This window comes from Curtobacterium sp. RM9 (assembly GCF_054956955.1).
Window position 1 is genome coordinate 1 of the sequence record NZ_CM143271.1, and the last position, 57,671, is coordinate 57,671.

The following is a 57,671-nucleotide window of genomic DNA, read 5'->3' on the forward strand; positions in this document are numbered from 1 at the left end:
ATGACGATGCCGGCCGACCCCGTCGAGGACCTCTGGTCATCGGTCCTCGGACTCCTCTCGGAGGACGACCGCATCACGCCGCAGCTCCACGGCTTCCTGAACCTCGTCGAGCCGAAGGGCGTCCTCGCGGGCACCCTCTACCTCGAGGTCCCGAACGACCTCACGCGCGGCATGCTCGAGCAGCGGATCCGGATCCCGATCACCGAGGCCGTCTCGCGCATCGGTGACGACAGCGTCGCCAACTTCGCGATCACGGTGAACCCCGACATGGTCTCCGAACCCCGGGTCGACCCGGTCGTCCCGTCGCACGTGCCCGAGTACGCCGAACCCGTGCAGAACGTCGTCGAGCAGAGCGCCGCGCCCCGGCAGTACATCGAGGCGCCGTTCGTCCCGAGCCAGATCGACTCGCCGGGCACCGGCGGTCGACCCCAGTCGCGACTGAACCCCAAGTACAACTTCGACAACTTCGTCATCGGCTCCTCGAACCGCTTCGCGCACGCCGCGGCGGTCGCGGTCGCCGAGGCGCCGGCCAAGGCCTACAACCCGCTCTTCATCTACGGCGACTCGGGCCTCGGCAAGACGCACCTCCTGCATGCGATCGGCCACTACGCGGAGAGCCTCTACCCGGGCATCCGCGTGCGGTACGTGTCGAGCGAGGAGTTCACCAACGACTTCATCAACTCGATCGCGAACAACCGGTCGAACCAGTTCCAGCAGCGCTACCGCGACATCGACATCCTGCTGATCGACGACATCCAGTTCCTCCAGGGCAAGGACTCCACCCAGGAGGCCTTCTTCCACACGTTCAACACCCTGCACGACCACAACAAGCAGGTCGTCATCACGTCGGACGTCGCGCCGAAGCACCTGACCGGTTTCGAGGACCGGATGCGCTCCCGCTTCGAGTGGGGACTGATCACCGACGTGCAGGCACCCGAGCTCGAGACGCGCATCGCGATCCTCCGCAAGAAGGCGCAGTCCGACCACCTGCAGGTGCCCGACGACATCCTCGAGTTCATGGCCTCGAAGGTGTCGAGCAACATCCGGGAGCTCGAGGGGACGCTGATCCGCGTCACGGCCTTCGCGAGCCTGAACCGGACGGCCGTCGACATGGCCCTCGTGCAGACCGTCCTCAAGGACCTCATCACGCTCGACGACGACAACGTGGTCGCGCCGACGGACATCATCAACCACACCGCGGAGTACTTCAAGCTCTCCGTCGACGACCTGTACGGGTCGTCCCGCTCGCAGGCCATCGCGACCGCGCGCCAGATCGCGATGTACCTCTGCCGCGAGATGACGAGCCTGTCGCTGCCGAAGATCGGCCAGCTGTTCGGCAACCGCGACCACACCACGGTGATGTACGCGAACAAGAAGATCACCGAGCTGATGAAGGAACGTCGGTCGATCTACAACCAGGTCACCGAGCTGACGAGCCGCATCAAGCAGGACCGCCGCTACCGCTGACCCCTGCCTGGAGGCGCGGATCACCGCCCCCAGATCGGCTCACCCCCGGCGTCGTCCACCATCTGAGACGGTTCCATGCGCCGTACTCCACACAGTGTGGATAGCCTGTGGATAACTGTGGAGGACACGCCGCCCCGTTGTTCACAGTTCTGGGGTCCCCTGTGGAGACTGGGGATGGAAGCGGATAGATGAGATTCTGTCATCCAGACGTCGCCCACAGCCGACTCACAAATGACAGCCGTGTAGTTCCCTGTCGCCGAGCGGCATGCACAGGGTTATCCACAGTGTGCACAGGCGTTAACACGATTACTCCTGGTTAACGATGGATCTCAGAGGGCCAACCTTGTGGACGGCGGGATGACAAGAAATCCGGGCCGAGTCGGGCTGTGCCACAATGGGGCGGCCGGACAGTCCAACCGATCGACAGGGGTCCAAGCTGTGAAGTTCGAGGTCAACCGGGACGTCTTCTCCGAAGCCGTCTCCTTCGCGGTGAAGCTCCTCCCACAGCGCACGACCCTCCCGATCCTCTCGGGCGTCCTCATCCACGCCGACGGCGACCGGCTCACGCTCTCCTCGTTCGACTACGAGGTCTCGGCGCAGACGTCGATCACCGCGCAGATCGACGAACCCGGTACGGTCCTGGTCTCCGGCCGCCTGCTCAACGACATCGCGAGCCGTCTGCCGAACGCCCCGGTCACGTTCACCACCGAGGACAGCAAGATCTCGGTCACCTGCGGCTCGGCGCACTTCACGCTGCTGTCCATGCCGGTCGAGGAGTACCCCACCCTCCCGGAGATCGGTGCGCAGACCGGTGTCATCCCCGGCGACTCCTTCTCCGAGGCGGTGTCCCAGGTCGCCGTCGCCGCCAGCCGCGACGACGTCACCCCCGTCATCACGGGCGTCCAGCTCGAGGTCGGCGACAACGACCTGTCGCTCATCGCGACCGACCGGTACCGCGTCGCCGTCCGCACGATCGCGTGGGACTCCGGCCGCGTGGGGTCCGACCCGCTGCACGCGCTGGTCCCGGCCCGGACCCTGCAGGAGGTCGGCCGCACGTTCGGATCGGCGTCCACGGTGTCGGTCTCGATCAGCGGTTCGTCGGACCGCGAGCTCATCGCCTTCCACGCCGACGACAAGACGGTCACGTCGCTGCTCATCAAGGGCAACTACCCTCCGGTCCGCCGGCTCTTCCCCGAGACCGTCGAGGACCACGCGGTGATCAACACCGCGGAGCTCGTCGAGGCGGTCCGACGGGTCTCCCTCGTCCTGGAGCGCGAAGCAGCACTCCGGTTCTCCTTCACGGTCGACGGGCTCACGCTCGAGGCGATCGGTTCCGAACAAGCGCAGGCGTCAGAGTCGATCAGTGCGTTGCTGACCGGGGAGGAAACGGTGGTCTCGCTGAAGCCCGCCTTCCTCCTGGACGGGTTGAACGCGGTGCACTCCGAGTTCGTCCGGATCTCCTTCACCAAGACGGAGAACCCCAACAAGCCGGGTCCGGTGCTCATCACCGGTCAGACCTCGCAAGAGGCCCCGGCGACGGACGGATACCGGTACCTGCTGCAGCCCAATCTCCTGCTGCGGTAAGCGCAACAGCCGTACCACTGCGCTGACGCGTCTCCTCGCACCAGCGCGACGACGAACAGAAGAGGAAATCATGCACATCGGTCTTGTCGGCCTCGGTCGCATGGGCAACAACATGCGTGCCCGTCTCCGCAACGCAGGCATCGAGGTCACCGGGTACGACGCGAACCCCGCCGTCTCCGACGTCGCCGACCTCGGCGCGCTGGCTGCCGCTCTGCCCGAGGGCAAGAAGCTCGTGTGGGTCATGGTCCCGCACGGCAAGATCACCGACGACGTCATCACCGACCTCGCCGAGGTCCTCGCCCCCGGTGACCTCGTCATCGACGGTGGCAACTCGAAGTGGCTCGACGACGAGGTGCACGCCAAGCAGCTCGACGCCAAGGGCATCCGCTACATGGACGCCGGCGTCTCCGGCGGCGTCTGGGGCAAGGACAACGGCTACGGCCTGATGGTCGGCGGCGCCCCCGAGGACGTCCAGTTCGCCATGCCGGTCTTCGACGCGCTCCGCCCCGAGGGCCCGCGCGAAGAGGGCTTCTCGCACGCGGGCGGCGTCGGCGCCGGCCACTACGCGAAGATGGTCCACAACGGCATCGAGTACGCGATCATGCAGGCGTACGGCGAGGGCTACGAGCTCCTCGAGGCCAAGGACATCATCCACGACGTCCCCGCCGTCTTCGCCGGCTGGCAGCGTGGCACGGTCGTGCGCTCCTGGCTGCTCGACCTGCTCGTGCTCGCGATCAACGAGGACCCGAAGCTCGACGAGCTCGAGGGCTACGTCGACGACTCCGGCGAGGGCCGTTGGACCCTCGAAGAGGCCATCGAGCTCGCGGTCCCGATGCCCGCGCTCTCCGCGGCCATGTTCGCGCGCTTCGTCTCGCGTCAGGGCAGCGAGTCCCCGACGATGAAGGCCGTCGCGGCGCTCCGCAACCAGTTCGGCGGCCACGCCGTCAAGAAGGCGTAGCTCCAGGTAACCACCTGAGCTCGTCTCGGCCCGCGTGCACGTCGATCACCTCCACCTCACCGACTTCCGGAACTACCGGGAGGCGGAGGTCGACCTCGCACGCGGGCCGAACCTGTTCGTCGGCCGGAACGGACAGGGCAAGACCAACCTCGTCGAGGCCATCGGCTACCTGTCGACGCTCGGCTCGCACCGGGTGCCGACCGACGCTGCCCTCGTGCGCCAGGGCTGCGACGCGGCGATCGTCCGCGCCCGACTCGCGCACGAGGGCCGCAGCATCCTCGCCGAGGTGCAGATCAACCGCACGGGTTCGAACCGCGCGCAGGTGAACCGAGCGGCGATCAAGCCCCGCGAGCTCCCGCGGTACTGCACGAGCGTGCTCTTCGCGCCGGAGGACCTCGCGCTCGTCCGTGGCGAACCCGCGGGCCGGCGCCGCATGCTCGACGAGCTCCTCGGACAGATCGCCCCGCGGATGCAGGGGGTCCTCGCCGACTACGACCGCACGCTCCGGCAGCGGAACACCCTGCTGAAGTCGGCGCGGTCGACCGGTGCCCGGAGCGGGTCGCTCGCGACGCTCGACGTCTGGGACGACCGACTCGTCGCGTTCGGCGCCGAGATCATCGCCGCCCGCGACCACCTGACGCGTCGCCTCGCTCCGTTCGTGACCGAGGCGTACGCCACCGTCGCGGGCGAGCGCCACGAGGCGACGATCACCGGCGTGCTCAGCGTGCGGGGCGGCGACCCAGAGGAAGCGGCCGCGACCGACCCGATCCTCGGCACCCCCGACGAGCCCGTGTCGGTGAGTGCGGCAGCCGATGCGTTCCGCGCCGCGCTCGAGCGACGGCGGCGTGACGAGCTCGACCGCGGGCTGACCCTCGTCGGGCCCCATCGCGACGACGTCCTCTTCCAGTTGAACGGGTTACCAGCCCGAGGGTACGCCAGCCACGGGGAGTCGTGGTCGTTCGCGCTCGCCGTGCAGCTCGCGAGCGCATCAGTGCTCCGCGCGGAGTCGACCCTCGGCGACCCGATCATCATCCTCGACGACGTGTTCGCCGAACTCGACGAGTCGCGCCGTGAACGCCTCGCGGCGGCGGTCGCGGACTACGAGCAGGTGCTCATCACCGCGGCGGTCTTCGGCGACGTGCCCGCCCAGCTCGCCGCACACACCGTCCGCATCGAGGCCGGCACGATCCTCGGCACCGACGCCCCAGCGACCGGGACGACCGACGAGACCACCGCGACCGACGTGGCGGACGCGCCCCGCGCCTCCAGTCCGGACCCGGTGAGCTGATGCCGAAGCCCTGGCGCCCCGCCGAACCGGCCCGCGTGTACCGCCACCTCCGCGCCGTCTTCGGCGACCCGTCGCTCCGCACCGTCGACGCCCGGCGGCGGCGGTCCCGCGAGCTGCAGGGCGACTCCGCACCGTACGGTCGCGGCCGCGAGCCGAAGGGCCTCGGCGACGTCGTCGGATCCCTCGCGCAGGAGCTCGGGTGGACCGAGCCGCTCGCCCGGTCCGAGCTGTTCGTCGACTGGCCCGGCGTGGTCGGCGAGGAGCTCGCCAAGCACTCGCGTCCGATGACCATCGACGACGGCACACTCGTCATCCGGTGCGACTCCACGGCCTGGGCGACGCAGCTCCGACTCATGCGGAGCACGATCACGACGACGATCGCCGAACGGCACCCCGAAGCAGGCGTCCAGTCGATCCGGGTTTCGGGGCCGGACGCCCCCACGTGGAAACGCGGTCCCAGAGCGGTTCAGGGGCGCGGTCCCCGCGACACCTACGGCTGACCAGACCAAATCGTCCTACCGGACGAAAAAAGCCCGTCCACGGGCCGATCTCACCCTCGGACGAGGGGTCCCTGCGGTAGACTGGGAGGTGCAGTGCGCGGGTGTTCCGCGCGCAGGCAGGAGCACCTTCGTATGACATCCGGATCTGACGACGACCGCACCGAACCGTCCGGCGACGACGTGACGCCGCAGACCGAACAGCCATCGTACGGCGCAGACCAGATCCAGGTCCTCGAGGGACTCGAAGCCGTCCGGAAGCGTCCGGGCATGTACATCGGCTCGACGGGTCCGCGTGGTCTCCACCACCTCGTGCAGGAGATCGTCGACAACTCGGTGGACGAAGCCCTCGCCGGCTACTGCGACACCATCGACGTGACGATCCGCGAAGACGGCGGTGTCCGCGTGGTCGACAACGGCCGTGGCATCCCGGTCGACGTGCACGCCGCCGAGGGGGTCTCCACGCTCCAGGTGGTCCTGACGGTCCTGCACGCCGGCGGCAAGTTCGGCGGCGGCGGGTACGCGGTTTCCGGTGGTCTGCACGGCGTCGGCTCGTCCGTCGTGAACGCGCTGAGCTCCGAGCTCGACGTCGAGGTCCGTCGTCAGGGTCACGTCTGGCGGCAGAGCTACACCGACGGCGTCCCGGTCGCCCCCGTCTCGCAGGACGAGGAGACCGACACCACCGGCACGACCATCACGTTCTGGCCGAACGCCGACATCTTCGAGACCGTCGAGTTCGACTACGAGACGCTCCGCACCCGCTTCCAGCAGATGGCCTTCCTGAACAAGGGCCTGCGCATCAACCTCACCGACGAGCGCACCCCGGACGAGGGCGAGGAGTCGCGCCGTGACTCCTTCCGCTACGAGCGCGGGCTGCCCGACTACGTCGAGTACCTCAACGCGCAGAAGAAGGCGGACCTGGTCCACCCGGACGTCATCGCCATCGAGGCCGAGGACACCGAGCGCAAGATCGCCCTCGAGCTCGCGATGCAGTGGAACACCTCCTACCAGGAGAGCGTCCACACCTTCGCGAACACGATCAACACGCACGAGGGCGGCACCCACGAAGAGGGCTTCCGTGCGGCGCTGACCTCGCTCGTGAACCGGTACGCGCGTGAGACGAAGATCATCAAGGAGAAGGACGACAACCTCACGGGTGACGACATCCGCGAAGGGCTGACGGCCGTCATCTCGGTGAAGCTCGGCGAGCCGCAGTTCGAGGGCCAGACGAAGACGAAGCTCGGCAACACCGAGGCGAAGTCCTTCGTGCAGCGCGTCGTCGGCACCGAGCTCACGCACTGGTTCGAGAGCAACCCGACGCAGGCGCGCGACGTCGTGCGGAAGGCGATCCAGGCCTCGCAGGCACGGCTCGCGGCCCGCAAGGCGCGCGAGACCACCCGCCGCAAGGGCCTGCTCGAGTCAGGCGGCATGCCCGGCAAGCTCAAGGACTGCCAGTCGAAGGACCCGACGGTCTCCGAGATCTTCATGGTCGAGGGCGACTCCGCCGGTGGTTCCGCGGTACAGGGGCGCAACCCGCTCACGCAGGCGATCCTCCCGCTGCGCGGCAAGATCCTGAACGTCGAGAAGGCCCGCCTCGACCGGGCGCTCGCCAACCAGGAGATCCAGTCGATGATCACGGCGTTCGGCGCCGGCATCGGCGAGGACTTCGACCCGGACAAGGCCAGGTACCACAAGATCGTGCTGATGGCCGACGCCGACGTCGACGGCCAGCACATCACGACGCTGCTGCTCACGCTGCTGTTCCGCTACATGCGTCCGCTCATCGAGCGTGGCTACGTGTACCTCGCGCAGCCGCCGCTGTACCGCCTGAAGTGGTCGAACGCCGCGCACGAGTACGTGTTCAGCGACCGTGAGCGCGACGCCCTGATGCAGGCCGGCCTCGCCGCCGGCAAGCGGATCCCGAAGGACAACGGCATCCAGCGCTACAAGGGTCTCGGCGAGATGGACTACAAGGAGCTCTGGGACACGACGATGAACCCGGACACCCGCACGCTCCTGCAGGTCACCCTCGAGGACGCCGCCGCGGTGGACAGCGTCTTCGCGACGCTCATGGGCGAGGACGTCGAGAGCCGTCGCCAGTTCATCCAGCAGAACGCCAAGGACGTCCGCTTCCTCGACATCTAGGGCCTGGAGGCGCGGTGTGAGTCGCGTCGACCCGTCCAGACCACCTGTGGTCGCGCCCGGCGCGACGATGCGAACCACAGCCTCCAGGCTGTCCAGAAAGGGAACGAAGCCACATGGCTGACGACAACGAGAACGGCGCCGACGAGCAGCCCGAGATCGTCCACGGCGACAGCGGCGACATCGTGGTGTCGGGCGACCGCATCTCGCAGGTCGACCTGCAGCTCGAGATGCAGCGGTCGTACCTCGACTACGCGATGAGCGTCATCGTCGGACGCGCCCTGCCGGAGGTCCGCGACGGCCTCAAGCCGGTGCACCGACGCGTGATCTACGCGATGTTCGACGGCGGCTACCGTCCCGACCGGGCCTTCTCGAAGTGCTCCCGCGTCGTCGGTGACGTGATGGGACAGTTCCACCCGCACGGAGACAGCGCGATCTACGACGCACTCGTCCGCCTCGTGCAGCCGTGGTCGCTCCGCTACCCGCTCGCGCTCGGCCAGGGCAACTTCGGTTCGCCGGGCAACGACGGCGCCGCGGCCCCGCGGTACACCGAGACCAAGATGGCGCCGCTCGCCATGGAGATGGTCCGGGACATCGACGAGGAGACCGTCGACTTCCAGGACAACTACGACGGCCGCACGCAGGAGCCGTCGATCCTGCCGGCGCGCTTCCCGAACCTGCTCGTCAACGGCTCGGTCGGCATCGCGGTCGGCATGGCGACCAACATCCCGCCGCACAACCTGCGCGAGGTCGCCGAGGGTGCCCAGTGGGCCCTCGCCCACCCGGACGCGACGCGCGAGGAACTGCTCGGTGCGCTCATGCAGCGGATCAAGGGCCCGGACTTCCCGACCGGTGCGCAGATCCTCGGCACGAAGGGCATCCAGGACGCCTACCGCACCGGCCGCGGGTCGATCACCATGCGCGCGGTCGTCAACGTCGAGGAGATCCAGGGCCGGACCTGCCTCGTCGTCACCGAGCTGCCGTACCAGGTCAACCCGGACAACCTCGCGATCCGCATCGCCGAGGGCGTGAAGGACGGCAAGCTCTCGGGCATCGCCGACATCCGCGACGAGACCTCGGGTCGTACCGGTCAGCGCCTCGTGATCGTGCTGAAGCGCGACGCCGTGGCGAAGGTCGTCCTGAACAACCTGTACAAGCACACGCAGCTGCAGGAGAACTTCGGCGCGAACATGCTCGCGATCGTCGACGGCGTGCCCCGCACCCTCGCGCTCGACGGGTTCATCTCGGCGTGGGTCGACCACCAGATCGACGTCATCGTCCGCCGGACCCAGTACCGGCTCCGCGAGGCCGAGAAGCGCGCGCACATCCTGCGCGGCTACCTGGCGGCGCTCGACGCACTCGACGAGGTCATCGCGCTCATCCGTCGGTCGCCCGACGTCGAGGAGGCCCGGACGGGCCTGATGGACCTGCTCTCCGTCGACGAGATCCAGGCTCGCGCGATCCTCGAGCTGCAGCTCCGCCGTCTGGCTGCCCTCGAGCGCCAGAAGATCCACGACGAGGCCGAGGAACTCGAGCGCAAGATCGCCGACTTCCAGGACATCCTCGGCTCGGAGACCCGTCAGCGCACGATCATCGGCGAGGAGCTCGCCGAGATCGTCGACCGCTTCGGTGACGACCGCCGCAGTGAGATCATGCTCGGCTTCGACGGCGACATGTCCATCGAGGACCTCATCCCCGAAGAGGAGATGGTCGTCACCATCACCCGTGGCGGCTACGTCAAGCGCACGCGCAGCGACAACTACCGCTCGCAGCACCGTGGCGGACGTGGCGTCAAGGGCGCCCAGCTCCGCGCGGACGACGTCGTCGAGCACTTCTTCGTCACGACGACGCACCACTGGCTGCTGTTCCTCACCGACCAGGGCCGGGTCTACCGCGCCAAGGCGTACGAACTGCAGGAGGCGAGCCGTGACGCCAAGGGCCAGCACGTCGCCAACCTCCTCGCGATGCAGCCGGACGAGCAGATCCAGCAGGTGCTCGACATCCGCGACTACGAGGCCGCGCAGTACCTCGTGCTCGCGACCGAACAGGGCCTCGTCAAGAAGACCGCGCTGACCGAGTACGACACGAACCGCACCGGCGGCATCATCGCGATCAACCTGCGCGAGGGCGACAAGCTCCGCCAGGCACTGCTCGTCGACGAGACCGACGACCTGCTGCTCGTGTCGAAGCACGGCATGTCGCTGCGCTTCACCGCCACGAACGACACCCTGCGCCCGATGGGTCGTTCGACCTCGGGTGTGAAGGGCATGTCCTTCCGCGGGGACGACTCGCTGCTCGCAGCCCGGGTGGTCTCGGACGACGGCTACGTGTGGGTCATGACCGAGGGCGGCTACGCCAAGCGCACCTCGGTGGACCAGTACCGCGTGCAGGGCCGTGGTGGTCTCGGCATCAAGGTGGCGAAGCTCGCGGCCGACCGTGGCGACCTCGTGGGCGCGCTCATCGTCGGCGGCGACGACGAGGTGCTCGTCGTGCTCCAATCTGGCAAGGTGGTAAGGTCCTCCGTGTCCGAGGTCCCCGCCAAGGGGCGCGACACGATGGGCGTGGTCTTCGCGAGGTTCGCGGAGAACGACCGGATCATCGCCGTGGCACGGAACACAGAGCGGAACCTGGACGACCAGGACGACGCCGAGATCGAGCCCGCGGGCCCGGTGGAGACGGTCAGCCCTGACGAAGCGGCGCCCGAACCGACCGAGCCTGAGGCCGGAGAGGACCAGTCAACCAATGAGTAGTGTCGCCGAGAAGCTCCAGAAGAAGGCGAAGCGACCCGTCGGCACCCGCCAGGTGCGGCTCCGACTGGTGTACGTCGACTTCTGGTCGATGGTGAAGCTCAGCTTCCTCATCGCCCTGGCCGGGTCGATCGTGATCGTCGTCGCCACCGCCCTGGTGTGGGTCATCCTCAACCAGACCGGTGTCTTCACGCAGGTCGATGCCCTGCTCCGGGACGTCACCGGGCAGAACAACTACTCGATCATGGACCAGTTCTCGCTCGGGCAGGTCCTCGGGTTCTCCATCGTCGTGGGCATCCTCAACGTGGTGGTCGGCACCGTGCTCGGCGCCATCGTGAGCGTCCTCTACAACCTCAGTGTGCGGATCACGGGCGGCCTGCTCGTGGGCTTCACGAACAACTGACACACCCGGCCGGATGTCGGCCGACCGCTCGATTTCGTTCTGCGGCGTCGGTACGGTAGGCTTTCATCCGGTCTGAGGGGCTATAGCTCAGGCGGTTAGAGCGCTTCGCTGATAACGAAGAGGTCCAAGGTTCAAGTCCTTGTAGCCCCACCATCCATCCCGCACCGGTAGCATCGCCGGTGTTCCGGGGCCTTAGCTCAGTTGGTAGAGCGCCTGCTTTGCAAGCAGGATGTCGGGAGTTCGATTCTCCCAGGCTCCACTCGGAAGAAGCCCCTGGTCGCGACGCAGTCGCTGGCCAGGGGCTTCGTCGTTGCCGGGGGCGTAGCTGCCGTTCTGGTCGCATGACCTGCCGTCCGCGTGCCGTTCTGGTCGCACGACCCGCCGTGGCGGTCGCCGAACGACGGCAGCTCGTGCGACGGGGCGAGGGCGATGGGCCGTGGGGCCCCGGGAACGACGACCGGCCGTCGGGCCCCGGGAACGACGACGGGCCCCGGCGCAGTGCCGGGGCCCGTCGTGGAACCGTGGGGGTCAGGCGGAGGGCTTCTCCGCCGTGTCGGCGTCGTCCGCGACCCAGAGGTCGTCGTCGGCGCGGAGCGTCTGGTACGCCGCGTACGCTGCACCCGCGACGGCGACCACGCCGACGATGATGAGCGCGACACCGCCGAAGCCGATGCCCTTCTTCTGGCGCGGGACGTACTTCTCCGCGACCTTCCGAGCGTTCTTGCTCTTCTTCTGGGCGTTCTTCACGATCTTCTTCACCCGGGGGTCCTTGGCGAGGTCACCGACGCTCAGCACGGAGCCGGCGGTCGAGACCAGGGCCGGGACGACCTCGGACTGGAAGCGGTGCGAAGCGCTCTGGGCTGCACTCGTGGCGGCGTGGACACCCGTGGCGACGGCCGGGCGGATCCCGTTGTCGATCGCGTTCTGCACGCGGGGTGCGATGTCCTTGCGGGCTGCATCGGCAGCGTGCGAACGGGCCTCGGTGAGGATCGCGTTCGCGTGCTCGAGGACCTTGCGCTGCTCGCCGAGGAGCGAGGCGGTCTGGCCCTTGAGCTTCTTGATCTGCTTCCGACGCTTGCGCGGGATCTCGATCGTCGTCATCTGGTACCTCCATCGGAACGGCGTTCCCCCATCCTGCCACCGGAGTGCCTGACAGGTCACGGAGTCGCACCTGTGTGATCCGTCTGACCGTCAGCAGTACATGCGAGAATCGGAACATGTCTCTGCACACCGCTGTCGCAACGATCCACACGAACAAGGGCGACATCCGCGTCAACCTGTTCGGCAACCACGCCCCCAAGACCGTCAAGAACTTCGTCGACCTCGCGACGGGCAAGCAGGAGTGGACCCACCCGGGCACCGGCAAGGTCTCGACCGACAAGCTCTACGACGGCGTGGTCTTCCACCGCATCATCAAGGACTTCATGATCCAGGGCGGCGACCCGCTCGGCCAGGGCATCGGCGGCCCGGGCTACCGCTTCGACGACGAGATCTCCCCCGAGCTCACCTTCCAGAACCCGTACATCTTCGCGATGGCGAACGCCGGCATCCAGGGCGGCCGCGGCACGAACGGTTCGCAGTTCTTCATCACCACCGTGGCGACCCCGTGGCTGCAGGGCAAGCACACCATCTTCGGCGAGGTCGCGGACGACGAGTCCCGCGCGGTCGTCGACGCGATCGAGGGTGTGGCGACCGACGGGCGCGACAAGCCCCTCGAGGACGTCGTCATCCAGAGCATCGACGTCGAGGACGTCTGAGCGACCAGGTGAGCGATCCGGCGTACGACTCCAGCAACACCTGCTACCGGCACCCGGACCGGCAGAGCTTCGTCCTGTGCCAGCGGTGCGGGCGGACGATCTGCCCGGAGTGCCAGACGCCGGCCGCGGTCGGGGTGCACTGCCCCGAGTGCGTGCGTGAACAGCGCCAGCAGTTCACGGCGAACCGTCGGGCGTCCGGAGGCCCGGGTGGGCTGACGGTCGCCCGACGGCGGTTCGCGATGCTCGACCAGAAGGCGACGGTCGTCATCATCGCCGTCTCGGTCTTGATCTGGCTGGTCGACCAGGTGTCGGGGCGGCTCCTCACGAGCTGGTTCGCGTACTACACGCCGCTCGTGGCGACGCAGCCGTGGCGCCTCGTCACCGGACTCTTCGTGCACTCCTCGTTCCTGCACATCGCCTTCAACATGTTCGCGGTGTTCATCTTCGGTCGGATGCTCGAGAACCTCCTCGGGACGTGGCGGTTCCTCGCGCTCTACCTGTTGGCCGGGCTCGGCGGTGACCTGGCGGTCTCGTGGCTGTCCCCCGGCACCCCGGTGGTGGGCGCCTCGGGCGCGATCTTCGGCCTGTTCGCGGCGTTCTTCGTCATCCAACGGAGCCTCGGCTACAACGCCGTCCAGCTGCTCGTGGTGATGGGCCTCAACCTGATCATCGGGTTCCTCCCCGGGACGCAGATCTCGTGGCAGGCCCACGTCGGCGGCATCGTCCTCGGCTTCGTGACGGGGTTCCTGTTCTCGAAGACCCGGAACGTCCGGCAGCGCGGGCTGCAGATCGGGCTGCTCGTCGCCCTGGCCGTGGTCCTGGTCGCCGGGATCTTCGCCGCGTACGCCAGTCTGCGCATCGGGCTCGGCGTCTGATCCCAGCGCGTCTTGCGCGCCGACCGAAACGCCCCGTCGCTCCCGAGCGGCGGGGCGTTCGTCGTTTCCACAGGCGAGCGGTCGAGTTGTCCACAGCTGTGGACAAAGCGGTGAGTTACACGGGTGTGATTATCCCCACTGTGGAGGGACCTGTGGAGAACTCCGGCCGGATGGTGTGGATGGCCGTGTGGAATCTGTGGAGAACTGTGGAGAAGCGGCGTGAAGGTGGGGACTGACGCCGGCCTGCCTCCGGCGCTTGTGGAGAAGCCCGGGAGACGCAGCGACGCCCGCCGCACCGGAGTGCGACGGGCGTCGGGGGATCGAACGGCGGGGCTACCGCCAGCGCGTGGTCATGAGGAAGCCCACGAACATGATGCCGAAGCCGACCAGGATGTTCCACGACCCGAGTGACGGGACGGGCAGCGTCGTGTTCGACAGGTAGAAGACGATGACCCAGGCGAGCCCGACGAGCATGAAGCCGAACATGACGGGCTTGAACCACACGGGGTTCGGCTGGTCGCCGGCAGTCTCGACCGAGTCGGCTCGGGTCCTCCGGGCGGGCTTGGTGCGGTCCTTGTCCTTGGCCATGGCCGGTATCCTACCGTGACCGACGTGTGCAGGACGGCCGTGCCTGTGCCGCACATCCCCCACGAGTACGGTGGACCGCCATGACCAGGATCCTCGTCGTCGACAACTACGACAGCTTCGTCTACACGCTGAACGGCTACGTCCAGCAGCTCGGTGCCGAGACCGACGTCGTCCGCAACGACGCGTTCCCCGAGTCCGAGATCGCCGACCGGATCGCCGAGTACGACGGCGTGCTGCTCTCCCCAGGGCCCGGTACCCCCGGTGACGCCGGCGTCTCCATCGCGACCGTGCACGCGGCAATCGATGCCGACACGCCCCTCCTCGGCGTCTGCCTCGGGCACCAGGCGATCGCGGAGGCCCTCGGCGCCACGGTGACCCACGCCGAGGAACTCATGCACGGCAAGACGTCGCAGGTCGACCACGACGACAGCGCCCTCTTCGCCGGAGTCCCGCACCCCTTCACCGCGACCCGCTACCACTCGCTCGCCATCGTCGACGGCACCGTGCCCGACGAGCTGACCGTGACCGCGCGCACCGGTGGCGGCGTCATCATGGGCGTCCAGCACCGCGCGAGCCCCGTCTACGGCGTCCAGTTCCACCCCGAGTCCGTGCTGACCGAGGGCGGCTACCGGATGGTCGGCAACTGGCTCGAGACGGCCGGCCTGGCCGGCGCGGCCGAGCGAGCGGCTGGTCTCAATCCGCTCATCGGGACGCCGCGCGCCTAGCGCGCCGTCCGGCGCTCCGCGCCAGGGGTGATGCGCGGCGGAGCCGGGTCGACCGTACTGGGCGCTGCGCGCCTCCAGGACGGTCTGGAGGCGCGACCCGGCCACGGAGGTCGGGCCCGGTCAGGCGCGCTGACGACTACTGGCCGTCGTCGCCTCCGCCGTCGCCGCCACCCTGACCGGGGTCGCCCTGACCCTGGCCAGGAGCCTGCGCCGGCTGGGACGGCTGCACCGAGCCCGCGCAGTACGTCAGGGTCACGGTGCTGCCCTGCGCGATGTCACCGGCGGGAGCGCTCTGCTGCACGACCGTCGACCCCGTGCAGGACTTCGTCGGGTTCGGCGTCACGCCGAGGCCGAGACCCCGCAGCGTGGCGTTCGCGGTCTCCCAGGGCTGCTGGGTGACGTCCGGCAGCTGCACCTCGCCGTTCGAGACCGTCAGGTTGACGACGGTCCCCTTCGTGTGGAGGCTGCCGACCGCCGGGTCTGAGGACATGACGGTGCCCTCGGGGACGTCCGGCGAGTAGTCCGTCGTGACGGCACCGACCTCGAAGCCCGCCGCCTTGAGCGCCTGGGTCGCAGCGTCCTGGGGCTGGTTCGCGACCTCGGGGATCGCGATCTGCTGCGGGCCGAGGGAGACGACGACGCGGATGTTCTCCTTGCGGCCGACCTTCGTGCCCGAGCCCGGTTCGGTGCGGATCACCGTGCCCTTGTCGACGTCGTCGGAGTTCTCCTCGACCTTGACCGGCACCAGGTCGCGCTTGCCGAGCGCCGAGGCGGCGGAGTCGTAGGTCGCCCCGACGACGTTCGGCACCTGGACCGACGAGGCGATCGGGGCCTTGCCCGGCTGCAGATTGGCGACGAAGAAGACGGCGGCCACGATGACCGCTGCGGTGAGGATGATGCCGACCCAGATCCAGGCGACCGGAGGCCGGTTCTGGGTTCGCTGCGGACGGTGCTCGGCGGTGTCGTCGTCGAGCTCACGGAAGGCGACCGCCGGGTTCGACGTGGTCCGGGGGTTCACCCCGAAGAGCATCGTCGAGGCGTCGTGGGCCTGCTGCTGCTGGAGCTTGCGCGTCGACGCCGGCACCTTGCCCGCGGCGGCCTGCTCGAGGTCGGAGCGGAACTCTGCGGCGTTCTGGTAGCGACGCGTGCGGTCCTTCACGAGGGCGTGCAGGGTCACGGCGTCGAGCGCCGGGGAGACCGCGGGCTCGAGCGACGAGGGCGCGACGGGCTGTTCGCTCACGTGCTGGTAGGCGACCGCGACGGGTGAGTCGCCGATGAACGGCGGACGTCCGGTGAGCATCTCGAACAGTACGACACCGGTCGAGTAGACGTCGGTGCGGGCGTCGACGGTCTCGCCGCGCGCCTGTTCCGGGGAGAAGTACGAGGCGGTGCCGAGGATCGACGTCGTCTGTGCGACCGTTGCGGAGGTGTCGGTGATGGCCCGGGCGATGCCGAAGTCCATGACCTTGACCTGGCCGGTGTGCGTCACCATGACGTTGGCCGGCTTGATGTCCCGGTGCACGACGCCCGCACGGTGCGAGTACTCGAGCGCAGTGAGGATGCCCTCGGTGATGCGGACGGCCTCGTCCGGGGCCACGGGTCCGTCGTCGACGATGTCGGAGAGCGGGCGGCCCTCGACGTACTCCATCACGATGAAGGGGACCTGCACCTCGGCGCCGGAGGTCTCGGTGACGGTCTCCTCGCCCGCGTCGTAGACACGCACGATCGTCGGGTGCGCCATGCGCGCGGCGGCCTGCGCTTCCTGCCGGAAACGGGTGCGGAAGGCCGGGTCGTTCGCGAGGCTCGGCTTCAGCAGCTTCACCGCGACCTTGCGGCCGAGACGGGTGTCGTTGCCGAGGTGCACGGTGGCCATGCCGCCTCGACCGATGACGTCACCGATCTCGTAGCGGTTCGCGAGGAGCGTGATCCCCGCGGTCACACCTTCTGGCACGTACTCCTCCGATTGGTCGTCCGGGCAAGTGTACGGCAGGCGTTCCTGGTGAGACGCCGGAACGGGGGCCGTCGAGCGAACCGTTACGCAACGGTGTCGACAGCCCCCGTTCGAGGGGTGTTGAGATCAGTTGCCGTCCTGCGGACCGGTGCTCGGGTTGATGCCGTCCGACGGGTTCTGCGTGGGCTCGACCGAGGGCTGCCAGACTGCAGAGGTCGTCGAGGAGCTCGGCGAGGTGAGGTCCCCGCAGCTCGCGGTGTAGGACATCGCGATGGTCCCGGCGGAGGAACCCTTGACCTCGACGGACGTGGTCGTCACGGTCCCCGACGTCTTGCCGTTGGCGTCCACGCCGTTGCTGATCGTGTACGTGTAGCCGGTCGTCGAGTAGCCGGAGGGGCACGAGCCGTACGCGGTCCAGGTGAAGGTCACGACGCCGTCCTGCGACACCGTGCCGGCGGCCGGCGCTTCCGGCGCCGTGGTGGCGGCGGCCATGGCAGTGTACGCACGGAGCGTGACCGTCGTGCCGGGGAGGAGGTTCCCGGTCGGACTCAACGACTCGACCGTGCCGACCTGCGCCTGCTCGGTCGCTGCGTCGCCGTCCACGATCGTTGCGTCGAGCCCGAGCTGCCGCAGCCGGGCCTGCGCGTCGGTGGCCTTCAGTCCCTCGTAGTCCGAGGCGACCACTGCGACGCGGGCCGGGGTCGACGGCGTCGGCGTCTGGCTCGGGGTCCGCGACGGCGCCGGACGGGTCGCCGAGGTCGACGTCGACGCGCTCGCCTCCGGGTCGTCGTTGCCGTTCGTCAGCGCGAGGGCCGCGATCACCCCGCCGATCACCAGGAGGGCGACGATCCCGACGACCCACCAGATCCAAGCGCGGCTCTTGCCCTTCTCGTCGTCGGCGGCGTCGACCGGCGACACCGGGGTCCCCGGTGCACCGGCGACCGCTCCGGCCTGCGTGCCGATGAGCGCGGTGGCCGCGTCGTTGCCCTGCCCCTGCGGCGGGTTGAACGCCACGGTCCCGGCGCCACCGATCGCGGGCACCGCGACGGTCGCCGCCGCCACGTCGCCACGGCGGAGCGCCTGCGCCGCACGGGCCAGGTTCGCGGCGGTCGCCGGACGGTCGGCCGGCTTCTTCGCGATGCAGGACATGACCAGCGCGGCGACGGGCTCCGGCACGTCGCCCGGGAGCGCCGGCGGCTGCTCGTTGATGTGCGCCATCGCGATGGCGACCTGCGACTCACCCGTGAACGGGCGGCGTCCGGCCAGGGCCTCGTACGCGACGATGCCGAGCGAGTAGATGTCGGTCGACGGGGACGCCGGGTGCCCGCTCGCCTGCTCCGGCGACAGGTACTGCACCGTGCCCATGACCTGGCCGGTCGCGGTGAGCGGCACCTGGTCGGCGATGCGGGCGATGCCGAAGTCGGTGATCTTGACGCGACCGTCCGGCGTGATGAGCAGGTTGCCGGGCTTGATGTCGCGGTGCACGAGCCCCACGGCGTGCGCGGCCTGCAGGGCGTTCGCGGTCTGCGCGACGATGTCGAGGACCTTGTCGACCGGGAGCGTGTGCTCGCGCTCGATCATGGTCGAGAGCGCCTCGCCGGGCACGAGCTCCATGACGAGGTAGGCGCTGCCGTCCTCCTCGCCGTAGTCGAAGACGTTGGCGATGCCCTCGTGGTTGACGAGCGCAGCGTGCCGGGCCTCGGCGCGGAAGCGCTCGAGGAACCCGGGGTCGCCGAGGTACTCGTCCTTGAGGATCTTCAGTGCGACGGTGCGCCCGATCACGAGGTCGGTCGCCTGCCACACCTCACCCATGCCGCCGATCGCGACACGGGACGAGAGCTGGTACCGCCCACCGAAGGTGAGTCCGCTGGTGGGTCTCATTTGTTCAGCACCGCCTCCATGACTTTCTTCGCGACCGGGGCCGCGACCGTGTTGCCGACTCCGGACTGCCCGAGCCCGCCGCCGTTGCCGACGACGACCGCCACCGCGACCTCCGGGTCCTTCGCCGGGGCGAACCCGGTGAACCAGAGTGTGTAGGGATCGCCCGTGCCGCCCTCGGCCGTGCCCGTCTTCCCTGCGACGTCGACACCGTCGATCTTGGCATTGGTACCGGTCCCGCCGCTGACGACGCTCTGCATCGCCTCGGTCAGGTCGCCGGCCTCCGACGAGGACAGCGGGTCGCTGTACTGCTTCGGGGTGAACGACTCGACGGTCTTCAGGTCGCTCGTGGTGATCGAGTCGACGAGCGAGGGCTGCATGACCTTGCCGCCGTTCGCGATCCCGGCCGAGACCATCGCGATCTGCAGCGGCGACACGCGGACGCTCGCCTGGCCGAACGAGCTGAGCATGAGCTGCGCGGTGTCGTCGCTGACGTCCGGGTACTGGCTCGCCGTGGCGCGCATCGGGACCTCGATCGCGTCGCCGAAGCCGTACTTGTCGGCCATGTTCTTGATCGCGTCGTAGCCGAGCTTCTGGCCGAGCTCCGCGAACGGGATGTTGCAGGAGTGCTGGATCGCGACGCGGAGCTTGACGGTCTTCCCACCGCCGCACGAGCCGCCCTCGGCGTTGTTGATGTACGTGCTCGTGCCGGGCAGCTGCAACCGCGACGGGTTCGGGAACTCGGAGTCGAGCGAGTACTTGCCGCCCTCGAGTGCCGCGGACGCGACGATGAGCTTGAACACCGATCCGGGCGTGTACAGGTCGCCGCCGATCGCACGGTTCTGCAGGGGCTTGCCCGAGGCCTGCTCGAGCGCCTTGTACTTCGCGATGACGTCCTTGGTGTCGTGCGACGTCAGCGTGTTGGGGTCGTAGCCGGGCTTCGACACCATGGCGAGGACCTTGCCGGTCTTCGGCTGGATCGCCACGACGGCACCGGTGCGGTCGCCGAGCGCGTCGTACGCCGCCTGCTGCACGTCGGGGTCGATCGTCAGGTTGACGTTGTCGCCCTGGACGTCCTGGCCGGTGAGGATCGCGTTGAGGTTCTGGAAGAACGACGCGTCCGAGTTGCCGGAGAGCAGCGCGTTCTCGGCACCCTCGATGCCCGCGTTGCCCTGACCGATCGTGAAGTACCCGGTCACGGCGGAGTAGAGGTCGCCGTTCGTGTACTTGCGCTGGTACCGGTACTGGTCGTCCGACGGGCTGGACTCGGCGATCGGGCTGCCGTTCACCAGGATCGCGCCGCGCTTCGTCGAGTAACTGTCGAAGATGGTTCGGGAGTTGCGGGAGTCGGCGCGCAGCGAGTCGGCGGCGAAGAACTGGATCGAGGTCGTCGACACGAAGAGCGCGACGAACATGAGGATGATGACGGTCGAGACGCCGCGGAGTTGACGGTTCACCGGCTGCGCTCCTTCCGGGACGAGCCCCGACCGCGTGCGGCCGGGACCGCGCCCTGCTGGACGCGTTGTTCGGCGGGGATGGCGTCCGTCAGCCGCAGCAGCATCGCCGCGATGATCCAGTTCGCGATGAGCGACGATCCACCGGCCGCCATGAACGGCGTGGTCAGACCGGTCACCGGGATCACGCGGGTGATGCCGCCGACGACGACGAACACCTGCAGCGCGATGATGAACCCGAAGCCGACGCCGAGCAGCTTGCCGAAGTCGTCCTGGGCCATGAACCCGACCCGGATGCCCCGGGACGCCAGGATGATGAACAGCGCCAGGATCGCGAAGACACCGATGAGCCCGAGCTCCTCGCCGAGCGAGGCGATGATGTAGTCCGCGTTGGCGACCGGCGTCAGGTACGGGCGACCCTGGCCGAGCCCGGTCCCCGTGATCCCGCCGTTCGCGAAGCCGAACATGCCCTGGACGAGCTGGTAGCTGCCCTGCGAGAGACGGTCGTAGATGGTCTGGTCGAACGGGTCGAGCCACTGCTCGAACCGCCCGTGCACGTACACGAGGGCCGACTGCGCGACGAGGGCGCCACCGACGAAGAGGCCGAGACCGATGACGACCCAGCCCAGACGTCCGGTCGCGACGTAGATCATCACGAGGAACAGGCCGAAGTAGAGCAGGGCGGTGCCGAGGTCACGCTGGAACACGAGGACGGCCATCGCGGCGCCCCACATCACGAGGATCGGGCCGAGGTCACGGGCGCGCGGGAACGTCATGCCGGCGAACTTCCTGCCGACGATCGACAGGGAGTCGCGCGCGGTCACGAGGTACCCGGCGAAGAACAATGCCATCGTGATCTTCGCGAGCTCGCCGGGCTGGAAGGTGAACCCGCCGACCTTGATCCAGACCCGGGCACCGTTCACGTTGTGCCCGATGACGGGCAGCATCGGCATGACGAGCAGCGCGATCGTCACGAACATGAAGATGTAGCGGTACCGCTGCAGGAACCGGTGGTTCCGGACGACCGACACCGTGACGATGGCCAGGACCATCGCGAGCATCGTCCAGACGATCTGCTTGACGCCGATCGCCGCCCAGCCGGTCAGGCCGTCGTGGACGTCGATGCGGTAGATCTCGGCGATGCCGATGCCGTTGAGCGCGAGCGCCACCGGCAGGATGAACGGGTCGGCGTTCTTCGCGACGACCCGCAGCACGACGTGCATGATCAGCGCGAGGCCGAGGATGCCGGCGCCGACCCAGAGCACCGAGGTGTCGAAGATCCGGCCCTCGGTGCCGAGCTGCACGAGCACCATCGCCCCGGCGCAGATGCCGCAGGCGATGACGAGCAGCACGAGCTCGAGGTTCCGGGCGCGGGCCGGCTCACGGAGCTTGATCGTGATGGCCTGCGTGAAGGACTGTGCGGTGGCGGCGCTCATCGCGCGGCCCCCGAGGTCGGCGTGCCCGACGGCGTCGGGCTGCCGGATGGCGTGGGCGTCGGCGACGCCGATCCGCCGTCGCCACCGGTACCGGCCTGGTCCTGCCCGGTCTCGGCGGCCTTGCGGAGGCGGTCCACGATCTCGCGCGCGTCCCCGAGGGACTGGGCGTTGATCGTGGAGCGGACGTTCTCGCGGGTGTAGTCGGGCAGCGACGAGACGGTGATGTCGGTGTCCTCGTACACGTCGGACAGCGCGATCGGGCCGATCGACTGCTGCACGCCCTTGTAGATGGCCACGGTGCCCCGGTCAGTGCCGACGTAGTAGTGGTCCTGCGTGATCCGCCAGCCGAGGAAGACCGCGCCGGCGAGCACCGCGACCGCCACGACGAGCGCGACCGCCCAGGTGATGCGGCGCCGGATGCGGCGACGGCGGTCCTCCGCGATGAGCTCGGCGAAGAACTGGTCGGACTCGGGCTCGAAGTGCGAGTCCTCCGGTGCGGTCGTCACCTTGAGCGGGTGCAGCAGGATCGTGGGGAGGCGGATCGGCTTGCGGCCGGTCGACGCTTCGAAGGTCAGCGGCGCCGCGGCGGACCCGACGGTCGTCGCCGCGTCGTCGTCGTCCTCCGGCTCGGTGTCCGTGACGTCCATGACGACGACCGTGACGTTGTCGGGTGCGCCGTGGTCGAGCGTCTCCTTCACGAGGCGCTGCGTGACCTGGTTGGCGTCCATCGTCGACGCGAGGGCGTGCCGGATGCGTTCCTCGGCGAGGTACGACGACAGCCCGTCGGAGCAGAGCAGCCAGCGGTCGCCCGGCTGGATGTCCATGATCGCGGTGTCGACCTCGGGCGCCGCGTCGACGTCGCCGAGCACACGCATGAGCACGGAGCGACGGGGGTGCACCGCGGCTTCCTCCGGCGTGATGCGCCCGCTGTCGACGAGACGCTGCACGAACGTGTGGTCCGAGGTGATCTGCTGCAGCTCGCCGTCGCGCAGGCGGTAGATGCGGGAGTCGCCGATGTGCGCGATCGCCAGCTGGTCGCCGACCCGGATGACGGCGGACACCGTGGTGCCCATGCCGGTCAGTTCCTGGTGCTCGAAGACCGTCTCGGTGATGAGCTGGTTCGCGGCGATGAGCGCGGACTGCAGCGCGAACTCGGCGTCGTGCGCGGACGGGAACTCGCGGTCGACCTCGCGGATGCGTCGGATCGCGATCGCCGAGGCGACGTCGCCGCCCGCGTGGCCGCCCATGCCGTCCGCCACGGCGAACAGGTGCTGCCCCGCGTAGCCGGAGTCCTGGTTGTTGGCGCGGATGCGCCCGACGTGGGACACAGCGGCGCTCAGCGTGCGAGCCGTCATCTGCCGGTTACCGCCGCAGCTCGAACGTCGTCGTCCCGATCGTGATGGGCGTCCGCTCCGCGATGAAGACGGGGGCGGTCACCTTCTGACCGTTCACGAACGTGCCGTTCGTCGACTCGAGGTCGGTGAGGAGCCAGCCCTCGGCACGGAGGTCGAGGCGGGCGTGGTTGGTGGACGTGTAGTCGTCACGGATGACGACGTTCGACTCGCTCGAGCGACCGATGGTGATCGGACCGCCGCCCAGGGGCATCTCCATGCCCTCGCGCGAGCCCTCGGTGATCACGAGGCGGGTCGGAGCCGGCCCGGCGGGCTGCTGCGTCCCCGTCGACTGGCCGATGAGTTCCGTGAACGCGCTGCCGGACGCCGCGGCGGGTGCGGCTGCGGAGGGCACCGCGGGCGTGGTCGGACCGCCCGGAGCGGCCTTCGGGTCCGTGGGGATCTGGCGCACGCGCTGGCCGAACAGGTCGCTCCGCAGTGCGAAGACGATGACGAAGACGAACAGCCAGAGCACCGCGAGGAACGCGAAGCGCAGGACGAGCAGGGTCAGCCCTGTGGTCACCTGGTACCTCCGTCGTTCTCGGGGATCACCCGGAACACCATACGGGTACGACCGATCTCGATCGTGGAATCCGGCTCAACGATGGCCTGCGAGAAGCGCTCGCCGTTCAGTTTCGAGCCGTTCGTCGAGCCGAGGTCGTTGGCCTGGGCGTGCTTGCCGTCCCAGATCACCTCGACGTGCTGCCGGCTGGTGCCGGTGTCGGCGACGGTGATGTCGGCATCGGTCCCGCGACCGATGACGGTGCGTCCGCGCTGGAGCTTGTGACGCTGCGACCCGATGTCGAGGACCGCGACCCACGCGACGTCGCGCTGCACCGTGGTGGAGTCGATCTGCAGGATCCCCGTCGAGAGCGTGCCGTCCTGCTGCAGCCGGATGGTGACCGGTCCGGAGAACGAGTAGTTCTGCGCGACCGCGTGCTGCTGCACCATCTGGGTGAGTTCGTCGACGAGCGGGCGACCCACGTCGTTCATGCGCGTGAAGTCGGGCGGCGAGAGGCGCACGGTGAACTCGTTCGGCACGAGGATGCGCTCGCGCGACACCACCGCCGCCTTCGTGTCGAGCTCGCGGCGGAGGGCGCTCGAGATCTCGACGGGCTGCACGCCGGAGCGGAAGGTCTTGGCGAACGCGCCGTTCACGGCGCGCTCCAGTCCCCGCTCGAAGCTGTCCAACAGGCCCATGGGTCTCCAGTGTTCTCGGTCGTCGACCTCTGCATGGTAGTGGGTGGCGTTCGGCTCCGTCTGTGCGTGGTAGTGTTCTGGGGCTGGCGCGAGTGGCGGAATTGGTAGACGCGCACGGTTCAGGTCCGTGTGCTGGAAACGGCGTGGGGGTTCAAGTCCCCCCTCGCGCACCACGCAGCAGAAGGCCCCCGGAGTGATCCGGGGGCCTTCTCGCATTCCCGGGTGCGGTCGTCCGGACGCCGGTCCCGCCCGGTCTGGAGGCACGGCGCGCGCCCGCCCCGCCGGTCCGGTTCCGCGCGTGCCCGGTCCCCAGAACGGGGGACCGCCGGGAGCGGCCCCAGTCCGGGGGTTTCGGCTGCGCCGCCGGGCAGACATCGGCCACGATGAGCCAGGCCCCGCTCGTGACACCCCCGGGCGGCGCCGTCACCCGAACCCGAACTCCCGTCAGGACCCCGCTCTTGCGCATGCCCGATGCCGCACGTCCGTCGTGCCCGCCCGTCGCCCGGATCACCTCCGCCCTCGTGGTGGGGCTCGTCGTCGCCGGGGCGGTCGTCGCCCTGCCGCAGACCGCCTCCGCCGCCGAACCGTTCTCGAAGTCGATGCTCTACGCGACGACCTCGGACGGCACCGGCGTCGTGGAGATCAACCGCAAGGACGGCACGTTCGTCAAGCGCATCGCCCTGCCGACGAACGCGAAGACGTCGATCAACCAGCTCGGTGTCTCGTCCGACGGCGCGACCGTGTTCTTCACCGACTCGGCGAACGTCTACGAGGTCGACGTCGACTCCGGGAACGTCATCACGACCACCCGCACCACCGGGGTCACGAACAACATGGGCGGTGTCGACCCGAAGACCGGCAGGTACTGGTACGGCGGTGTCGACGGCACCTCCACCACGTCGTTCAAGTTCGCGAGCTACGACCCGGTGACCCACAAGAACACCGGGACGATCGTCTCCGCGACGGCTGTCGGTGCCGACGGCACGAACGGCGACCTGGCGTTCGACGGCCAGGGCAACATGTACTTCGTCAAGAGCAACGCCTCCGCCGCGCAGATCTACCGCATCAACGCGGCGGACCTCACGAGCGGGAAGGCCGCCGCAGCGTCGCAGGTCGGCGGCTCGATCACGACGGGCGTCGCCCTGAACTCGATGGCGTTCGGCGACGACGGCTACCTCTACGTCGCTGGCAGCGGCTCGAACGCCTTCCTCAAGGTGAACCCGACCACGGGTGAGGTGGAGAGCCGGGCGACCGTCGGCGCCCCCGTCACCGACATGGGCAGCAACGCACTGCCGTACACCGGTTCGGTCTCGGTCGCGCGCCCGACGACCACGTTCGACCCGGGTGACCAGTTCACCGTCACCCTGACCGGCAACGGCGTCACGAAGAACAACTCGGCCACGACGACCTCCGCGAGCCCGACCGCCACCGCGGGCCCGATGCTCCTCCTGCCGGGGCTGGAGCAGCCGTACACGATCACCCAGACCCCGGCGTCGTCCACGACGAAGGCGGCGAACTACACCACCACCTGGCGCTGCACCGACCCCTCGACCGGCGCACCGATCGTCGACGGCACGGGCACGACCGGCACGTTCACGATCCCGAGCAGCGTCGCCTCGGTCGACTGCTCCTTCACCAACGCCGTGAAGCCGCGTCCCGTCGCCACCACCGACGCCCCGACGGTCAGCGCCCCTGGCGGCCCCGTGACGGTGGACGTCGCGCGGAACGACGACGGGTCCCTCGACCCGTCGACGCTGCAGCTCATCGACGCCGGTGGCGCCCGGGTCTCCACCCTGCACGTGGTCGGGGTGGGCGACTGGTCGGTCGACACCGGCGCGGGCTCCGTCACCTTCACACCCGCACCCGGCTTCACCGGCAACCCTGCTCCGGTGACCTACGAGATGGCGGACGCCCGCGGGCTGACCGCGCGCGCCCAGGTCGTCGTCACCTACCTGCCGACCGCGGCGGACGACGTCTCGACCGGGCACGAGCCCGGTCGTCCGGCGGAGGTCGACGTCGTCGCGAACGACTCTGCGAACGTGGACCGCTCGACGGTGCAGCTCCTCGACGCCGACGGCGACCCGGTCCGGACCCTGGCGGTCGACGGTGAGGGGACGTGGCGTGTCGACGCCACCTCGGGCGTCGTGACCTTCACCCCGGCCGACGGCTTCACGGGCAACCCGACCCCGGTCCGGTACCGGGTCGACGACGGCGCGGGTCACGTCGTCACCGCGCGCGTCACCGTGGGCTTCTCGCCCGTCGCGCATGCCGACGAGGTGCTCGGTCGGACCATCGGCGAGGCCGTCACGGTCGACGTGACCGCGAACGACTCGGCGAACGTCGACCCCGCCTCGGTCCGGCTCCGGGCAGCCGACGGCTCCCTCGTGACCGGACTCACCGTGCCCGGGCAGGGCACGTGGTCGGTGGACACCACCGGTGGCCGGGTCACCTTCAGCCCGTTCGACGGGTTCACGGGCAACCCGGACCCGGTGACCTACGTCGTCGGCGACGGCCAGGGCCACACCGCGAGTGCCCCGCTGCAGGTGGCGTACACCCCGGTCGCCGCCCCGGACAGCGCCGTCGGCCCAACCCCGGGCGAGCCCGTCGTCGTCGACGTGCTCGCGAACGACTCCGCGGGGCTCGAGCGCACCTCGGTCCGACTCGTGGACGAGCACGGAGACCCGACGGTCGAACGGGTCGTCGCCGGGCAGGGCACCTGGTCCGTCGCATCGGACTCCGGCGCCGTGACGTTCACCCCCGAGGCCGGTTACACGGGCGCACCGACGCCGGTCGAGTACACCGCGGCGGATGCGTTCGGACAGCGGGTGCGATCGACGGTGACCGTCGGCTTCCTGCCGCGCGCCGTCGCCGACCGGTCCGCCGGGAACGCTCTCGGCCAGCCGGTCGTGGTCGACGTGACCGGGAACGACTCGACCACGCTCGACCCGACGTCGGTCCGACTGCTCGACGCAGCCGGGGAGCCGGTCACCACGCTCGCCGTCGCCGGTGAGGGCACGTGGGCGGTCGACCCCGCCACCGGCCGCGTGACCTTCACGCCGCGCGCCGCCTTCACGGGCAACCCCACCGCGGTCCGCTACCGCGTGGCCGACCGAGCCGGCCACGCGACGGAGTCGACGATCACGGTCGTCTACGCACCGATGGCCGTCGACGACTCCTCGCTCGACCACGCTGCCGGCGAGACCGTGACGGTCGACGTCACCGCGAACGACTCGCGCAACGTCGACGCCCGCACGGTCCGGCTGCTCGACGCCGACCGGCACCCGGTCACCTCGCTGGCGGTCGCCGGGCAGGGCACCTGGACCGTGGACCCCGCGACTGGTGGGATCCCCTTCACCCCGGAGGCCGACGCCACCCGCAACCCGACGCCCGTCGAGTACATGGTGTGGGACGCCTCGGGAGACGCGGTCTGGGCCACCGTGACCGTGGCGTACCACGGAGCGGCGGCAGCCCTGCCCGCGGCCGCGCCGGCAGACCCGCGTCCGACGGCCGCGGCGCCCACGACGACGCCCGGGAAGCTCGCGTTCACCGGTGCCGAGCTGCTCTGGCCGGGTGTCGGCGCGCTCGTCATGCTCGCGACCGGCGGGGTGCTCCTGCTCGCGCGGCGACGTCGCCAGGGCGGCCGACACGTCTGAGGTGACCGACTGACGGACGGGAGGACGGTGCCGACCGGCACCGCGCCTCCCGTCCGTCGTCCGGACGGTCCACGGCGTCCTCAGGCGAGCCGGGCAGGGTCGAGTCCCACGGCGCGCGCCACCGAGGCGCGGACCAGGCCCTCGCGCGTCGGCCGGTCGAGGTAACCGACCAGGGCGTAGCCGTTCGTCGCGTCCACGAGAGCGAACAGGAGGCGCCCGACGGCGCCGGGGTCGTCGGTGTGCATCGCCCCCTCGTGGACGCCGGCGGACACGACCTCGGTGGCGAGCCGCTGCCAGTCGTCCATGACGTCACGTGCGGCAGCGGCGAGCGAGTCGTTGGTGCGGCCGATGCTCCACGCGTCGGCCCAGAGCGTCGCGACGTCGTCCCGAGCGGGGTCGGCGACCGCGGCGAGCAGGGCGCGGAGCCGGGCGACGGCGTCGTGCTCGGCTGCGACCACCGCGCGGACCTCGGTGACCTCGGCGCTCGCCACGGTGCGGAAGGTCTCGCCGACCAGCTCCTCCATGCTCGGTCGGTAGTGCGCCACGAGCGACGGGGCGACGCCGGCGGCCGCGGCGACCCCCCGGAGCGTCACCGCGGCCAGTCCGTCGGCTCGGGCGACCTGGATCGCGGTGCTCGCGATCTGCGCCTCGCGCTCCGCCGGGCTGCGACGGCGCCGGGCGGGGGAGGACGGCACGTCGTCCGGCGGAGGCGTCCCGCCCCCTCGCGTCGGCGTCACGGCTCGGGGTGGTCGACGACGAACGCCGCCCACAGGTCAGCGCGCGTGGCGAAGGAGGAGAGGTCCCGCTCGAGGAGCCGCCCGGCGTGCTCGACCCGGGACCGGGCCGTGTGCCGGTGCACGCCGAGGGTCTGCGCGGTGCGGTCGTACTCACAGTCTTGTTCGAGCCAGGTGCGGACGGTCCGGGTGAGCTCGGTGCCCGCAACACGGTCGTGGTCGCGGAGTGGGGCGAGCACGGCTCGGGCGACCGCACCGGCGTCGACGTCGACGTGTGCGAGGTGGGCGAGGACCCCCTCGCGGGCGAGGTCACCGAACTCGGTCGTGCCGGTCGAGCCCTCGCGGCGACGGTCGAGGGCCTGCACCGCCTCGGTCCGCGCCCGCCCGAAGGCCCGGTGCGATGCGCCGTCGGACAGCCCGGCGCGGAGGTCGAAGCGGGCGACGAGGTCCTCGACGAGCCCGGTGTCGTCGGCTGCGACGCAGAGGAAGAGGGCGTCGTCGACGGCGAAGAACAGCCGGCCGGGCCGGTCCTGCACGAGCAGTTCGAGCAGGTCGACGACCGCGTCGAGGTCGGCGTCGGGGACGTCGACGGCCGCGATCCGCACCGGTTCGGGCGGCAGCGGGCCCCAGACCTGCCGCGAGGTCGCGTCCACGACCGCGGGGTCACCGACCGACAGCATCGTGAGGAGCCCGGTCCGCAGGAGTCCGCGTGCCCGGGCGAGCTCCCGGTTCTGCTGGAGCGCGAGGCCGGCGAGGGCGATGACGGCGGTGACGACCTCGCGTCCGGCACGGTCGAGCGCCCCGCCGTTGGCGATGGCGAGGACGCCGCTGAGGTGTCCGCCGGTGCCGAGCGTCTGCAGCGTCCACCCGTCCCGCTGCCCGCGCTGGACCGGCAGGCTCGCCCGCTGGCCCGAGCGGAGCAGGCGGAGGGACTCGGTGCGGAGGAGGTCCAGGTCGTCGTCGGACACGGTGTCCTCCGGGAACCCGCGGTCGAGGCGCCCGGAGACGTCGAACAGCCCGACCCAGCCGTCGAGCTGCCGGGAGAGCTCGGCGATCGTCGCGCCGAGGCCGTCGGGTCGCATCGCCGCGAGGGAGATGGCGCGCTGCGCGGCGAGGGCCCAGGCGTTCCGGGCGTTCGCCTCGCGCGCGACGGCGTCCGCGTTCGCCTGGGCGACGGCGATGAACGACGTCTCGTAGGGCACCTCGAACAGTGCCGTCCCGTGTCGTTCGCACGCGGTCACCAGGCTGTCCGGGGTCCCGGCGCGGACCACCTCGGTGCCGAAGCCGAGCGCCGTGACGCCGTGCTCGCGGAGCCGCGACACGTAGGCGTCAGCCACCTCGTCCGTCACCTCGGCGTCACCGCCGAACTGCGTGCCCGTGGTGAGCAGGCCCTGTCCGGGGGAGAGGAACGGGGTGGGGTCGGCGAGGTCCGAGCTGTGCAACCACGAGAGCGGCGCGTCGAGCACCGCGTCGTCGACCGCCGGGGTCAGCAGCCGCAGGCGGAGGTCGGCGCGGTGCAGGAGGGAGCGCAGCGATGCGGGCACGTCATCACCCTATCCACGAGGGCGATCCGCCACCGATCCGGTGTACGCGGTGGACAGCCGCCGGTCGCCCCGCACGCTCCTACCATCGCCGCATGTCCTCCACCGCAGCACCTCCGACCACCGCACCCACCGGCGGCCCCGACCTGCCGCAGGAACGCCGGCTCGTGACCGCCGTGCCGGGTCCGCGATCGCAGGAGCTGCTCGCCCGGAAGTCCGCCGCGGTCGCCGCGGGCGTCGGGGTGGCGGTGCCGATCGCGGTCGTCGCCGCGGGCGGCGGCGTCGTGGTCGACGCGGACGGCAACTCGCTCGTCGACCTCGGGTCCGGCATCGCCGTGACGAGCGTCGGGAACGCGCACCCGGCCGTGGTCGCCGCGGTCACGGAGCAGGTCGCCGCCTTCACGCACACCTGCTTCACGATCGCCGCCTACGACGGGTACGTCCGGGTCGCCGAGACGCTCAACCGGCTCACCCCCGGAGACCACGAGAAGCGGACCGCCCTGTTCAACTCCGGAGCCGAGGCCGTCGAGAACGCGGTGAAGATCGCCCGCAAGCACACCGGTCGGCAGGCGGTCGTGGTGTTCGACCACGCCTATCACGGTCGGACGAACCTGACGATGGCGCTCACCGCGAAGAACCAGCCCTACAAGAACGGCTTCGGGCCGTTCGCCCCCGAGGTGTACCGCGTCCCGATGTCCTACCCGTTCCGGGACGGGCTCACCGGCGCCGAGGCGGCCGCCCGCGCCATCAGCCAGATCGAGAAGCAGGTCGGCGCCGAGAACACCGCCGCCGTGCTCGTCGAGCCGATCCAGGGCGAGGGCGGGTTCGTGGTCCCCGCACCCGGGTTCCTCGCCGCGATCAGCGAATGGACGACCGCCAACGACGTCGTGTTCATCGCCGACGAGGTGCAGACCGGGTTCGCCCGCACCGGGGCCATGTTCGCCTGCGAGCACGAGGGCGTCGTGCCCGACGTGGTCACCACCGCGAAGGGCATGGCCGGCGGCCTGCCGCTCTCCGCCGTCACCGGCCGCGCCGAGGTGATGGACGCCGCACACGTCGGTGGCCTCGGCGGCACGTACGGCGGCAACCCGATCGCCTGCGCGGCCGCCCTCGCCGCGCTCGACGCCTTCGAGCACGACGGGCTGGTCGAGCGGGCGCAGGAGATCGGAGCCGTCCTGCTCGACGGGCTCCACACGGCCCAGGCGTCCGACCCGCGCATCGGCGACGTCCGGGGCCGCGGGGCGATGGTCGCGATGGAACTCGTCGACCCGGCGACCGGCGAGCCCGACGCGGCGTTGACCGGCCGGGTCGTGCGGTACGCGTACGAGCACGGCGTCATCGCGCTGACCGCGGGGACGTACGGCAACGTCGTGCGCTTCCTGCCGCCGCTCGCGATCTCGGACGAGTTGCTGCGCGACGGCCTGTCGGTCGTGCTCGACGGGCTGGCCGCCTCGTGACCGCCACCGACGCGACCGCAGCCGGAACGACCACGACCGACGCGACCGCAGCCGGAACGACCACGACCGACGCGACCGCAGCGGGCGCGGCGGACGCGACCACCACCGCCCCCGCGGCCGACCTGACCGACGCCGGCCGCGCCGTCCTCGACCGGGTGCCTGCGCGCCTCCTGGTCGACGGCACCTGGGAACCGGCGGCCGACGGCCGGACGTTCCCCGTCCACGACCCCGCCACCGGCGCCGTGCTCCTCGAGGTCGCCGACGCCGGACCCGAGGACGGCCTCCGCGCCCTCGCCGCCGCCGACCGAGCCCGTGCCGGGTGGGCGACCACCCCGCCCCGGCAGCGCGCCGAGGTCCTCCGCCGCGCGTTCGACCTGCTGCAGGAGCGCCGCGAGGAGTTCGCCCTGCTCATGACGCTCGAGATGGGCAAGCCGCTCGCCGAGGCTCGGGGCGAGGTCACCTACGGCGGCGAGTTCCTGCGCTGGTTCTCCGAGGAGGCCGTCCGGATCGGCGGCTCGTACGGCACGAACCCCGAGGGCACCGGCCGCGCGATCGTCACGCACAAGCCCGTCGGGCCGGCGTTCCTGATCACCCCGTGGAACTTCCCGCTCGCCATGGCGACCCGGAAGATCGCGCCGGCGCTCGCCGCGGGCTGCACCGTCGTCGTCAAGCCCGCCGAGCTCACCCCGCTCACGACGCTGCTGTTCGCCGACCTGCTGCTCGAGGCCGGGGTCCCGGCCGGGGTCGTCAACGTCGTCGCCACCACCCGCGCGGCCGCCCTGTCCGAGCCGGTGATCGCCGACCCGCGCCTCCGCAAGCTGTCCTTCACCGGGTCCACGCCCGTCGGCCGGACCCTGCTCGCCCAGGCGGCGCAGACCGTGCTCCGGACGAGCATGGAGCTCGGCGGCAACGCCCCGTTCCTCGTGTTCGCGGACGCCGACCTCGACCTCGCCGTCGAGGCCGCGCTGGCCGCGAAGTTCCGGAACACCGGGCAGGCCTGCACCGCCGCGAACCGGTTCCTCGTGCACGAGGACGTCGCCGAGGCGTTCGTCGAGCGGGTCACCGCCCGCGTCGCCGCGATGCCCGTCGGTCGCGGCACCGAGGACGGGGTGGCCATCGGACCGCTCATCGACGACCGCGCGGTCGCCAAGGTGCACCGGCTCGTCACGGACGCCGTCGAGCGCGGTGCCACCGTCACGACCGGCGGACACGCCCTCGACGGACCCGGAACCTTCTACGCGCCGACCGTCCTCACCGACGTACGACCCGGCAGCGACATCCTGCACGAGGAGGTCTTCGGGCCGGTCCTCGCCGTCCGCACCTTCCGCACCGAGGACGAGGCGGTCACCGCCGCGAACGACACCGAGTACGGTCTCGTCGGGTACGCCTGCACGGCCGACCCGGCCCGCGGGCAGCGCCTCATGGAGCGGCTCGAGACGGGCATGCTCGGCCTGAACACCGGCGTCGTGTCGAACGCCTCGGCACCCTTCGGCGGCGTCAAGCAGTCCGGCCTCGGCCGGGAGGGCGGCGGCGAGGGCATCGCCGAGTACCTCGAGACCATGTACACCCTCACCCCGGACCCCTTCACCACGACAGGAGCACCACGATGACCGAACGCGACGTCGTGATCATCGGCGCAGGCGTCACCGGCCTGACCGCCGCGAACCGACTGCGGGACCGCGGGTACTCCGTCGCGGTCCTCGAGGCCCGGGACCGCGTCGGCGGCCGGACGTGGACCGACGAGATCGAGGGCGTCACGCTCGAGATCGGCGGGCAGTGGGTCTCCCCGGACCAGACCGCGCTGCTCGAGACCCTCGAGGAGCTCGGCCTCGAGACGTACGACCGGTACCGGGAGGGCTCGAGCGTCTACATCGACGCCGACGGCACCCGCACCGAGTACACCGGCGACATCTTCCCGCTGCCGGAGGCGACCGCGAACGAGATCGAGCGGCTCGTGCAGGTCGTCGACGAGTACGTCGCCCGGGTCGACCCGTCCCGGCCGTGGGAGTCGCCGGACGCCGCCGCGCTCGACGAGGTCTCCTTCCGGGCCTGGCTGCACGGGCTCAGCGACGACCGGGTCGCGACGGACAACGTCGAGCTCTTCATCGCCGGCGCGATGCTCACCAAGCCAGCGCACGCCTTCTCCGCCCTGCAGGCACTCCTCATGGCGGCCTCGGCCGGCAGCTTCTCGAACCTCGTCGACGCCGACTTCATCCTCGACAAGCGCGTCGTCGGCGGGATGCAGCAGGTCTCCGAGCGGCTCGCCGCGCGCCTCGGCGACGACGTGCACCTGAACGCGCCCGTCCGCACGCTCCGCTGGGGCGGGGACGGCGTGGTCGCGATCGCCGACGGCGGTGTCGAGGTGCACGCCCGCCAGGCCCTCGTCGCCGTGCCGCCGCCCCTGTACTCGCGGATCTCCTACGAGCCCCCGCTCCCGCGCCGGCAGCACCAGCTCCACCAGCACCTGTCGATGGGCTTCGTCATCAAGGTGCACGCCGTCTACGACCGGCCGTTCTGGCGCGACGCCGGCCTCTCCGGCACCGCGTTCAGCCCCTACGAGCTCGTGCACGAGGCGTACGACAACACGCTCCACGGGTCGCCGCAGGGCACCCTCGTCGGCTTCGTCTCCGACCAGCACGCCGACGACGTCTTCGCGCTGACGCCAGCGGAGCGCAAGGCCCGCGTCCTCGCCTCGCTCGCGCACTACTACGGCGACGAGGCGCTCCGGCCCGTCGTCTACTACGAGAGCGACTGGGGCACCGAGGAGTGGACCCGCGGCGCGTACGCGGCGAGCTTCGACCTCGGCGGACTCGTCCGGTACGGGGCCGACCAGCGTGCGGCCGTCGGTCCGGTGCGGTTCGCGTCGAGCGACCTGGCCGGGCACGGGTACCAGCACGTCGACGGTGCGGTGCGGATCGGACGCGAGGTGGCCGAGGAGATCGCCGCGGCGATCCCGCAGACCGCTGCGGCGCAGTAGGCGCGACCACGGAACGGACGGGAGGCGCGGTGCCGGCTGGCACCGCGCCTCCCGTCCGTCTGTGGGTCGCGTCAGCAGTCCTCAGGGACGTTCGCGGATCGGCTCGCCGGTCTCCGGGTCCCAACCGACGACGCGCGGCTCCGCCGCCTTCGTCCGGCGGACCGTCCGCGGGAAGAACGGCCGTGACACGGGCAGGTACGGCAGCACGGCGGCGGCCCCGAGCAGGACGCCGTTCACGGTGCCGAGGCCGTACGGCGGCGCGACGGCCCCCAGGAAGCCGAGCGCACCGAAGACGGCGAGCCAGAAGCGGGCGCGGGAGGAGCCCTTCGACAGCCGGAGTGCGCCCCAGGCGAAGAGCGCCCAGAGCACCAGGGCGATGACGGCCTGGACGATCGTCATGCCGGGGGAGTCCGCACCGGACGCGACGGCGACGAGGGCCCGGGCCGCCGCTGCCACCACGTTCACGACCGCGACCACGAGCCAGGCGGCGACCGCGACGGTGACGAGCGCGGGGCGGGTCCGGGTGGCGGGCGGCAGGGTCTCGGGGGCGGTCATGAGGCGAGCCTAGAGCCACCGCCCGGCGCCGTCAGCCGATGCGGATGAGCTTCTTGTTGACGAACTCGTCGATGCCGAACGTCCCGAGCTCGCGACCGAACCCGCTTGCCTTCACGCCGCCGAACGGCAGCTCCGGGCTGTCCGCGCCGACGATGTTGACGTAGACCATGCCGGCCTCGATCCGGTCCGCCACCCGCATCGCCTGGTCGGGGTCGGTCGTGAAGAGGTACGAGCCGAGGCCGTACGGGGTGTCGTTCGCGATGCGGACGGCCTCGTCCTCGTCGGCCACCCGGTGCACGACGGCGACCGGGCCGAAGAACTCCTCGCGGTAGGCGTCGTTCGCCGGCGTCACTCCGGTCAGGACGGTCGGCGTGAAGGCGTTGCCAGTGCGCTGCCCGCCGGTGACGACGGTGGCGCCCTGGTCGACCGCAGCGGCCAACTGCTCCGCGAGCCGGTCGGCCGCGGCCGACGAGGAGAGCGGGCCGAGCTCGGCACCCGGCACGGACGGGTCGGTCGGAGCGACGGCGGCCATCGCGGCGGCGAAGCGCTCGAGGAAGTCGTCGTACAGGTGGTCGGCGACGAGGAAGCGCTTGGCGGCGTTGCACACCTGGCCGTTGCCCTCGAGCCGGGTCGCGACGGCGGACTCGACGACGGCGTCGAGGTCGTCGGTGGAGAGCAGGACGAACGGGTCGGACCCGCCGAGCTCGAGCACGACCTTCGTCAGGTTGCGCCCGGCGATCTCGGCGACGGCTGCTCCGGCACGTGCGGAGCCGGTGAGCGAGACGCCCTGCACGCGCGGGTCGGCGATGATCTCGGCGACCTGCTCGTTCGTCGCGAAGACGTTCGTGTAGGCCCCATCGGGGAAGCCGGCCTCGTGGAAGATGCCCTCGATCGCGAGTGCGGACTCCGGGCACTGCGGCGCGTGCTTCAGGAGGACGGTGTTGCCGACGAGCAGGTTCGGGCCGGCGAACCGGGCGATCTGGTAGGCGGGGAAGTTCCACGGCATGATGCCGAGCAGCACGCCGACCGAGGTCTTCCGTACGAAGGCGCTGCCCGCGCTGCCCTCGGCGAGGTCGATCGGCTGGTCGGCGAGCAGGGCCTCGGCGTGGTCGGCGTACCAGTCGTAGATGTCGGCGCAGAAGTCCACCTCGCCGAGGGCCTGGTCGAGCGGCTTCGCCATCTCGCGGACGATCGTGGCGGCGAGGTCCTCGCGGCGCTCCCGGTACAGCTCGGCGACGCGGTGCACGATCGCGGCGCGGTCGGCCACGCTGCTCGTGTCGTCGGCGTGTGCGCGGTCCGCGCGGTCGATCGCTGCGCGCAGGTCGTCGTCGCCGATGGTCGGGAACGACCGCAGGAGCTCGCCGGTGCTGGGGTCGGTGACGGCGTAGACGGTGTCCGTACCGGTCGCGGTGTCGGTCATGCGCTCTCCTCGGCGTGCTGGTCGGTCAGTTGCTTGTTGACGCCCGTGACGGGCTGGTTCTCGTCGAAGCTCTTCGGCAGGACCCGGAGGCCCTTGGTGATGACGAGGAGGTAGACGAAGCCGATCGCCGCCCATACTCCTCCTGCGATCAGCGCATCGGCGTGGAGCTGCGACCAGAGGACCCCGGTGAGCACCATCGCCAGGCCGGGCAGGACGATGTACTTGAAGCGGTCGCCCGCGGTCTTCCGGCGGCCCTGGCGGATCGCGAAGTGCATGATCACGGTCGCGTTGACGAAGGTGAAGGCGATCAGCGCGCCGAAGTTGATGTACGACGAGATCGTGTCGAGCGAGAAGGTCATCGCGAGGAGCGTGACGAGCCCGACGATGATCACGTTCGGCAGCGGCGTGCGGGTCCGGGGGTGCACGTAACCGAACACCTTCCGCGGCAGCACGTTGTTGCGCCCCATCACCATGAGCATGCGGGCGACGCTCGCGTGCGAGGCGAGGCCGGACGCCAGCGCGGCGATGAACCCGGCGGCGACGAGGACGGCCTGGAAGACCTTGCCGCCGACGAGCAGACCGATCTGGGGCAGTGGGTCGTCGGTGAACTCGCCGAACGGGGCGTTGGTGGGGAAGCGGAGCTGCGCGAAGTACGCGGACACGAGGAAGATCAGGCCACCGAGCAGCACCGTCAGCATGATCGCCTTCGGCATGATCCGGACCGACTTCGCCTCCTCGGTGTACATCGTGACCGCGTCGAACCCGATGAACGAGAAGCAGACGACGGTCGCGCCGGTGAGCAGCGCGCTCATCGTGACCCCGTCGTGCACGAACGGCTGGGCGCTGACGACGGTGCCCGCTCCGGCTCCGCGGACGAGCTCGATGACCGCGAAGACCACGAAGGCGATCATCGCCAGGATCGCCCCGACCAGCAGCACCATGTTGAGGTTCGACGTGCCGCGCATCGACAGGCAGATGACGGTCGTGACGAACACCGTGTAGGCGACGACCGTGACCCACGGCGGCACGGCCGGGAAGACCTGCTCGAGGTAGAGCCGGATGATCAGCGCGTTGACCATCGGGAGCAGCAGGTAGTCGAGCAGCGAGGCCCAGCCCACCATGAAGCCGAGGTTCGGGTGCATCGACTCCCGCACGTACGTGTACGCCGACCCGGCGGCCGGGTAGACGCGGACCATCTTCCCGTAGCTGATCGCGGTGAGGAGCATGATCACGAGCGCGATCACGTAGGCGCTCGGCACCGCGCCGTCGGTCTCGTCGGAGACGATGCCGAAGGTGTCGAAGACGACCGTCGGGGTCATGTACCCGAGCCCGAGCCCGACGATCGCCCACAGGCCGAGGTTGCGCTTCAGGGAACTGCTCCGGGACGCGGTCGACGGGGCGGAGCGGGCGATGGTCGAGGCCATGTGTCTTCCCTCGTGGTCGTGGTCGGGCTTCCTCGCCCGTGCCGTGGTGTGCGGGTACGGTACCGACGGCGCGGACCCCGGCGGACCGGCCACGGTGTACAGCGGTCGGGTCCGGTCTGTACACCGCGGCACTGGCCCTCAGTGCGAGGGCGCCACCGGTTGCTGCTGGGTGATGCAGTGCAGGCCGCCGCCACGGGCGAAGACCTCCCGAGCGTCGATCGTGTGGACGGTGCGGCCCGGGTAGACCTCGGCGAGGATCCCACGCGCCCGGTCGTCGGCCGCCGGGTCCCCGAACCCGCAGGCGATGACCGCATCGTTCACCACCACGTGGTTGACGTAGTTCCAGTCCACCGGGCCGCCTTCGTCGACGAGGGTCGACGGTGCCGGCAGCTCGACGACCTCGGCGTCCGTCGACTCCTCGAGCGCCCGACGGACGAGCGGCATCACGAGGTGGTCCGGGTGGCCCGGGTCCGGCTGCCCGTGCAGCAGCACGACGTCGGGCGCCGCGAACGTGGCGACCATGTCGACGTGCCCGCGGGTGCCGAGGCCGTCGTAGTCGCGGGTCAGCCCGCGTGGCAGCCAGACGACGTCGGTCGCGCCGATCGTCCGGGCGAGCTCCTGCTCGACGCGCTCGCGGTCCGCGTACGGGTTCCGACGCGGGTCGAGCTGCACGGTCTCCGTGACGAGCACCGTCCCGCGGCCGTCGACGTGGATCGCCCCGCCCTCGTTCACGAGGAGCGACGGGATCCGCACCACACCGGCCGCCTCCGCCACGGTGCCGGCGACCGCTGCGTCGCGGGTCCACGTGGACCAGGCGTTCGCGCCCCAGCCGTTGAACACCCAGTCGACGGCGCTGACCTCGCCCGTGTCGTCGTCGACGACGAACGTCGGTCCGATGTCGCGCATCCAGAAGTCGTCGAGTGGCGTCTCGAGCACGTCGACTGCGCCGGAGAGCAGCCGGTCGGCGTCCGCGCGGGTCACCGGGTCGACGACGACGGTGACCGGCTGGTGCTCGCTGACGGTGTTGGCCGTGGTGGCCCAGGCATGCCGGGCGGCCTCGGCGCTCGCCGCGTCGTCCCCGAGGGTGAGGCCGGGTCGGGGGAACGCCATCCAGGTCCGCTCCTGCGGCGCCGTCTCGGCCGGCATCCGCCAGCTCATGCGCGGGCCGTCGCGTCGGCGTGGGCCGGGGTGGCTGCGTGGGCCGTCGTCTCGGAGGCGCGCGCCGTCCAGGAGGCGCGACTCGCCTCGACCGCGCCGTGCCCGTCGCGCACGGGGTCGACCGGTTCGACGAGGCGGCCGTACAGGTCGGGTCGCCGGGTCAGGGGGAAGGGGAACAGGCGCAGCCATTCCGTCCGGGCGTCGAGGTCGAGGTCCGCGACGAGGACCGCGTCGGCGTCGCGCGGCGCCTCGACGAGCACCCGGCCGAACGGGTCCGAGATGAACGACGAGCCGTAGAAGGTCAGGGCACCCTCGTCGCCCCACCGGTTCGGCACGACCATGTGCTGCCCGGCGGTGATCCCGTTCGCCACGATCACCTGTCGCCAGATCGGCGCGGTGTCGAAGTCCGGGAACGTCGGCTCGGAGCCGATGGCGGTCGGGTACGCCAGCACCTCGGCCCCGGCGAGGCCGTACGCCCGCGCGACCTCGGGGAACCACTCGTCCCAGCACGTCGGCAGCCCAACGCGCATCCCGGCGACATCGTGCACCGGGAACGGGTCGGCGTCGGCACCCGGACGGAAGTACGTGTCCTCGTGGTACCCGGCACTGATCGGGATGTGGGTCTTGCGGGTCCGGCCGACGAGCGTGCCGTCGGGCGCGACGACGATCGCGGTGTTGTAGCCGCGCGGGTCCTCGGGCTGGTCGTCCTCGCCGGGCCGCTCGTACAGCGAGGCGTGCACGTGGACGCCGTGCGCTGCCGCCTGCTCGCGGGCGAAGGTGACCGTCGGGCCGTCGACGAGCGACTCCGCGCCGTCCTTCGGTGTGCCGGCGGCGGGGGTGTCGCCGGGGTACCGGGACAGTGTGAGCTCGGGGAGGAACACCGCGACGGCACCGGCGGTGGCGGCGCATGAGATGCCGTCGGCGAGCACGGCGCGGTGCTCGTCGGGATCCTCGTGCCAGCGGGTCTGCACGAGGGCGACCCGCGCGCGGCGGCGGGGAGCGGCGGTGTCCTCGTGCAGGGGAGACCGGAGCGGCTCGGCGGTGATGACGTCCATGCCGCCATTGTTGATCACACGATCAACAGGCGCAAGACCTCAACGGTTGTCGAACGCGGCGAGGGCGTCGTCGAGCATCCGGTGCCCCTGCGCCTCGAACGCCGCGTCCCCCACCATGAACGCCCACACCGCGGTCCCGACGGCTTCGCGCAGCTGCAGCAGCCGCCAGGCCGGCGGGTCGTCGGCACGCGGGTCTGGTCCGTAGCCCGCGAAGAACGCCTGCTCGAGCCCGGGGTCGTCCGCCCAGTGCAGGACGGCGAGTCGCGTGAGGTCGCTCGCCGGGGGCCGGAGGGCCGCACGACCGAAGTCGATGGCCATGAGTCGCCCGTGGTCGACGATCCAGTTCCGTGGGTGCCAGTCGCCGTGGGTCGGCACGACGGTGACCGGTGCGTCGTCGGGCTCGCTGAGCAGCGCCCGCGCGCGGTCGACCGCCTCGGGTGCGATCCGGTGCGGTCGGTCGAGGGCGCCGAGGGCCTTCCGACGCTCCCGGTCGGCGTACATGTCGTCGCGCTCGCCGTGCTGGTCATGCAACCGGCGGAGCACCGCTCCGGCCTGTCGGTGCACGTCCGGATCGGTCTCGGCCGACGCCCCGAGCGCGAGCTGCCCGGGGACGCGGTCGAGCACGAGCACGCGGAGTCCCTCGTCCACCGCGAGCAGCGCCGAGGTGTGGCGGGTGTGGACGAGGCCGGCCGTCCAGTGCCGGTGCGCGTGCAGCTCCCGCGGGAAGTGGGTGTTCTCCGGGCCGCAGGCCTTGACCGTGCGCTCCCCGTCACGACCCCGCACGTGCAGCACCTGCGTGTCGAGCAGCCCCCAGGACTCGTCGGCGAGCACCTCGACGTCCGGGACGACGCTCGCGACGAACGCCCCCTGCTCCGCGGTCAGTCCGGTGCCCCGCCACCCCATCCGGTCACGCTACCGCTCCGATCGGCGCCGTCGGCAGCGGTGCGGCGAGCTCGAGCGGGTCGACCTCGTGGCCGAGCAGCCGCGATGCCGCCCGTAGCCCGGACAGCAGCGCACCGTGCACGGTCGCGGGGTCGTCGCCCCAGGTGGCCTCGCCGGCGAGCTGCACGCGCCCGGTCGGGGTGGCGAGCAGGTCGTGGTCGGTGGCCGATGCCCCGACGTGCAGGTAGGAGTACGACCCGCGGGCGAAGGGGTCCGCCGCCCACCGGGTGATCCGGACCGCCTCGGGCTCGGGGACGTCGCCGAACATTCGCCGGAGCGCCACGAGCCCCTCGGCCACGACCTCGTCGTCGGACAGGGTCTCGATGCGGCGGGCACCGCCCCCGCCGAGCAGCGCCGCGAGCACGGGCTCGCCGGTCGCCCGGGACACGTCGTACCAGGAGTGCCAGTCGACGCCGCCCGGCCCCTGCTGCCGGACCACCCAGTCGTCGCCCCAGAACCGCTCGGCGAACCGGAGGAACACCTTGTCGTAGACGCCCATCCCGAGCCGGTCGACGGCTCCGCGGACCACCGGGTCGAGCGGCGGGTCGAACGTGACGGCACCGGCGTGCAGCACTCCGAGGGGGACCGTCACGACCACGTCGCGGGCGCAGAACGTCGAACCGTCGGACGTCGTCACGCGGACGCGCTCGTCGTCGTGCACCACCGAGGTCACGGCGGCACCCGTGCGGACGTCGAGCCCGGCGGCGAGGGCTGCGGCGTACTGCCCGTACCCGCGGGGGAAGACGACCTCATCCCCGGGGACGTGCTCGTCCTCGAGCCCGTGCGCGTCGAGCACCGTGACCGGGGCCCCGCAGAGGTCCTCCGACCGGTGCGCGACGTACTCGCGGACCCGGTCGGCGCGGTCGCCCGACCAGCCCAGGGCAGCGAGGACCCGGTCGACCGCCTCGGCGTACGACGTGCCGGTCGGGACCGCGGCGAGCACGTCCGGCAGCCGGGCGTCGAGGGTGTGCAGGTCGGCGACGAAGGACTCCTGCGCCTCGGGCGACAGTCGCGCGCCGGACGGGTCGTGCCAGGCGATCGGTCGACCGTCGAACTGGAAGCTGCCGACGGTGTACTCGACGGTCTCGATGCCGAACCGGGGCGCCAGCGCCCAGAGCGGGTTGCCGTCGACGCCGTGGATCCACGAGGCGCCGAGGTCGACCGGCACGCCGAGCGCGTCGTCCGTCCAGGTGCGGCCGCCGATCCGCTCCCTGGCCTCGAGCACGACGACGCTCGTGCCGCCCAGCACGAGTGCCCGGGCCGCCGCCAGCCCCGCGACGCCGGCTCCCACCACCATGACGTCCGCGCCCATCAGCGTGCTCCGGTCAGATCTTGGACGCGGCCTCGGACAGCACGCTCCGCAGGATCGAGGTGATCTCGCGGAACTCGGGCTGCCCGACGGTGAGCGGCGGTGCGAGCTGCACGACGGGGTCGCCCCGGTCGTCCGCGCGGCAGTAGAGCCCGGCGTCGAACAGTGCCTTCGACAGGAACCCGCGGAGCAGCCGCTCGGACTCGGCGGCGTCGAAGGTCGTCTTCGTCGCCTTGTCCTTCACGAGCTCGATCCCGTAGAAGTACCCGGCACCGCGGACGTCGCCGACGATCGGCAGGTCGCGGAGCGTGTCGAGCTCCGCCTTGAACAGCGGGGCGTTCTGCTGCACGTTCGCGAGCAGCCCCTCCTCCTCGAAGATGTCGAGGTTCTCCACCGCGACGGCTGCGGAGACCGGGTGCCCGCCGAACGTGTAGCCGTGGTAGAAGGTCGTGTCACCCTTCGAGAAGGGCTCGAACAGCTTGTCGCTGATGATGGTCGCGCCGATCGGGGAGTAGCCCGAGGTCATCGCCTTCGCGCAGGTGATCATGTCCGGCACGAAGTCGTAGGTGTCGCACGCGAACATGGTGCCGATCCGACCGAAGGCGCAGATCACCTCGTCGGACACGAGCAGCACGTCGTACTCGTCGCAGATCTCGCGGACGCGCTGGAAGTAGCCGGGCGGCGGGGTGAAGCAGCCGCCGGAGTTCTGCACCGGTTCGAGGAAGACCGCGGCGACGGTGTCGGGTCCCTCGAACTCGATCATCTCGCGGATGCGCTCGGCCGCCCAGACGCCGAACTCCTCCTCCGTGCCACCGGGGAAGCCCATCTCGTCGGCGCGGTAGTAGTTCGTGTTCGGCACCCGGAAGCCACCCGGCGTGAGCGGCTCGAACATCTGCTTCATCGCGGGGATGCCCGTGATCGCGAGGGCACCCTGCGGGGTGCCGTGGTAGGCGACCGCGCGGGAGATCACCTTGTGCTTCATCGGCTTGCCGCGCAGCTTCCAGTAGTACTTCGCGAGCTTGAACGCGGTCTCGACGGCCTCGCCGCCACCGGTCGAGAAGAACACCTTGTTGAGGTCGCCCGGAGCGTGGTCGGCCAGCCGGTCGGCGAGCTCGATCGCGGCGGGGTGCGCGTACGACCAGATCGGGAAGAAGGACAGCGTCTCGGCCTGCTTCGCGGCCATCTCGGCCAGGCGCTTCCGACCGTGGCCGGCGGCGACGACGAACAGGCCGGAGAGCCCGTCGATGTAGCCCTTGCCGTGGCTGTCGTAGACCATGTGGCCGTCGCCCCGCACCATGATCGGCACGTCGGCCCCGGCCTGGTTCGCGCCGTGCCGGGCGAAGTGCATCCACAGGTGGTCGCGGGACTTCCGCTGCAGGTCGGCGTCGTCGACCGCGGCGAACGGGTCGTAGGAACCCAGGCGGGTGGTGGGCTGTTCGGAGATGGTCATCGCGTTCCCCAGTCGTAGAGCTGTTTGCGGAGTTGCAGGTAGACGAACGTCTCGGTGCCGGTCACGCCCGGGATCGCCCGGATCGTGCCGTTGAGCAGTTCGATGAGGTCGTCGTCGTCCTCGCAGACGACCTCGACCATGAGGTCGAAGCTGCCGGCGGTCATCACGAGGTAGTCGACCGCGGCGAGCTGCTCGAGGGCGTCGGCCACCTTCCTCGTGTCGCCCTCGACCCGGATCCCGATCATCGCCTGGCGGTGGAAGCCGAGCTGCAGCGGGTCGGTCACGGCGACGATCTGCATGACGCCCGTCTCGGTCAGCTTCTGGACCCGCTGCCGGACCGCAGCCTCGCTCAGCCCCACGGCCTTGCCGATCTCGCCGTACGGACGGCGTCCGTCGGCCTGAAGCTGTTCGATGATCCGCTTCGAGGTGTCGTCGATCGGACCCGGACGTCGTGGTGCTGCCGCCATGCCGCACAGCATGGCAGCGGAGTGGAGGCCATGCAAGGGATTCCGTTGTGAACTCCCTGTTTCGCAACGATTTCCGTTGTTACAAGTCTTCCGAACCTCCCCGATCCGTGCCAGTATCGCCGCCATGCCGGACAGCACGACGACCCGCCCCCTGCGGAACTTCGTCGCGGGCGAGCACGTCGACGCCGCCGGCGAGCGGACGATGGAGCTCGTCGACCCGACGGACGAGCGGGTCTACGGCGCGGTGCCGGTCTCCTCCCCGGCCGACCTGGACGCCGCGTTCGCCGCCGCCTCCCGGGCCTTCACCACCTGGCGCCGCACCACCCCGGCAGAACGCCAGCTCGCGCTCTCCCGGATCGCCGACGCGGTCGAGGAGCGCGCCGAGGAGTTCGCCGACCTCGAGTCGCAGGACACCGGGAAGCCGCGGGCGACGCTCGTGCAGGACGAGATCCTCCTCTCGGTCGACCAGCTCCGCTTCTTCGCGGGTGCCGCACGGAACCTCGAGGGCCGGAGTGCGGGGGAGTACCTCGCCGACCACACGTCCTTCGTCCGCCGCGAGCCGATCGGCGTCGTCGCCCAGGTCACCCCGTGGAACTACCCCCTCAACATGGCGGTCTGGAAGATCGCGCCGGCGATCGCCGCGGGCAACACGACCGTGCTCAAGCCGAGCGACACCACACCGCTCAGCACCCTCCTGCTCGCGGAGGTCGCTGCCGAGCACCTGCCGCCGGGCGTCCTCAACGTCGTGCTCGGCGACCGGACGACCGGGGCCGCGATGATCGACCACCCGACCCCGCAGCTCGTCTCGGTGACCGGGTCCGTCCGCGCCGGTGTCGAGGTCGCCCGCGCGGCCGCCGGCGACCTCAAGCGCACGCACCTCGAGCTCGGCGGGAAGGCTCCCGTGGTGGTCTTCGACGACGTCGACGTGGCCGCTGCCGCCGCCGGGATCGTCGCGGCGGGGTTCTGGAACGCCGGACAGGACTGCACGGCCGCCACCCGGCTGCTCGTGCAGGACGGCGTGCACGACGAGTTCGTCGCGGCGCTCGCCGAGGAAGCACGCCGCAACGCGACGACCGGCGCGAGCGGGTTCTTCGGGCCGCTGAACAACGCGGGGCAGCTCGCCCGTGTCCGGTCCTTCCTCGACGACCTGCCCGACCACGCAACCATCGAGCTCGGCGGGCACCCCGTCGGCGACCGGGGCTTCCACCACGAGGCGACCATCGTCTCCGGCCTCCGCCAGGACGACCGCATCGTGCAGGACGAGGTCTTCGGACCCGTGCAGACCGTGCAGCGCTTCCGCACCGAGGAGGACGCCCTCCGGATGGCGAACGACGTCGAGTACGGGCTCGCCAGCTCGGTCTGGACCACCGACCACGGTCGCGCCATGCGGTTCGCCCGCGACCTCGACTTCGGGTGCGTGTGGATCAACACGCACATCCCGATCGTCGCCGAGATGCCCCACGGGGGCTTCCGGCACTCCGGGTACGGCAAGGACCTGTCCCAGTACGGGTTCGACGACTACACCCGCGTCAAGCACGTCATGTCGTACATCGGCTGACCCCTCCCGACCCTCCCACCCCCTGGAGGCACCATGGCAACGACCGGCACCTTCGCCGAATCCGGAGCGGACCTCCGGCTGGAGCGGATCACGAAGTCCTTCCCCGGACACACCGCGGTGGACGCCCTCGACCTGACGGTCCCGGCGGGGTCGTTCTTCGCCCTGCTCGGGCCGTCGGGCTGCGGCAAGACCACCACGCTGCGGCTCGTCGCCGGACTCGAGGAACCCACGAGCGGCACCATCTCGATCGGCGGCCGCGACGTCACCGACACGAAGCCGTACCAGCGGCCGGTCAACACCGTGTTCCAGAACTACGCGCTGTTCCCGCACATGAGCGTGCTCGACAACGTCGCCTTCGGCCTCAAGCGGCGCCGGATCCCGGACCCGATGACGAAGGCGAGGGAGGCGCTCCGGCTCGTCGAGCTCGAGCAGGCGGCATCGAAGCGGCCCGCGCAGCTCTCCGGCGGCATGCAGCAGCGCGTCGCCCTCGCCCGGGCGATCGTCAACCGGCCGGCCCTCCTGCTCCTCGACGAGCCCCTCGGCGCCCTCGACCTCAAGCTCCGCCACCAGATGCAGCTCGAGCTGAAGACCATCCAGGCCGAGGTCGGGCTCACCTTCCTGCACGTCACGCACGACCAAGAGGAGGCGATGACGATGGCCGACACGGTCGCGGTCATGAACGGCGGCCGGATCGAGCAGATGGGCACCCCGCAGGACCTCTACGAGCTGCCGCGCACCGCCTTCGTCGCGAACTTCCTCGGCCAGTCGAACCTCCTCGAGGGCGAGGTCCGCAGCACCGACGGTCCGCTCCTGGTCGTCGCCACCGCCGCCGGCACGCTCGCCGTCCCCGCCGCGCGGGCGGTCGCGACGTCCGGTCGCGTCGTCGTCGGCGTCCGCCCGGAGAAGCTGAAGCTCCGCACCGCGGAGCCGAGCCCGGAGGCGGGCCGCAACATCCTCGGCCCCGGCCGCGTGAGCGACGTCTCCTTCTCGGGGGTCAGCACGCAGTACCTCGTCGACGTCCCCGGTGCCGGCCGCATCTCGGTGTTCGCCCAGAACTCGAAGGGCGGAGCGCGGCTCGCGGCCGGCACCGAGGTCTGGCTCACCTGGGGCGTGGACCACGGCTTCGGACTGGAGGCGCACCCCGCGTCCGACGCGAGCGTCACCACCCAGCCGGCACCGCGCCTCCAGACCGCCGAGACGGCGGGGGCGGTCGCGTGAGCCGCCCACCGGGGCCGGACCTGCTCCGCGGACTGACGTCCGCGCGGCTGAGCCGACGCGGGCTGCTCGCCGGCGGCGGGGCCGCCGCGCTCGCCGCGCTGCTGACGGGCTGCAGCATCGAGGGGTCCGCCGCGTCGCTCGCCGACCACCCCGTCGACTGGGAGCGCTTCTGGGCCGACGCGAAGCCGACGAAGCAGCTGCACTTCGCGAACTGGCCGCTGTACATCGACTCGGACAAGGGCAGGTCCGAGTCGCTCGAGCGCTTCCGCGAGGCGACCGGCATCTCCGTCGACTACCAGGCGGTCATCCAGGACAACGCGACCTTCTACGCCACGGTCTCCCCGATCCTCCGTGCACAGGGCGCCACCGGGTACGACCTCGTCGTGATGACGAACGGGTTCGAGCTGACCCAGATGATCAAGAACGGGTTCGTGTGCGAACTCGACCACACGCGGCTGCCGAACTTCGCCGCGAACGCCTCGACCTCGGTCACGGACCCGAACTACGACCCGGGCAACAAGCACTCCGTCGTGTGGCAGACCGGGTTGACCGGCCTGGCCTACAACCCGGAGTACGTCGACCGCGAGATCACCTCGTTCCAGGACCTCCTCGACCCGGCGTTCCGCGGGCGCATCGGCCTGATGAGCGACAACACCGAACTCGGCTCGATGGCCCTGCTCGCGAACGGCATCGCGCCGGAGGACTCCACGCCGGCCGACTGGCGGAAGGCCCAGGCGTGGCTGCGGAAGCTCCGGCCGAGCGTCGCCGGGTTCTACGACCAGAGCTACATCAACAAGCTCGAGAACGGCGACACCTGGATCACCCAGGCCTGGTCCGGCGACGTCTTCCAGGCCCAGCAGTCGGGGTTCGAGCACCTGCGGTTCGTCACGCCGGAGGAGGGGCAGATGCAGTGGCACGACAACCTGCTCATCCCGCGCCAGGCCGCCAACCCGCTGTCGGCACTGGCCTGGATGGACTTCTACTACACGCCGGAGATCGCCGGGATCGTCGAGGACTGGGTCAACTACGTCTGCCCGGTCCCCGCTGCCGAGGACTACGTCCGCAACGAGCTCGACGACGCGACCGTCGCCGACAGCCCGCTCGTGTTCCCCTCGGAGGAGGTCCTCGCGCAGTCGCACGAGTTCCGGGTGTTCGAGAACTACGACGAGTACGCCGAGTGGAACGGGATCTTCAACGCGGTGGTGCAGTCGTGAGCGCGGTCGGCACGGCGCCCGGGCTCGGACCCGCGGCCACGTCGCCGGACCGCCGGGGGCGACACCGGAGCACGCCGTTCCTCCTGGCACTCGTCGGCACGGCGTACCTCGCCGTGTTCTTCGTCATCCCGCTCGTGTCCGGACTCGTCGTCTCGCTGATGTCCGGCAACCCCGACGACGGTTACACCTTCACCTGGAACTGGGGGATCTACTCGTCGCTGTTCGTCGACCCGCAGGTGCCCTACGCGACCTTCCTGCTCCGGTCGCTCTGGTACGGCGTCGCCGCCACGGTCGCCACGATCGTCGTCGGGTACCCGGTGGCGGCCTTCATCGCCTTCCGGGTGTCGCCGCGGTGGAAGAGCCCGCTGCTCATGCTCGTGTTCATCAGCTTCCTGGTGTCGTTCGTCATCCGCACCGACATGTGGGCGTTCGTCCTCGCCTCGCAGGGGCCGGTCGTCACCACGCTCCAGGCCATCGGCCTCGTCGGCAAGGACTTCCACGTCCTCGGCACCTCGGGCGCGGTCGTGTTCGGCATCGCCTACAACGACCTCGCCTTCATGGTGCTGCCGATCTACGCCGCGCTCGAGCGCATCGACCCGCGGCTCGGCGAGGCGGCGAACGACCTGTACGCGGGGCGGGTCCGGGCGTTCTGGCACACCACGCTCCCGTTGTCCCGGTCTGGCGTCTTCGCGGGGGTGCTGCTCGTCTTCATCGACGCCGTGGGCGACCCGGTGAACTCGGCGCTGCTCGGTGGCACGAACACGTACACGATCGGGCAGGCGATCCAGGACGCCTACTCCGGCAACCAGCAGTACAACGTGGCCGCGGCGCTGTCGACCGTGCTCATGGTCGTGCTCGGCATCATCCTGTTCATCTACGCCCGGGTCTCCGGCACCGACGACCTCGAGGACCTCGTATGACCGCCGTCGCCCCGCCCCGTTCGAGCACTCCCGCCGCGCCGGTCACCGGTGCGACCGCCCGCGCACCCCGACGCCGTGGCGGGGCCCAGCGCCGCGGGCCCTGGCTCGCGATCGTGTACTGGGTCGTGATCGGCATCACGCTCGTGCCGATCGTCTTCATGGTCGCCTACTCCTTCAACGACGCTCCGACCAACCGGCTCACCTTCGCGTGGAACGGCTTCACGACCTACTGGTACCGGAACCTCGTCAACGTGTCGGGCCTGGGATCAGCGTTCCTGACCTCGGTCGTCGTCGCGCTCGCCGCGGCGGTGATCTCGGTCGCGATCGGACTGCCGCTCGCCCTCGCGCTGGAGCGGTACCGGTTCCCCGGCCGCCGGGTCGTCAGCGCGGTGGTGTTCGCCGACATCGCGGCACCGTCGATCGTCGTCGGGTCCGCATCGCTGTCGTTCTTCCTGTCCGTGGGGCTCGGCACCGGGTTCACGACCGTGCTCATCACGCACGTGGCGTTCGACGTCGCCTACGTGGTCGTGGTGCTCCGTGCCCGGATCGCCGGCACCTCGCGGGTGCTCGAGGAGGCGGCGAGCGACCTCGGGGCGACCCCGTTCCAGGCGTTCCGGCTCGTGACGCTGCCGCTGCTCGCGCCGGGCATGCTCGCCGCCGGGCTGCTCGCGCTGGCGATGTCGATCGACGACTACGTCATCACCTCGTTCGTCGCCGGACCCGCGGTGACGTTCCCGTTGTTCGTGTACGGCGCCGCGAAGGCCGGGATGCCCCCGCAGGTGCTCTGCTTCGGCACGCTGGTGTTCGCCGTCGGACTGCTCGTCGCGCTGCTGAACGGCGCGCTCAACCGACGGTTGGCGCGCACCCGCGGATGAACGGACCGGGCCCGTCGGCCCGGTCCGCTCGTCCGCGATGTGCTGTCTCGCCGTCAGACCGTCGCGGTCGCCAGGGCCCGTGCCTGGGCGCGGTCGGCCTCGGCGTCGTCGCGGAGCATGTGCTCGGCCGTCCGGAGCGACAGCGCCATGATCGTCAGCGCCGGGTTCGCGATGAGGGAGCTCGGGAACACCGAGTTGTCGACCACCCAGAGGTTCGGCACGTCCCACGACCGGCCGGCCGCGTCCACGACCGAGTCGCCCGGGTCGGTCCCCATGCGTGCGGTGCCGACGGTGTGTGCCGTGCGGTCGAGCACCCGGACGTCCTTGCCACCAGCGGCCTCGACGATCGCGGTCATCGTCCGCACGGCGTGCTCCGCGATGGCCTCCTCGTTCGAGCCGGGGGAGAACGTGACGCGGGCCTTCGGGACGCCGAACTCGTCCACCTCGTCGGCGAGCACGAGCCGGTTGTCGTCGTACGGCAGGCACTCGGCGTTGATGCCCACGCCGGCGAGCCGCGGGTAGTCCTGCAGCGCCCGCACGAGGGCGGCACCACGCAGGCCGCCGCCGCGCACCAGCGAGGTCGCGAGGGTCAGCGGCTGGACGCCGAGGGACTGGATGAGGTAGCCGCCCGCGAAGTCCGCATCGTCCGGGCGGACGAAGTCCTCGGTGATGATCGACGACGGGTAGCCGCGGTACGACCGCATCGACTCGTCGAAGGTCGCCCACACCTGGGTGGCCCCGTGCGCGGTGAAGTTCCGGCCGACCTGCCCGCTGCTGTTCGCGAGCCCGGTGTGCAGCAGGAGGCGTGGCGTCTCGATCCCACCCGCGGCGAGCACGAGCGAGCGGCAGCGCTGGCGGTGGTCGCGCCCGCCCTGGCGGTACACGACGGCCTCGACACGGCCGGCGGCGTCGAGCTCGATCCCGTGCACGAACGCCTCGGGACGGATCTCGGCGCCGGAGGCCACCGCGGCGGGCAGGTAGGTGGTGTCCATCGACACCTTCGAGCCGTTCCGGCACCCCTGGTGGCACGAGCCGCAGGACACGCACGCGTGGCGGAGGCCGTGGTGCTCCTGCACCCGGTCCTCGGTGGTCAGGCCGACGGGGGCGTCCGTCGCGGTGATCCCCACGGCGGCGGCCCCGCGCATCATCATGTCCGAGGACGCGTTCCGCGGCGGCGGGCCCATGCGGTAGCGGCGCGCCGGGTCCCACGGGTAGTGCTCGGGTCCGGCGACGCCCACGTCGTGCTCGACCTGCTCGATCCACTGCGTCAGCTCGGCGTGGTCGATCGGCCAGTCACGCCCTTCGCCGCTGTCCGTGCGGAGCCGGATGTCGTGCTCGTTCGGCCGCGGCGTGAAGGCGCCCCAGTGCAGGGTGGAACCGCCGACACCGGTCCCGCTGTTGTTCGGGCCGAACGCGGTCGGCGCGCTGCCGCCGCTGATGCGGTCGTCCATCCAGTTGATGTCGGCGGGCGCCTCGACCTCGTCCGGCACGTGCTGGCCGGGTTCGGTGTTCCGGCCGGCCTCGAGCGCGACGACGCTGAGGCCCCGGCGCGCGAGGGTGGCCGTCAGCGGCGCCCCGCCCGCCCCGGTGCCGACGACGACCACGTCGACGATCTCGTCGGTGTCGTACCGGCGCTGGTGTTCGAGTCTCATCGTCCGGCTCCCGTCGGTTCCCATGCTTCGCGCTCGCCTGCTCCGAGGAGCAGGAAGCCCTGTTTGCGGACACCGTCGCCGCCGTTGGCGAAGCCGTCGTAGTCGAGTGCGGCCATCGTGGCCGGATGACCGACCCACTGCTTGGCGAGGTCGACGCCCGCGTCCTCGGACCAGGCTCGGAGCTGCTCGGCGTCGAACGGCCCGGTGGGCGGGGTCCACGCCCCCTCGGCGACGGCGTCGAGGACGGTCGCCAGGTGGTCGTCGCCCTGCTCGGCGTCGGCGCGGAGGGCGTCGAGGGCGCCGCGGTAGGCGTCGACGTCGGCGGGGAGGCCGTCCGGTCGCCACCCGTCGCCGAGACCCGCGGCGAGCTGCGCGTCGACCCGGAGCGCCAGGTCGACGGTGCGCTCGCCGGGCTGCGGCACGACCACCCGTGCGACGGCGCGCAGGGTGTCGAGCTGGGCGGTCGACAGGGCCCGCGGGGCGCGAGCGGGGTCGTCCGGCAGCGACCGCACGGCGAGGACGCCACGCATCCGGGCGCTCACGCGCGGTGACGCGATCACCCGGGCGGTGCCGGCCGGCACGACCGGCCCGTGCGCGACCCGACGCTGCCAGAAGTCGCGGATGCGCTCGGCGACCTCGTCCGGGCGTTCCCACGGCAGCAGGTGCGCGGCACCGGGGACGACGTCGAACTCGCCGTTCGGCCAGTGCGGGAGGTTCAGGGAGCGCTGCGCGTCGGGACCGAGGTCGCCGTCCTCGGCACCGGCGAGCACGAGTGCGGGCACCGGGTTCTCCGGGAAGTCGGTCGACCAGTCCTCACGACTGCCGCGGACGAGCCAGTCCGTCCACGACTGCGGGGCGGCGCGCTGCACGTCGTGCACGGCGATCGCGTGCGCCGCGGGGTCGAGGTGCTCGGCGGTGTTCGCGTCGACGAAGGTCTCGGCCTCGTCCGGCCCGATCTCGCCGTCAGCCGCCCACCGGAGCATGTCCCGACGGCGGTCCTCGCCCATCGGCTCGGGCGACAACGGCGATGCGGCGAGCAGCACGACCGCGCGGAGCCCGAACAGCCCGTTCGACCCGTCGATCGTCCGCGAGGCCACGATCGACGCGATCTTCCCGCCCATCGAGTGTCCGAGCAGCGCCCAGTCCGTCGCACCACGCCGACCGATCGCCCGTTCGACGAGCTCGACCATCTCCTCGACGCTCGTGCCGGTGGCCGCCGAGCTCGACCCGAAGCCGGGCAGGTCGATGCCGACGAGGTCAGCGGTGCCGGCGAGCCGTGCACGCAGTCCCACGAACTCCTCGGAACTCGACCCGAGGGCGTGCAGGCAGAAGACGGTGGTCGGCATGTGTTCGTTCCTACGTGGCGGTCCTCCCCCGCTCACAGCGCGCTGTACCCCGCGCGGGGTCCGTCCGTACCCCGCGCCGCGCCGTCACGGGGTGCAACGATCCTGCGGGCCGGGCGGCGCGGTCGGAGGATGGGGTCATGACGACGATCCGACCCACCGTGCCGACCCGTCCGGGCGAACTCCCGCTCACGAGCGTGGCGGACGTCGACGCGGTCGTCGCCCGGGCGCGCAACCGCTACGCCGTGGGCGTCGTCGCGGACACCGCGGGCTGGGCGGACGGTGACCGCCGACGGCTCGAGGACCTCGGGTTCCGGGGCGGTGACGGTCGCGCGGCGTCGGTCCGCGTCCTCGACCTCTCGCTCGCCGACGACGGCACCCCGACGCGCGTGCTCGACAACCCGGCGCTGACCTCGTTGGACGGGCACCACGCCCGGTTCGCGGAGCGCCGGGGCGAGGTCGTTCGCTACCTGCCCGACGTCTCGGTGTGGACCGGGATCCCGGCGCGGCCCACCACGGCGGACTGGGACGACGTCCGAGCACTCCTCGGCCCCGGCGCGGTCGTCGGCACCGGCCCCGACGCCGAGCCGCCCGCCGGGTGGTCGCTCGTCGAGGGCGCTGGCGGCGTGCAGCTCACCGGCGAGGCGGTCGAGGGCGCCCCGGACGCGGAGGCCGTCGAACTCACGCCGAACGACGTCCCCGAGATGACGGCGCTGGTGGAGCGGACGAAGCCCGGGCCCTTCCTGCCGCGGACGATCGAGCTCGGGCGCTACCTCGGCATCCGACGCGACGGCCGGCTCGTCGCGATGGCCGGGGAGCGCCTGCACCCGCCGGGATGGACCGAGATCAGCGCCGTGTGCACCGACGAGGAGCACCGCGGCCAGGGACTCGGGCGTCGGCTCGTGCTCGCCGTGGCGCACGGGATCCGGGAGCGCGGGGAGACCCCGCTCATGCACGCGGCGGCCGGCAACACCGGTGCGATCGGGCTCTACCGGCACCTCGGGTTCCGGCTCCGTGACCGCGGTGCGCTCCGCTTCGTGCAGGTGCCCTGACCTGCTCGGACGCCGCCTGACCGGCACTTCGGGGGGTTGACCGCCCCCGCGGGCACTTCGCACACTTGCTGACGTCGTGCCGTGTCTGGTCGGTGCGCAGATCAGGAGGAACATCGTGCGGACGTCGTCCGTGACCACCGGCGTGGTCAGGAGGGGGATCGCACTCCTCGCGGTCGTCGCAGCAGCGATCGGGGTGGCCTCGATCGGCGCCGCACCGGCGTCCGCGGCACCCGGGGCCTGCCGGGGTGACCACATCACGGTCGCGCAGCTCTCGAGCGGCTGCGCGGTGTCCTCGGGCACCGTCGTGCTGTCCGACGGCCGCCGCTTCGCCGTGCCCGCGGCCGGCACCACCGTCTCCGCGCTGCCGGTCGGTGCGACGGGTGAGGACGACGGCGGTGACGTGTCGATCACGAACACGGGCCGCACCGGACTCGCCGTCCGCGTCGAGCACGCGTGGTCCGGCGCGCCCCGCGCCGTGCAGCAGGAGCGCGCAGCGGTGCAGCGCCGGGTCTCCGGCGGCGCGGGGCCGAACGGAGCCGTCCTGCGCGGCACGTCCGCCGGCGCCACCGCGACGACGAAGGCCACGACGTCGAGCTGCAAGAACGCCTCGTACACCAAGCTCGGGTACCGCTGGCAGGCACCCGTCCAGTGGAGCTACAACCCCACCGGCCAGGTCGTCGCGGGCTCGTCGGCGATCCGCGCCGGGGCCGACGCGTGGACCGGTCCGGTCGCGGCGTGCAACCGGAAGGTGACGTCGACCGCGGACCAGCAGCTGCTCGGCACCACGACGCAGGCCGTCGGCGTGACCGCGACGGGCGGATGCGGTGCGGCGAGCGGCGCGAGCGTCGTCGGCTGGGGACCGCTGCGGTCCGGCACGCTCGCGGTCACATGCGTGTGGTCACGTGCGGGGATCGCGGTCGAGGTGGACCAGCGGTACACGACCGGGCAGCGCTGGGCGTCGACCACGGCGTGCTCCGGCCCGCGGTTCGACCTGCGCGGGGTCGCCACGCACGAGTGGGGGCACGCGTTCGGCCTCGGCCACACGGCGCAGACGAGCGGCCTCGTGATGAAGCCCGCGTCGACCACGTGCGAGACGGCGCAGCGGACGCTCGGCCTCGGGGACCTCGTCGGCATCGACGCCCTGTACTGAGCGGCGGCCCGGCGATCGTCGACTCTCTATGATCGACGCATGACGAGCACGATGCCCGGGTTCGGTACCGAGCGCATCACGCAGCTCGGCCTCCGCGACCGTGTCTACGACCGGGTGCTCGACGTGCTGATGGGCCACGACGTCGAACCGGGCATGCGCCTGTCGATCGACGGGCTCGCCCGCACCCTCGGTGTCTCCCCGACGCCCGTGCGCGAGGCGCTCGTGCAGCTCGAGCGCACCGGTCTCGTCGTGCGTGAGGCGAACAAGGGGTACCGCGTCTCGCCGCCCCTCGCGGGTGAGCAGCTCGAGGCGCTCTTCGACGCCCGGTTGATCGTCGAGAGCGGCGCCGTCGAGCTCGCCGCCCGGGGTGACGTCGACGCGCTCCGCGCCCGCCTCGCCGCGGCGCTCGACGAGCAGGCGGCCGTCGCCGAGGAGGTCGCCTCGGTCGGGGTCGGTGCCGCCGGTGAAGAGCTCATGGCGCGGTTCTTCCGGAGCGACTGGCAGTTCCACCAGCTCGTCTTCGACGCGACGCGCAACCCGTTCCTCGAGGAGATGTCCGCGATCATCACGACCCGGGTGCACCGGATGCGGCAGATCGTCGAGGGCGGGGACGACGACACCGACCGTGCCGTGCAGGAGCACCGGGCGGTCCTCGACGCCCTCGCGGTCGATGCGCCGACGGCCGTGGCGGCGATGCGACGCCACATCGACGCGGTCCGGCTGCGGTCGCGCGCCGACGCTTCGCACACCGTCTAGCGCGGAGGGGTTGCGCAGCGGCTCCGCTCGGGTATCTTTCCTATAGGAAAGAGGTTCGACGACGAACCGCGACATGCGAGGGAGCATTCCGTGACCACACCACAGGACTGGGTCGACCAGGACTGGAACCCGGAGACCTGGACCGCCGAGACCTGGCCGATCGCAGCGTGCCTGCACGGGTTCGCCCAGGTCACGCGGGACGGCACCGCCTTCCACGACGCCCCCGCCGAGGTCTGGGACGACGTCTTCGCCCAGATCGCCGCCGCCGGGTTCTCGCTCGCCGAGCTGGCGGACAGCCACATCCGGCCCGCCGACCTCGAGCGGTCCCGCCGCGACGAGCTGTTCGCGGTCGCGGCGGCGCACGGCGTCGGTATCCCGTCCGTGCACCTGCAGCGCAAGAGCGTCGTCCAGCCAGGACACGAGGAGGACAACCTCGCGTACGCGCACCGGACGATCGACGCGGCGGCCGAGTGGGGCATGCAGGTCTTCTCGACCGGCCTGCACCAGCCGTTCTCGGACGCCCAGAAGCGGGCGCTCTGGTTCTGGACGGCCCCCGGGCCGAAGGACCCCGACGACCCCGAGGTGTGGGACGCCGCCGTCCGCCGCCTCCGGGAGCTCGGTGAGCACGCCGCGAGCGTGGGCCTGCCGATGGCGCTCGAACTGTACGAGGACACCTACCTCGGCACCGCCGACAGCGCCGTGCGGCTCGTCGAGGAGATCGGCCTCGACAACGTCGGCCTGAACGCGGACGTCGCGAACCTGATCCGGCTGCACCGTCCCGTCGAGGACTGGCGGGAGCTCTTCGCGAAGACGATGCCGTACACGAACTACCTGCACGTGAAGAACTACACGCGGGACGAGGCCGGCGACGGCAGCTGGGCGACCAGCGCGCCGAGCACGATGGAGACCGGGCTCATCAACTACCGCCAGGTCCTCCGGGACGCGGTGGCCGACGGCTTCCGCGGCATCGTCATGACCGAGCAGTACGGCGGGGACAGCCTCGGCGTCTGCGCCACCAACCAGCAGTACATCCGGTCGGTGCTCGCCACGACGCGCATCGGCACGAAGCACGAAGGAGCAGTCCGATGAGCACCCTCGACATCGCCGTCGTCGGGTCCGGCTACATGGGCGGCGGGATCGCCCAGGTCCTCGCCCTCGCCGGCCACACCGTCCGCATCGCCGACGTCTCGGCCGAGATCGCACAGCAGAACCTCGAGCGACTGATCCGGGAGACCGGGCAGTTCGTCGCCGACGGTCTCTTCCCGGAGGACGCCGTCGAGCGCGTCACCGCCCACCTCAGCGCAGCCGAGTCGATCGAGGCGGCCGTCGCCGACGCCGACTTCATCGAGGAGGCCGTCCCCGAGAAGCTCGCGATCAAGCACGAGACCCTCCGCCGGATCAGCGCCGCCGCCCGACCCGACGCGGTCATCGGCTCGAACACGTCGACCAT

Annotated in this window: 47 protein-coding genes and 3 tRNA genes (1 of these 50 running past the window's edge); 28 read left to right on the forward strand and 22 right to left on the reverse strand. The window is 71.0% G+C overall.

Going from position 1 to position 57,671, the window contains the following annotated elements:
• Positions 1-6: 6 nt before the first annotated feature.
• The 10 genes from dnaA to ACY3FI_RS00050 all read left to right on the forward strand — a co-directional run bounded on the left by dnaA (position 7) and on the right by ACY3FI_RS00050 (position 11,345).
• Positions 7-1,467 (forward strand): chromosomal replication initiator protein DnaA, encoded by a 1,461-nt coding sequence (gene dnaA / locus ACY3FI_RS00005; protein ID WP_462550378.1) that lies wholly within the window; start codon positions 7-9, stop codon positions 1,465-1,467.
• A gap of 438 nt (positions 1,468-1,905) precedes the next feature.
• Positions 1,906-3,051, forward strand: coding sequence for a DNA polymerase III subunit beta (dnaN, locus tag ACY3FI_RS00010; RefSeq protein WP_462548669.1), 1,146 nt, complete (start codon positions 1,906-1,908; stop codon positions 3,049-3,051).
• Between the two features lie 70 nt (positions 3,052-3,121).
• A complete protein-coding gene (gnd, locus tag ACY3FI_RS00015; protein WP_462548670.1) occupies positions 3,122-4,009 on the forward strand; it encodes a phosphogluconate dehydrogenase (NAD(+)-dependent, decarboxylating) in 888 nt (295 codons plus the stop codon).
• A 34-nt stretch (positions 4,010-4,043) separates the two neighbouring features.
• A complete protein-coding gene (gene recF / locus ACY3FI_RS00020) occupies positions 4,044-5,297 on the forward strand; it encodes a DNA replication/repair protein RecF (RefSeq protein WP_462548671.1) in 1,254 nt (417 codons plus the stop codon).
• Entirely contained in the window at positions 5,297-5,797 is a 501-nt protein-coding gene (locus tag ACY3FI_RS00025; RefSeq protein ID WP_462548672.1) for a DciA family protein, read from the forward strand. Before recF ends, ACY3FI_RS00025 begins: the two co-directional genes overlap by 1 nt.
• Positions 5,798-5,929: 132 nt before the next feature.
• Complete coding sequence (gyrB, locus tag ACY3FI_RS00030; protein WP_462548673.1) at positions 5,930-7,939, forward strand: DNA topoisomerase (ATP-hydrolyzing) subunit B; 2,010 nt, start codon at positions 5,930-5,932, stop codon at positions 7,937-7,939.
• A 113-nt stretch (positions 7,940-8,052) separates the two neighbouring features.
• Positions 8,053-10,686, forward strand: a complete 2,634-nt coding sequence (gene gyrA, locus ACY3FI_RS00035) for a DNA gyrase subunit A (protein WP_462548674.1) — start codon at positions 8,053-8,055, stop codon at positions 10,684-10,686.
• Entirely contained in the window at positions 10,679-11,086 is a 408-nt protein-coding gene (locus tag ACY3FI_RS00040; protein ID WP_462548675.1) for a DUF3566 domain-containing protein, read from the forward strand. The genes gyrA and ACY3FI_RS00040 overlap by 8 nt, the downstream gene beginning before the upstream one ends.
• A 76-nt stretch (positions 11,087-11,162) precedes the next feature.
• Positions 11,163-11,239 (forward strand) — tRNA-Ile (locus ACY3FI_RS00045).
• Between the two features lie 33 nt (positions 11,240-11,272).
• Positions 11,273-11,345, forward strand: a tRNA-Ala gene (locus ACY3FI_RS00050).
• Positions 11,346-11,614: 269 nt separating this feature from the next.
• Here ACY3FI_RS00050 and ACY3FI_RS00055 read toward each other — a convergent pair.
• Positions 11,615-12,187 (reverse strand): hypothetical protein, encoded by a 573-nt coding sequence (locus ACY3FI_RS00055; RefSeq protein WP_462548676.1) that lies wholly within the window; start codon positions 12,185-12,187, stop codon positions 11,615-11,617.
• Between the two features lie 116 nt (positions 12,188-12,303).
• Between ACY3FI_RS00055 and ACY3FI_RS00060 the strand changes: the two genes are divergently transcribed.
• A complete protein-coding gene (locus ACY3FI_RS00060) occupies positions 12,304-12,843 on the forward strand; it encodes a peptidylprolyl isomerase (protein WP_071291656.1) in 540 nt (179 codons plus the stop codon).
• Between the two features lie 8 nt (positions 12,844-12,851).
• On the forward strand, positions 12,852-13,718 hold the full coding sequence (locus tag ACY3FI_RS00065; RefSeq protein ID WP_462548677.1) for a rhomboid family intramembrane serine protease: 867 nt from the start codon (positions 12,852-12,854) through the stop codon (positions 13,716-13,718).
• 333 nt (positions 13,719-14,051) lie between these two features.
• On the opposite strand, the gene ACY3FI_RS00070 is transcribed toward ACY3FI_RS00065, so the two are convergent.
• Positions 14,052-14,306 carry a cell division protein CrgA gene (locus ACY3FI_RS00070; protein WP_462548678.1) on the reverse strand — a complete coding sequence of 85 codons (255 nt, stop codon included), beginning with the start codon at positions 14,304-14,306 and terminating at the stop codon, positions 14,052-14,054.
• Between the two features lie 80 nt (positions 14,307-14,386).
• Between ACY3FI_RS00070 and ACY3FI_RS00075 the strand changes: the two genes are divergently transcribed.
• Entirely contained in the window at positions 14,387-15,031 is a 645-nt protein-coding gene (locus tag ACY3FI_RS00075; RefSeq protein WP_462548679.1) for an anthranilate synthase component II, read from the forward strand.
• A 136-nt stretch (positions 15,032-15,167) separates the two neighbouring features.
• On the opposite strand, the gene pknB is transcribed toward ACY3FI_RS00075, so the two are convergent.
• The 7 genes from pknB to ACY3FI_RS00110 form a co-directional block, all read right to left on the reverse strand.
• Positions 15,168-16,982: a Stk1 family PASTA domain-containing Ser/Thr kinase gene (gene pknB / locus ACY3FI_RS00080; protein ID WP_462548680.1), complete on the reverse strand. Its 1,815-nt coding sequence runs from the start codon at positions 16,980-16,982 to the stop codon at positions 15,168-15,170.
• 126 nt (positions 16,983-17,108) lie between these two features.
• Positions 17,109-18,863, reverse strand: a complete 1,755-nt coding sequence (locus ACY3FI_RS00085) for a protein kinase domain-containing protein (protein ID WP_462548681.1) — start codon at positions 18,861-18,863, stop codon at positions 17,109-17,111.
• A complete protein-coding gene (locus tag ACY3FI_RS00090; protein ID WP_462548682.1) occupies positions 18,860-20,317 on the reverse strand; it encodes a peptidoglycan D,D-transpeptidase FtsI family protein in 1,458 nt (485 codons plus the stop codon). Before ACY3FI_RS00090 ends, ACY3FI_RS00085 begins: the two co-directional genes overlap by 4 nt.
• A complete protein-coding gene (locus tag ACY3FI_RS00095; protein ID WP_462548683.1) occupies positions 20,314-21,750 on the reverse strand; it encodes an FtsW/RodA/SpoVE family cell cycle protein in 1,437 nt (478 codons plus the stop codon). The genes ACY3FI_RS00090 and ACY3FI_RS00095 overlap by 4 nt, the downstream gene beginning before the upstream one ends.
• A complete protein-coding gene (locus ACY3FI_RS00100; protein ID WP_462548684.1) occupies positions 21,747-23,105 on the reverse strand; it encodes a Stp1/IreP family PP2C-type Ser/Thr phosphatase in 1,359 nt (452 codons plus the stop codon). Before ACY3FI_RS00100 ends, ACY3FI_RS00095 begins: the two co-directional genes overlap by 4 nt.
• Before the next feature lie 7 nt (positions 23,106-23,112).
• A complete protein-coding gene (locus ACY3FI_RS00105; protein ID WP_462548685.1) occupies positions 23,113-23,664 on the reverse strand; it encodes an FHA domain-containing protein FhaB/FipA in 552 nt (183 codons plus the stop codon).
• A complete protein-coding gene (locus ACY3FI_RS00110; RefSeq protein ID WP_462548686.1) occupies positions 23,661-24,341 on the reverse strand; it encodes an FHA domain-containing protein in 681 nt (226 codons plus the stop codon). Before ACY3FI_RS00110 ends, ACY3FI_RS00105 begins: the two co-directional genes overlap by 4 nt.
• An 86-nt stretch (positions 24,342-24,427) precedes the next feature.
• Here ACY3FI_RS00110 and ACY3FI_RS00115 point away from each other — a divergent pair.
• Positions 24,428-24,514: transfer RNA gene (locus ACY3FI_RS00115), tRNA-Leu, on the forward strand.
• A 291-nt stretch (positions 24,515-24,805) separates the two neighbouring features.
• Positions 24,806-27,994 (forward strand): Ig-like domain-containing protein, encoded by a 3,189-nt coding sequence (locus tag ACY3FI_RS00120; RefSeq protein ID WP_462548687.1) that lies wholly within the window; start codon positions 24,806-24,808, stop codon positions 27,992-27,994.
• Between the two features lie 80 nt (positions 27,995-28,074).
• Here ACY3FI_RS00120 and ACY3FI_RS00125 read toward each other — a convergent pair whose 3' ends face one another.
• Together ACY3FI_RS00125 and ACY3FI_RS00130 are read right to left on the reverse strand one after the other, a co-directional pair.
• Complete coding sequence (locus ACY3FI_RS00125) at positions 28,075-28,689, reverse strand: TetR family transcriptional regulator (protein WP_462548688.1); 615 nt, start codon at positions 28,687-28,689, stop codon at positions 28,075-28,077.
• 38 nt (positions 28,690-28,727) lie between these two features.
• Positions 28,728-30,272 carry a PucR family transcriptional regulator gene (locus ACY3FI_RS00130; RefSeq protein ID WP_462548689.1) on the reverse strand — a complete coding sequence of 515 codons (1,545 nt, stop codon included), beginning with the start codon at positions 30,270-30,272 and terminating at the stop codon, positions 28,728-28,730.
• 92 nt (positions 30,273-30,364) lie between these two features.
• Between ACY3FI_RS00130 and gabT the strand changes: the two genes are divergently transcribed.
• From gabT to ACY3FI_RS00145, 3 genes are all read left to right on the forward strand, one after another.
• Positions 30,365-31,726 (forward strand): 4-aminobutyrate--2-oxoglutarate transaminase, encoded by a 1,362-nt coding sequence (gene gabT, locus ACY3FI_RS00135; protein WP_462548690.1) that lies wholly within the window; start codon positions 30,365-30,367, stop codon positions 31,724-31,726.
• 155 nt (positions 31,727-31,881) lie between these two features.
• Positions 31,882-33,336, forward strand: coding sequence for an NAD-dependent succinate-semialdehyde dehydrogenase (locus tag ACY3FI_RS00140; protein WP_462550379.1), 1,455 nt, complete (start codon positions 31,882-31,884; stop codon positions 33,334-33,336).
• Positions 33,333-34,703, forward strand: a complete 1,371-nt coding sequence (locus tag ACY3FI_RS00145; protein WP_462548691.1) for a flavin monoamine oxidase family protein — start codon at positions 33,333-33,335, stop codon at positions 34,701-34,703. The genes ACY3FI_RS00140 and ACY3FI_RS00145 overlap by 4 nt, the downstream gene beginning before the upstream one ends.
• A gap of 81 nt (positions 34,704-34,784) precedes the next feature.
• Here the strand turns inward: ACY3FI_RS00145 and ACY3FI_RS00150 are convergent, their stop codons facing one another.
• From ACY3FI_RS00150 to ACY3FI_RS00190, 9 genes are all read right to left on the reverse strand, one after another.
• Positions 34,785-35,258: a hypothetical protein gene (locus tag ACY3FI_RS00150; RefSeq protein WP_462548692.1), complete on the reverse strand. Its 474-nt coding sequence runs from the start codon at positions 35,256-35,258 to the stop codon at positions 34,785-34,787.
• Between the two features lie 31 nt (positions 35,259-35,289).
• Positions 35,290-36,678, reverse strand: coding sequence for an NAD-dependent succinate-semialdehyde dehydrogenase (locus tag ACY3FI_RS00155; protein ID WP_462548693.1), 1,389 nt, complete (start codon positions 36,676-36,678; stop codon positions 35,290-35,292).
• Entirely contained in the window at positions 36,675-38,102 is a 1,428-nt protein-coding gene (locus ACY3FI_RS00160; protein ID WP_462548694.1) for an APC family permease, read from the reverse strand. Before ACY3FI_RS00160 ends, ACY3FI_RS00155 begins: the two co-directional genes overlap by 4 nt.
• A gap of 138 nt (positions 38,103-38,240) precedes the next feature.
• Positions 38,241-39,260 carry an agmatine deiminase family protein gene (locus ACY3FI_RS00165; protein ID WP_462548695.1) on the reverse strand — a complete coding sequence of 340 codons (1,020 nt, stop codon included), beginning with the start codon at positions 39,258-39,260 and terminating at the stop codon, positions 38,241-38,243.
• On the reverse strand, positions 39,257-40,315 hold the full coding sequence (locus ACY3FI_RS00170; RefSeq protein WP_462548696.1) for a nitrilase-related carbon-nitrogen hydrolase: 1,059 nt from the start codon (positions 40,313-40,315) through the stop codon (positions 39,257-39,259). The genes ACY3FI_RS00165 and ACY3FI_RS00170 overlap by 4 nt, the downstream gene beginning before the upstream one ends.
• Before the next feature lie 39 nt (positions 40,316-40,354).
• Positions 40,355-41,218 carry a phosphotransferase gene (locus ACY3FI_RS00175; protein ID WP_462548697.1) on the reverse strand — a complete coding sequence of 288 codons (864 nt, stop codon included), beginning with the start codon at positions 41,216-41,218 and terminating at the stop codon, positions 40,355-40,357.
• A gap of 4 nt (positions 41,219-41,222) precedes the next feature.
• Complete coding sequence (locus ACY3FI_RS00180) at positions 41,223-42,569, reverse strand: flavin monoamine oxidase family protein (RefSeq protein WP_462548698.1); 1,347 nt, start codon at positions 42,567-42,569, stop codon at positions 41,223-41,225.
• 13 nt (positions 42,570-42,582) lie between these two features.
• On the reverse strand, positions 42,583-44,016 hold the full coding sequence (locus ACY3FI_RS00185; RefSeq protein WP_462548699.1) for an aspartate aminotransferase family protein: 1,434 nt from the start codon (positions 44,014-44,016) through the stop codon (positions 42,583-42,585).
• Entirely contained in the window at positions 44,013-44,483 is a 471-nt protein-coding gene (locus tag ACY3FI_RS00190) for an Lrp/AsnC family transcriptional regulator (RefSeq protein ID WP_462548700.1), read from the reverse strand. Before ACY3FI_RS00190 ends, ACY3FI_RS00185 begins: the two co-directional genes overlap by 4 nt.
• Positions 44,484-44,607: 124 nt before the next feature.
• Here ACY3FI_RS00190 and ACY3FI_RS00195 point away from each other — a divergent pair, with 124 nt between their 5' ends.
• Genes ACY3FI_RS00195 through ACY3FI_RS00215 form a run of 5 tightly spaced genes read left to right on the forward strand, consistent with a single transcriptional unit; the run spans position 44,608 to position 50,268 of the window.
• Entirely contained in the window at positions 44,608-46,041 is a 1,434-nt protein-coding gene (locus tag ACY3FI_RS00195) for an aminobutyraldehyde dehydrogenase (protein WP_462548701.1), read from the forward strand.
• 33 nt (positions 46,042-46,074) lie between these two features.
• Positions 46,075-47,259 carry an ABC transporter ATP-binding protein gene (locus ACY3FI_RS00200; RefSeq protein WP_462548702.1) on the forward strand — a complete coding sequence of 395 codons (1,185 nt, stop codon included), beginning with the start codon at positions 46,075-46,077 and terminating at the stop codon, positions 47,257-47,259.
• Positions 47,256-48,473 carry a polyamine ABC transporter substrate-binding protein gene (locus ACY3FI_RS00205; RefSeq protein ID WP_462548703.1) on the forward strand — a complete coding sequence of 406 codons (1,218 nt, stop codon included), beginning with the start codon at positions 47,256-47,258 and terminating at the stop codon, positions 48,471-48,473. Before ACY3FI_RS00200 ends, ACY3FI_RS00205 begins: the two co-directional genes overlap by 4 nt.
• Positions 48,470-49,393: an ABC transporter permease gene (locus ACY3FI_RS00210; RefSeq protein WP_462548704.1), complete on the forward strand. Its 924-nt coding sequence runs from the start codon at positions 48,470-48,472 to the stop codon at positions 49,391-49,393. Before ACY3FI_RS00205 ends, ACY3FI_RS00210 begins: the two co-directional genes overlap by 4 nt.
• Positions 49,390-50,268, forward strand: a complete 879-nt coding sequence (locus ACY3FI_RS00215; protein ID WP_462548705.1) for an ABC transporter permease — start codon at positions 49,390-49,392, stop codon at positions 50,266-50,268. Before ACY3FI_RS00210 ends, ACY3FI_RS00215 begins: the two co-directional genes overlap by 4 nt.
• Positions 50,269-50,321: 53 nt before the next feature.
• Here ACY3FI_RS00215 and ACY3FI_RS00220 read toward each other — a convergent pair whose 3' ends face one another.
• Together ACY3FI_RS00220 and ACY3FI_RS00225 are read right to left on the reverse strand one after the other, a co-directional pair.
• Entirely contained in the window at positions 50,322-51,920 is a 1,599-nt protein-coding gene (locus tag ACY3FI_RS00220) for a GMC family oxidoreductase (protein WP_462548706.1), read from the reverse strand.
• Positions 51,917-53,266, reverse strand: coding sequence for an alpha/beta fold hydrolase (locus ACY3FI_RS00225; RefSeq protein ID WP_462548707.1), 1,350 nt, complete (start codon positions 53,264-53,266; stop codon positions 51,917-51,919). The genes ACY3FI_RS00220 and ACY3FI_RS00225 overlap by 4 nt, the downstream gene beginning before the upstream one ends.
• A 137-nt stretch (positions 53,267-53,403) precedes the next feature.
• Here ACY3FI_RS00225 and ACY3FI_RS00230 point away from each other — a divergent pair, with 137 nt between their 5' ends.
• From ACY3FI_RS00230 to ACY3FI_RS00250, 5 genes are all read left to right on the forward strand, one after another.
• Positions 53,404-54,315: a GNAT family N-acetyltransferase gene (locus ACY3FI_RS00230; protein WP_462548708.1), complete on the forward strand. Its 912-nt coding sequence runs from the start codon at positions 53,404-53,406 to the stop codon at positions 54,313-54,315.
• Positions 54,316-54,430: 115 nt separating this feature from the next.
• A complete protein-coding gene (locus ACY3FI_RS00235; RefSeq protein WP_462548709.1) occupies positions 54,431-55,465 on the forward strand; it encodes a matrixin family metalloprotease in 1,035 nt (344 codons plus the stop codon).
• Between the two features lie 39 nt (positions 55,466-55,504).
• Positions 55,505-56,221 (forward strand): GntR family transcriptional regulator, encoded by a 717-nt coding sequence (locus tag ACY3FI_RS00240; RefSeq protein WP_462548710.1) that lies wholly within the window; start codon positions 55,505-55,507, stop codon positions 56,219-56,221.
• Positions 56,222-56,311: 90 nt separating this feature from the next.
• On the forward strand, positions 56,312-57,310 hold the full coding sequence (locus ACY3FI_RS00245; RefSeq protein ID WP_462548711.1) for a sugar phosphate isomerase/epimerase family protein: 999 nt from the start codon (positions 56,312-56,314) through the stop codon (positions 57,308-57,310).
• A protein-coding gene (locus ACY3FI_RS00250; RefSeq protein WP_462548712.1) for a 3-hydroxyacyl-CoA dehydrogenase family protein crosses the window boundary here: on the forward strand, positions 57,307-57,671 show its 5' end (the start). The gene runs 589 nt beyond the window's last position; only the first 365 of its 954 coding nucleotides appear in the window; the start codon lies at positions 57,307-57,309; its stop codon lies beyond the right edge, outside the window. The genes ACY3FI_RS00245 and ACY3FI_RS00250 overlap by 4 nt, the downstream gene beginning before the upstream one ends.

Bases quoted from the DNA above. Each gene is read 5' to 3' on its own strand.
- dnaA (WP_462550378.1), top strand. From the start codon at position 7: ATGCCGGCCGACCCCGTCGAGGACCTCTGGTCATCGGTCCTCGGACTC.
- gnd (WP_462548670.1), top strand. From the start codon at position 3,122: ATGCACATCGGTCTTGTCGGCCTCGGTCGCATGGGCAACAACATGCGT.
- ACY3FI_RS00025 (WP_462548672.1), top strand. From the start codon at position 5,297: ATGCCGAAGCCCTGGCGCCCCGCCGAACCGGCCCGCGTGTACCGCCAC.
- gyrB (WP_462548673.1), top strand. From the start codon at position 5,930: ATGACATCCGGATCTGACGACGACCGCACCGAACCGTCCGGCGACGAC.
- gyrA (WP_462548674.1), top strand. From the start codon at position 8,053: ATGGCTGACGACAACGAGAACGGCGCCGACGAGCAGCCCGAGATCGTC.
- ACY3FI_RS00040 (WP_462548675.1), top strand. From the start codon at position 10,679: ATGAGTAGTGTCGCCGAGAAGCTCCAGAAGAAGGCGAAGCGACCCGTC.
- ACY3FI_RS00055 (WP_462548676.1), bottom strand. From the start codon at position 12,187: ATGACGACGATCGAGATCCCGCGCAAGCGTCGGAAGCAGATCAAGAAG.
- ACY3FI_RS00060 (WP_071291656.1), top strand. From the start codon at position 12,304: ATGTCTCTGCACACCGCTGTCGCAACGATCCACACGAACAAGGGCGAC.
- ACY3FI_RS00070 (WP_462548678.1), bottom strand. From the start codon at position 14,306: ATGGCCAAGGACAAGGACCGCACCAAGCCCGCCCGGAGGACCCGAGCC.
- ACY3FI_RS00075 (WP_462548679.1), top strand. From the start codon at position 14,387: ATGACCAGGATCCTCGTCGTCGACAACTACGACAGCTTCGTCTACACG.
- ACY3FI_RS00085 (WP_462548681.1), bottom strand. From the start codon at position 18,863: ATGAGACCCACCAGCGGACTCACCTTCGGTGGGCGGTACCAGCTCTCG.
- ACY3FI_RS00095 (WP_462548683.1), bottom strand. From the start codon at position 21,750: ATGAGCGCCGCCACCGCACAGTCCTTCACGCAGGCCATCACGATCAAG.
- ACY3FI_RS00100 (WP_462548684.1), bottom strand. From the start codon at position 23,105: ATGACGGCTCGCACGCTGAGCGCCGCTGTGTCCCACGTCGGGCGCATC.
- ACY3FI_RS00110 (WP_462548686.1), bottom strand. From the start codon at position 24,341: ATGGGCCTGTTGGACAGCTTCGAGCGGGGACTGGAGCGCGCCGTGAAC.
- ACY3FI_RS00120 (WP_462548687.1), top strand. From the start codon at position 24,806: ATGCCCGATGCCGCACGTCCGTCGTGCCCGCCCGTCGCCCGGATCACC.
- gabT (WP_462548690.1), top strand. From the start codon at position 30,365: ATGTCCTCCACCGCAGCACCTCCGACCACCGCACCCACCGGCGGCCCC.
- ACY3FI_RS00145 (WP_462548691.1), top strand. From the start codon at position 33,333: ATGACCGAACGCGACGTCGTGATCATCGGCGCAGGCGTCACCGGCCTG.
- ACY3FI_RS00150 (WP_462548692.1), bottom strand. From the start codon at position 35,258: ATGACCGCCCCCGAGACCCTGCCGCCCGCCACCCGGACCCGCCCCGCG.
- ACY3FI_RS00155 (WP_462548693.1), bottom strand. From the start codon at position 36,678: ATGACCGACACCGCGACCGGTACGGACACCGTCTACGCCGTCACCGAC.
- ACY3FI_RS00160 (WP_462548694.1), bottom strand. From the start codon at position 38,102: ATGGCCTCGACCATCGCCCGCTCCGCCCCGTCGACCGCGTCCCGGAGC.
- ACY3FI_RS00165 (WP_462548695.1), bottom strand. From the start codon at position 39,260: ATGAGCTGGCGGATGCCGGCCGAGACGGCGCCGCAGGAGCGGACCTGG.
- ACY3FI_RS00170 (WP_462548696.1), bottom strand. From the start codon at position 40,315: ATGGACGTCATCACCGCCGAGCCGCTCCGGTCTCCCCTGCACGAGGAC.
- ACY3FI_RS00175 (WP_462548697.1), bottom strand. From the start codon at position 41,218: ATGGGGTGGCGGGGCACCGGACTGACCGCGGAGCAGGGGGCGTTCGTC.
- ACY3FI_RS00180 (WP_462548698.1), bottom strand. From the start codon at position 42,569: ATGGGCGCGGACGTCATGGTGGTGGGAGCCGGCGTCGCGGGGCTGGCG.
- ACY3FI_RS00185 (WP_462548699.1), bottom strand. From the start codon at position 44,016: ATGACCATCTCCGAACAGCCCACCACCCGCCTGGGTTCCTACGACCCG.
- ACY3FI_RS00190 (WP_462548700.1), bottom strand. From the start codon at position 44,483: ATGGCGGCAGCACCACGACGTCCGGGTCCGATCGACGACACCTCGAAG.
- ACY3FI_RS00195 (WP_462548701.1), top strand. From the start codon at position 44,608: ATGCCGGACAGCACGACGACCCGCCCCCTGCGGAACTTCGTCGCGGGC.
- ACY3FI_RS00200 (WP_462548702.1), top strand. From the start codon at position 46,075: ATGGCAACGACCGGCACCTTCGCCGAATCCGGAGCGGACCTCCGGCTG.
- ACY3FI_RS00215 (WP_462548705.1), top strand. From the start codon at position 49,390: ATGACCGCCGTCGCCCCGCCCCGTTCGAGCACTCCCGCCGCGCCGGTC.
- ACY3FI_RS00220 (WP_462548706.1), bottom strand. From the start codon at position 51,920: ATGAGACTCGAACACCAGCGCCGGTACGACACCGACGAGATCGTCGAC.
- ACY3FI_RS00225 (WP_462548707.1), bottom strand. From the start codon at position 53,266: ATGCCGACCACCGTCTTCTGCCTGCACGCCCTCGGGTCGAGTTCCGAG.
- ACY3FI_RS00230 (WP_462548708.1), top strand. From the start codon at position 53,404: ATGACGACGATCCGACCCACCGTGCCGACCCGTCCGGGCGAACTCCCG.
- ACY3FI_RS00240 (WP_462548710.1), top strand. From the start codon at position 55,505: ATGACGAGCACGATGCCCGGGTTCGGTACCGAGCGCATCACGCAGCTC.